Raw genomic sequence first — 46,746 nt, 5'->3', positions numbered from 1 at the left:
TCCACAGGCAACTCGCCCGACAGCACGCCATGCACTCGATCGAAGAACGCATTGGAAACGCGTGGATAGCGATCGGCGGTTATGGCAGCGGGGCGCATGACCCCATCGTTGAGAATGCTGTGCAGCTGACTGTAATAAGGCATGGCCGCGAGCAATTCGGGATCTTGATAGAGCGACTCGATCACCGGGTTATAGGCGCCGACCAGAGCCCGGTGTTTCTGTTGTTGGGCACTGCTCAGGTAGCTCACCAACTCGGCGGCAAGTTTTGGATGGGCGCTGTAACGCGATACCGCCAGACCCCACCCGCCGAGAGTGGCAGCATGGGTGCCGGTGGTGCCGCCTTGGGGCAGGGGGGCGACGCCGACCTTGTCTTTTACGATACTGTCCTTGCCTTGCACCAAGGCCCAGACATACGGCCAGTTACGCATGAACAACGCATTACCCGACTGAAATACACCTCGGCCTTCTTCTTCGGTGTAGTTGAGTACGCCGCGCGGGGAGATGTCTCCTACCCAGCTTTTCGCCAGGGTCAACGCCGTTCTTGAAGCCTCGCTGTTGACCACGATGTCGCCTTGCGGATTGACCAGCCCGCCTTGTGGTTGGCTACTGATCCACTCCAGCGCATTACACGTCAGGCCCTCGTAGGCGCGCCCCTGAAAGATGTAACCCCACGCATTGGGATTCCCGGCGTTGCGTTCGCCCTGTTGAACATCCCGGGCGGTAGCGGTCATTTCCTCCCAGGTCTGGGGAACCTGCTTGTTGTACTTCTCGAGCAAGTCCTTGCGGTAATACAACAGGCCCGAGTCCGTGTACCACGGCATCATCACCAACTGTCCATTCACCGTGGCGTTATCCACCTGGGCCTGGAAATAACCCTGGGTCGCGTTGGCGGGAAGCAGCTCGCGCAAATCCATCAGGTGTTTGGCCAGCATCCCTGGCCATACCATGTCGATTTGAATGACGTCGATGTCGCTGGACTGTGCACTGAGAATCTGTTGGTAGAAAGACAACCGCTCGGTCGCCGAGTTAGGCGTGGAAACTACTTCGACGTGATTGCCGGTCTGTTTCGACCACGCCTCAACCCCCTCTTTGCAGAGTTGCAACTCCGCACCCACGGCCCCGCACGAGATCGTCAGATCGGCTGCAGTCGAGAGGGATGGAAGCCCGACACAAAGGGTGAGTAACGCGGCAGGAAGAAGCGTTTTCAGTTGTTTCATAAAGCCCTCTTTATTTTTGTATTTTTTAGCGTTAACGTTAACAACGTCAATGTAGCAGCGTATTTGCGATGAGGCATCTTTTTTTTGTGGATTTTGGTAATCCATAGCTCACAAAAAAAAAGGCCGATCACGACAACAAGACAATAAAAACAAAACAGGAAATCCCCATGCAGAAAGCATCAAGCTGGCTACTCGCAGGCGTGCTCGGCACCACGGCGGCGACCTCTCAGGCCGCGACTCTGGAAGAGCGCATGGCGGCGTTTGAAGCCCGTGCCAGCGCAGCGGAAAAACGTGCAGCGGCAGCTGAACAGCAAACCCAGACACTTGCCAGAGAATTGCAGCAAATCAAACTGGCTACTCCCGCCTTGCAGCCGGCGGCGTCCACTGCGACAGCCACTTCGGCACCTATCTCGGCACCCACGTTGGACACTCGACTGGCAAAACTCGAAGCCCGTCAGCAAAGCATGGAAAAGCAGGACAGCAGCGCACACCTCACTGACGGCTTCAGTTTCAAGGGCTACGCGCGCTCCGGATTGTTGATCAACGATGGGCTGGGTGGTGGTCGTGGCGGGCCTTATACCACTCCTGCCGGTTCAGTCGGGGGGGCAGTTGGGCGACTGGGTAACGAAGACGACACCTACATGCGCATCGACCTGTCGAAAGAAATCCTGGCGCAGAACGGTACCCGCTCCAAATTCACGGTGTCCATCGCCGACGGTGTGGAGAGCTCCAATGACTGGACGGCCGACGAAAGTAACCTGAACGTACGTCAGGTATTTACCGAGCTCGATCATCTTGCCGCCTTCAAGGGCAATTCGACGTTCGAGAACGCGACCCTGTGGGCAGGTAAACGATTCGACAGGGACAATTTCGATATCCACTGGCTGGACTCGGACGTCGTTTTTCTGGCCGGCACCGGGGGTGGTATCTACGATGTGCAGATGAACAAGGATTGGCGCTCGAATTACTCTTTGATCGGGCGTAACTATGGAGATTTCAGTGAGGGCGGTGTCAATGCCGATGTGGAAAGCTACATCCTGACCTCCAATCAGTTCTTCGATAATGGTCAGTGGCAGTGGATGTTCAATGGCATTGGTTCAAAGAAAAACGACTTTGCCACTCGCACCAATGCAGCGGGCCTGACGCCTGCGGATTCCGGCTTGCACAGCATGGTGGCCAATCACCAGAAAAACTTTTTCGGCAGGGAAGGCTTCTTCAAAACGGCGCTGCTCTACGGGCAAGGTCTGGGGGCAGAGGTCAAGAACATCGGTTCGGATGGCGAACTGATCGACGATGCCCGCGCGCTGCGTCTGGCGCTTTACGGCGAGACACCTATTGCCCCCGGCTGGCGCATCGGCCCTAGCTTGCTGGCCGAACAAAGCAAGGACCGGTACGTCAAGGGTGACGATTACCGCTGGATGACCCTGAACGTGCGGTTGGCCAATGAAATCAACAGCAATTTCGAGATGGCCTACGAAATGAGCTGGCAAACCATGGACCTCGACCCCAAGGGCTACATGCAACGTAATGCGGTCGACGGTAACTTCTGGAAATTCACCATCGCCCCGACATTCAAACCCGACGTTGGAGACCTGCTCACACGTCCTGAGTTGCGAGTGTTCGCAAGTCTGATGAACTGGTCTTCGGACCTGGACGGATACAGTTCCACAGACAACTTCGGCAAGTCGGATTTCAATGCTGGGGGCGTATGGCAGTACGGCATACAGATGGAAACCTGGTTTTAATATATGAACGCGTCCGGCCAACACCAAGGCGCATTGAGTAAGTGATTACCGGTCGAAGCTGATTGGCCAGCAGTTACCTACGACAAAGTATTGAGGAAATGACGATGGTATTGCCTCGCGCAGTAGTATTTGGCGAAGCTCTGACCGACCTTGTCCAAGGCACTCCTGGACAGTGGAAGGGCTACCCAGGTGGTGCTCCCTGGAACGTTGCGCGAGCGCTAAGTCGCTTGGGTGTTGGCTGCGCTTTTGCTGGGTCTGTGAGCACGGATTCACTGGGTGACGAGATAGTTTCGCAGTCGGAAGCGGCGGCGTTAGATATGAGGTTTATCCAACGGGTAGACCGAGATCCTTTGGTCGCCATTGTTCCATCAAGCCGTCCTCCAAAGTACTTTTTTGCTGGAGATGCCGATCTGTTTTTTGATCCTGATCTGATGCCCGAAGGATGGATCAACCAAGCAGAGCTGTGTCATTTCAGCTGCATCAGTTTGGCTCGACAGCCACTCGCAGACAGGCTGGTTAAAATTGCTCGGCAGGCCAAAGAAGCTGGTAAACGGATTAGCTATGATCCGAACTGGCGCAATTTAATGGATAGCCATTATCGGGAGCAGACCTTCCCTACGATGACCGCCCTTGCTGACAGGATTAAGCTTTCCGACGAAGACCTTCGGCAAATTTATCCAGGGCTGACCGAGCACCAGGCAATGGATGAGCTTCGCGCTCTCAATCCTCAAGCGCAGATCCTGTTTACCCGAGGGGAACACGGGATGATTCTCCACACCCCGGACAGCCAACTCGAGCAGCCGGCTATTGCCGTGAAAGTGGAAGACACGGTTGGAGCAGGAGACGCTTGTATGGCTGGTTGGCTGGCGGCGGAGTTGCTGGGGATCTCAGACTTGAGCGCGCGCCTGCGATTTTCAGCGGCTTGCGCATCCATATCTTGCCGCTATGCCGGAGCCCATGCTCCAGCGCTAACTGATGTGGAAAGTTTGCTTCAGCTGCTAACACGTACCTGACCATGGTTGTCGGCGCCGAGGAGTTGTCCAAGTAAAACGACGCAACTCGTGGCTGATAGACCTTTTAAGCGTGAGCCCCTGAGTATGGGAATGCGGAACCTTCCCATACTCAGGGGCTTGGCCGTCTTGTGGCGTTATTTCTGGCGAGCGAAGCAGGGGCGATGATCAACGGCGCGACCTAATTGTAGATGGTGGTTGCACCATCCAGGTGACACCAGTGAGCGAACAATTAATTATAGGCAGTGATTTTAATGGTGCATTACTCAAACTCTCATGATGTGACACTGACGCCCGGTTGGAAGGCGCTCTCCCGTCACCGTGAAGCGATGCAGGATTTCAGCATGCGCGAAGCCTTTAATGGCGATCCGCAGCGCTTTACCCAATTCACTCTTAGCAGCTGCGGCCTGTTTCTCGACTACTCGAAAAACCTGATCAACGCCGAGACCCGCAACCTGCTGGTGGGCCTGGCCAACGAAGTCGACCTCAAAGGCGCGATCAAAGCGCTGTTCGATGGCGAAATCGTCAACTCTTCCGAAGGGCGCCCGGCGCTGCACACCGCACTGCGCCGCCCGGTGGGCGACAAGTTGTCGGTCAACGGCGTCAACGTGATGCCCGATGTGCACAAGGTGCTGAATCAGATCACCGACCTCGTGGGCCGCATCCATAACGGTTTGTGGCGCGGTTACACCGAGAAGCCAATCACTGACGTGGTAAACATCGGCATTGGTGGCTCGTTCCTCGGCCCTGAGCTGGTGTCCGAAGCGCTGCTGTCCTACGCCCAGAAAGGCGTGCGCTGCCATTATCTGGCGAACATCGACGGCAGTGAGTTCCACGAACTGACTATGAAGCTGCGCGCCGAGACCACGCTGTTCATCGTCTCGTCGAAATCCTTCAACACCCTCGAAACCCTGAAAAACGCCCAGGCTGCACGCGCCTGGTACCTGGATCAGGGTGGTTCGGAAGCCGAGCTGTACCGTCACTTCATTGCCGTTTCCAGCAACAATGCGGCGGCGGTGGCATTCGGTATTCGCGAAGAAAACATCTTCCCGATGTGGGACTGGGTCGGCGGGCGTTACTCGCTGTGGTCGGCTATCGGTTTGCCGATTGCCCTGGCCATCGGCATGTCGAACTTCAAGGAACTGCTGTCCGGTGCCTACACCATGGACCAGCACTTCCAGAGCGCGCCTTTCGAACAGAACATGCCGGTGCTGCTGGCCTTGCTCGGTGTCTGGTACGGCAACTTCTGGGGCGCGCAAAGCCACGCGATCCTGCCGTACGACCACTACCTGCGCAACATCACCAAACACTTGCAGCAGCTGGACATGGAATCCAATGGCAAGAGCGTGCGTCAGGACGGCACGCCAGTGTCCACCGATACCGGCCCGGTGATCTGGGGCGGCGTCGGCTGCAACGGTCAGCACGCTTATCACCAGTTGCTGCACCAAGGCACCCAGCTGATTCCGGCCGACTTTATCGTGCCGATCGTCAGCTTCAACCCGGTGTCCGACCACCACCAGTGGCTGTACGCCAACTGCCTGTCGCAAAGCCAGGCGCTGATGCTGGGCAAGAACCGCGCCGAGGCCGAAGCCGAGCTGCGTGACAAAGGCATGAGCGAGGACGAAGTGCAGAAGCTGGCGGCACACAAGGTGATCCCGGGCAACCGTCCGAGCAACACCCTGGTGGTCGAACGCATCAGCCCGCGTCGTCTTGGCGCACTGGTGGCGCTGTACGAACACAAAGTCTTCGTACAAAGCGTGGTCTGGGGCATCAATGCCTTCGATCAGTGGGGCGTGGAACTGGGTAAAGAGCTGGGCAAAGGCGTCTACAACCGCCTGGTCGGTAGCGAAGAAGCGCCGGCCGAAGACCCGTCAACGCAAGGACTGATCAGGTACTTCCGTAGCCTTCACCGTGGCTGAGAAGCCCCATGTTGTTTGAAAGAAGTCTTCCTGCTCCAGCGATTAGGCTCTCTTTTATTAGTCCTCAGTCGCAACCGGGTTGGGCCCCACTCACAGCCAATACTTCATCCATTCGCGAGTTCGCCCCAATGTTCGACTCTCTTTCCATCCGCCTGAAAATCGTTCTGCTGTCCGGCCTGTGCCTGCTGGGTGTGGTCTTCCTGATCGTCGGCATGAACATCTACCAAACCAATCGCAACGTTGAACTGGTCAGTGCCTCCAGCAGCAAGATGCTCACCGCCAGCGTGCAGGATTTGCTCCAGGCCAAGGTGGCCGAGCAAGCCATGCGGGTACAGAAGACCTTTGGCGAAAGCCTGTTGGTGGTGACCGCACTGGCCGATCAAATCAAAGACATGCGCACCATGGCCGCCAAACGTTCGCTGGCAGCCAGCGTCCTGCGTGAGGAGTTGAACCAGAGCCTGAAAACCGCCTTCGAGCGCAACAGCAAAGTGCTGGGGATCTGGCTGGCATTCGAACCCGACGGCCTGGATGGCAAGGACAGAGAATTCGCCAATGATGCAGCTCGTCAGTCCAATGAGGCCGGTCGCTTCGCCAGTTATTGGAGTCGTGTCGGCGGTACCGGGATCAATACGATCATGGTCGAAGACGACATGACCAAAACCACTCTGAGCCTCAGCGGCGCGCCTTACAACAGTTGGTACACCTGCCCCCGCGATAGCAAGCAAACCTGCCTGTTGGATCCGTATGCCGATACGGTTGCCGGTAAGGCAGTGCTAATGACCACCATTTCCGTACCGCTGCTGGTGGACGGCAAATCCATCGGTGTGGTCGGTGTGGACATCGCCCTCGATGCCCTGCAAGCCGCGGCGGTCGATTCACAGCGTGACCTGTTCAACAACGCCGGGCACATGCTGATCGTATCCGGCAGCGGTGTACTGGCCGGTTACAGTATCGACGCGAGCAAGGTCGGTAAAAGCATTGGCGACACCTTGGGTATAGACGGCCAGGAGATTCTGCAACTGCTCAGCGCCGGCACGCCAAAAATCCTCGAACAGGGCGACCTGATCCGTGCGGTGTACCCGGTCAGCCCAATCGCCGAGTCCAAAGCCTGGGGCGTGGTGATCGACCTGCCGAAACAAGTGATGCTAACCGACTTGGTAAAACTGCAAGCGGTGCTCAATGACGCACAGCGAAGTGGCACGATCAAAGCAATGCTGGTGGCAGTCGTTGCCGGCCTGGTCGGTCTGTTGCTGATCTGGCTCGCTGCTTCGGGCGTGACCCGGCCGATCAACAGCGTGGCCGAAATGCTCAAGGCGATTGCCAGCGGCGATGGTGACCTGACCCAACGCCTGCACTACAGCAAGAAAGATGAACTGGGCGAACTGGTCAGCTGGTTCAACCGCTTCCTCGACAAGCTGCAACCGACCATCGCGCAGATTAAACAAAGCATCACCGACGCCCGTGGCACCGCCGACCAGTCTTCGGAAATCGCCCGTCAGACCAGCGAAGGCATGCAGGTGCAGTTCCGCGAAATCGACCAGGTTGCCACCGCATCCAATCAAATGAGCGCCACCGCCCATAACGTCGCCAACAGTGCGTCGAACGCGGCCAATGCGGCCAAAGGTGCCGACCAGTCGGCCCGCGATGGCATGTCGATCATCGAGCGCAGCACCCGTGACATCAATCAGTTGGCTGAAGAGGTCAGCAAGGCCGTGACCGAAGTCGAAGTGCTGGCGGTCAACAGCGAGCAGATCGGTTCGGTACTGGAAGTGATCCGCAGCATCGCCGAGCAGACCAACCTGCTGGCGCTCAACGCGGCAATTGAAGCGGCGCGTGCCGGTGAGAGCGGTCGCGGTTTCGCAGTGGTGGCCGATGAAGTGCGCAACCTGGCCAAACGGACCCAGGATTCGGTGGAAGAAATCCGCATCGTCATCGAACGCATCCAGACCGGCACCCGAGGCGTGGTCGCCACAATGCATTCGAGCCAGAACCAGGCCCACAGCAACGCCGGGCAGATCCAGCAAGCGGTCCAGGCGTTGAGCAAAATCAGTGAAGCGGTCACGGTGATCAGCGACATGAACCTGCAAATCGCCAGCGCTGCGGAACAGCAAAGCGCCGTGGCCGAAGAGGTCAACCGCAATGTTTCGGCCATCCGCACCGTCACCGAAACCCTGACGGGACAAGCCACTGAATCAGCGCAGATCAGCAGCCACCTCAACTCCCTGACCACCCAGCAGTTGAAATTGATGGATCAATTTCGGGTATAGCAAATACTCACTGCGGGGGCTGGCTTGCCCCTTTTCCGTAATGATGGCAAGTCACTTCTTACCGTCTGATTGACTAACAGGTGCCATCAGCGCATCGCCGCACCGACGATAGTCTCTTATCGTCGAGGCGATGTGGCTTACCACGACTCGCTCAGGCCTATCATGCTTAAATCTGCTAATACCACTCTTTACCCGTGCGCTGAAATGCGCACCAGTGCCGCATTGGCAAATGCCTCTTTGATCACGTTCTCTGCGATTCTTACCGTCGTCTTTGCAATGGCGGTCTCACTGCTGTTGTATTTCGCCCATGGCCTGAATCGTACGGAGGTGGAACAAGCGCAGTCCCTTATTGAGAAAAGCATAAATGAGGCTGAAAAGTCCTTGCACTTGACCATTAAGGACTATGCATTCTGGGGTGATGCCTATAAGCATTTGCACCGAACTGTCGATTTCGACTGGGCGTATGTGCGAGAAAATTTCGGTCCGGCCCAATTTGATGACTTTGGCTTTCAGGGGATGTTCGTCCTGGGACCTTCCGATCGTACCGTCTACTCCGTGATCGAGGGCAAGTTTAAGGATGTATCGGCCGCGGAATGGATCGGGCAGCCTATCGATAAGCTAGTAAGCGACGCTCGCGCCGAGTCCGAGTACGAAGAAGTTGTAACCCTGATTACGACCCTCAAAGGGACGCCGACATTGATCGCGGCAGCGGCCATTACGCCAGGCACGGACCCCACTGTAGAGCCGGATGGCAGGCCTTCATCGGTGATGATGATCGTCAAAATACTAGATCCCGCCAAGTTGGATGCAATCGGCGAAAGTCTGGGTATCAAAGGGCTACGCATTGCTACAGACAATGACACGACCGAGCCAAGCGTCATATTGCATGGTGACCACAACAACGTCATTCAACTGCAATGGAGCGCAGTGAAACCAGGACGGCAATTGGTTATCTTCGTGCTGCCGCTGATAGTCCTGGCAGGGCTCACCATCTTTCTAATGACTTGGATCATTCTGCGTCGCAACACAAAGGTCGCGCGCGCTCTGGACGAGAACCATGAGTTGTTGAGAAACAGCCAAGCCGCCTTGGCCATAAGCGAATCGCGCTTTCGCGACGTGGCAGAAGCCAGCTCTGATTGGATATGGGAAACTGATATCGAAGGGCGAGTAACTTATTTGTCCGATAGGTTCGAGACAGTCACCGGTCTGTCAAAGGCCCAATGGTTAGGCATTCCGATCGACAATCTGGTCGACTTGCAACATGGCACGCTGTCGGATTGGCTTCGAAGCAACAATAGACTTTGCAACAGGACCACGGAATGCAGCTACACCGATGTCCATCTATGTAAACGAATCGCCAGAATAGCAGCGCGCAATATTGACAAGAAGGGTTTTCGCGGCACCGCAACAGACGTAACTGAAGAAATAGAATCGCGCCAACGCATCGAATACCTTTCTAAACACGACGTACTGACGGGGCTACCAAACAGGAGCCAGTTGCGCGAGTTTCTTGAACGCAAATTTTCCACAGTGCTTGCATCAAACTCACCGTTGGCCATGCTGACCATCGACCTTGATCGGTTCAAGCCAGTCAATGATCTTCTTGGGCATGCTGCGGGGGATCGTGTGCTGAACAAGATTGCGGCTCGACTCAAACAGTGCGTCCGTAATGAAGACATTGTGGCTAGAGTGGGCGGTGACGAGTTTGTCATGGTCATCTCCGGCAAGGTTGAGCATTCGGAAGTCGAAACCATTTGCCGTCGATTGATTGGTTTGATTGAGCAAGCAATCGTGATAGATGGTCAAAACATCTTTGTCAGCGCTAGTGTGGGGATTGCAATGGCACCCCGGGACGCATCGCAGGCAATTGAATTATTGCGCTATTCAGATATTGCGCTGTATGAGGCAAAAGCCAGCGGCCGCGGTATCTGGCGATTTTATGATGGGGAGATGAACGCCCGGATCGTTGAGCGTAGACGACTAGAAAGTGATCTTCGATATGCTATCAACCACAATGAACTGCGACTTCAATTTCAGCCCAGGTTTCGAATTTCTGACGGCAAGATGGTGGGAGCCGAGGCATTGGTTCGTTGGGAACATCCTATACGGGGCCTATTGGCCCCTGAGGAGTTTATCCCGATCGCCGAAGAAACAGGGCTCATCACTGTATTGGGTGATTGGGTCTTGCACACGGCTTGCTGTCAAGCTATTCGCTGGCCCGAGGATCTATTCGTATCGGTCAACGTTTCCTCGAAAGAATTCCAGGGAGGTCAGTTGGTCGAGCGCGTAAAAACTGCCTTGATCACATCTGGACTAGTAGCGGCACGGCTCGAACTGGAAGTGACTGAAAGCGTCATGCTGGAAGATGCCGATAATGCACTTCTCTTGATGCGAACCCTGAAATCACTTGGGGTCAGAATATCGATGGATGATTTTGGTACGGGTTACTCATCCTTGAGCTATTTGCGGTCGTTTCCTTTCGACGGGCTTAAGATCGATCGTAGCTTTGTTAATAGGCTGAGCGAGGACCCAGTTGATCTGGCGATCATCAAAGCCGTGATCGGGCTGGGCCGAGCACTTTCGCTCACGGTGACCGCCGAAGGTATTGAAACACTTGAACATCTTCAGTTGCTCGATTCAGTTTCATGTGATGAAGGCCAAGGTTATTTTTTGTGTCGACCAATGTGCGCGAGCAAATTCGACGACTTGTTGCTATCAGCTAAGCATGTCAGTCGGTAGATGAAGATTGGCGACTAGTACTTGGGTCTCAACGCCTAGTAATACTGTGTCTCTTAGCCGTGACGTTTTACGTCATCGCCAATCTTTAAAAAACGAATACATTACTGATTGGCTTTACCTTATGCGGGTTTTCTTTTGTCTGCGAACTCTACAGATGTTGCTGACTCTGAAACAACAGACAAGATTAAGCTGAATCCCACTAGGCACTGCCTGTCATCATCAATAAAAAGTGGCTAATAAGAAGTGAATCATCATTATGGGTAGAGTTGTTGCTGCTGCGGTTTACAGCGCAGGTAAGAAAGTCACCAATATCAACCTCGACGAAGGCGCTGCCTGGGCTGCCAAGCCTGGCCACTTTGTGTGGATTGGCCTCGAAGAACCGAACGCCCAGGAGCTGTTCAACCTGCAACGCCAGTTCAACCTGCACGAACTGGCCATTGAAGACGCCTTGGAAAAACACAGCCGACCGAAGCTGGAAACATTCGGTGACGCGCTGTTTATCGTCACGTATTCGCCGATCCGCACTGAAGGCAAACTGCAGTTCATCGAGACTCATATCTTTGCCGGCAAGGGCTACATCATTACCGCACGCAATGGTCATTCGGCGTCTTACGCCCATGTTCGACAACGTTCTGAGGCGCGGCCGCTGTTGCTGGAGCATGGGGAAGATTTCGCACTCTATGCCATCCTCGACTTCGTGATTGAAAACTACCAGCCGATGGGCGAAGCGATCCATGCCGAGATCGATGAGCTGGAGAGCAGCGTAATGTGCGGCTCCCTGAATGAGCATGACATTCAGAAACTCCACAGTCTGCGCCGCGATGTATTGCGCTTGCGCCGGTTTGCGGCACCGATGGTGGAGATTGGTGAGGAGCTGCAGAACCTGAGCTTTCCATTTATTGACAAGAACATGCGTCCGTATTTTCGCGATGTGCAGATTCACGTCAGGCGGCAAATGGAAGACCTGACGACCCTGGCAGACATCGCCAGCCAGACCATCGAGGTCGGGGTGTTGCTGGAGGCGTCACGGCAGAGTGTGGTGCAGCGCAAGTTTGCGGCGTGGGCGGCGATTCTGGCGTTCCCGACAGCGGTAGCCGGGATTTACGGAATGAACTTCCAGGACATGCCGGAGTTGAGTTGGCATTACGGGTATTTCGCGGTGTTGGGGTTTATCACTCTTGGGTGCGTCGGTTTGTGGGCAAGTTTCAAGCGGTCGGGGTGGTTGTAGTCAATCCGATCTCCTTCGAACGCTTTGCACAATTGATTGATCCCACATGGATCGAACAGGCGCTGGCGTTCACCGGTACGAACGAATAAGCGGGCAGAAGCGCGAATTAGCTTAGTCAGCTACATAGACGTTCGTATGCCGTTTGGGCCGCCTCCGCGGCCTAAACATCCATTCACGCCCAACCAGGCGTGCCTTATCCCTGTCATGAGATATCACTCGATGTTTTTACAAAAATCCCTGCGAGCACAAATTCTCGCCCTGTTGAGCGGCAGCCTGTTGGTGATGTTGCTGATCGCTTTGGCCTCCTTTCACTTTCTGTCCAATGGCGTTCAGAGCTACGCGAACCTGATCGAAGGTCCGTTGCACACCTCGCAACTGATCGATGAAGCCAACCTGCAATTCAAGGTGCAGGTTCAGGAGTGGAAAAACGTCCTGCTGCGCGGCAAGCAGCCAGCGGACCTGGATAAATACTGGAAGCAGTTCGAGGATGGCCAGCGCAACGTGCAGGACATCCTCGGCGAGCTGGCCGGGCAGAAGGGCATCGAGCCGCAACTCAAGACCCGCATCGAACGCCTGCGTGAAGAGCATCGCGTATTAGGTGCGGCGTATCGCAAGGGCCGTGATGCCTACGTCGCTGCCGGTGCCGACCCCGCGGCCGGCGACAACGCGGTCAAGGGCGTGGACCGTGCAGCCAGCGAACAGATGAATGAGTTGGTCAGCGAACTGCGCAAGCAGGGTACCGAGCAATCGAAGCTGATCAGCGCCAGCGCCGATCAGACCGTGTTGCTGGGGCTCGTGGTGATGCTGGTGTCGGGCCTGCTGATAGGCCTGTTGAGTTGGTGGCTGGTCAACCGCAACCTGGTGGAGCCGATCCGCAAACTAATCGACTATGTGGCACAACTCAGCCAGGGGCGCTTCGCCGAACGCGTGGCCAGCACCCGTCAGGACGAGTTGGGCAATCTGGCCAAATCCGCCAACACCTTGCGCGATTTCCTGGCTGAAACCTTCAGCCGCTTGCAGCGCAGTGCGTCGGATCTGGACAGCGCCAGTGGCGAGCTGAACTCGATTGCCGGCCTCATGGCCAGCGGCACCAACGAGCAGTTCAACCGCACCGATCAGGTGGCCACGGCGATGAACGAAATGTCCGCCACCGCGCAAGAAGTCGCGCGTCACGCAGCCGATGCGGCCCGTGCGGCCGATGATGCCGACCAGTCCGCCCAGCAGGGCGAGAAGGTTATGCAGGGCACCATTCACACCATCACTCAAATGCGTGGCGAAATCGCCAACACCGCCACGGTCATCCGTCGTCTGGAAGCCGACAGCGGACGCATCGGTAAAGTGCTGGAAGTAATACGCGGCATCGCTGAACAGACCAATCTGCTGGCGCTCAACGCCGCAATCGAAGCGGCCCGCGCCGGTGAAGCCGGGCGTGGTTTTGCGGTGGTCGCCGATGAAGTACGCAGCCTGGCCCAGCGCACAGCGGCATCGATCATCGAGATCAACCAGATCATTCAAACCGTGCAAACCGGCGCAGTGGACGCGGCTCAGGCTATCGAAAGCGGCCAGTCGCGCAGCGAGGAAAGTGTCGAACAAGTGACTCAGGCTGGCGCCATGCTCGAGCGCATCACCCATGCCGTGGAAGCCATTCGCGACATGAACCGCCAGATCGCCACCGCCGCCGAAGAGCAGACCTCGGTGGCCGAAGACATCTCGCGCAACCTCACCGAAATCACCAGCATTGCCAGTACCAACCTGGACAATGTGCAACGCACCGAAGCGGCCAGCCACAATCTGCATGGCTTGTCGGGGCAGTTAAATGAAGTGACGGCACGCCTTAGCGCCTAGTCGGGCCGTTGGGGGTTAGATCGGCTGCTTGCTGAGCTGCCATGTTGGAAGACATCGAGCCCCATATTTAGTCATAGACTTGCTCGGGGCAATGTAAAGACCAAAAACTCTCATCATTTGTGTAAGCTTCCGGCAGTGATACTTAATCTATTAAACGTGTGCTGTATTCCACTTTGGCTAATTCCAGTCAGTTAAGCCCCTCCAGTTTTTTTGGGGGTGTTTGACTGGCCTAGGCTTGACAAGCCAGTCTAAGAGTCGGCGCCATCGCAGCAACGTTTGCGTCAGTGCGAAGCTATGGATGTTTGATTTGCTGAACAACGCTAAATACGCATACTTCATACAAATCACTGTTTTTGGTGTAACGTTACGAAACTAATCACATAGAGATTTCCCATGTCCAAACTTGCAGAATTTCGCCAACTAGAAATACATCTCGCCGAACAACTCCAAGCCCTCGAAGCTCTGAAAGGCGATGCTGGCCTTCAAAAAGAAATCGATTTCGAAAAGAAGCTGCGCAACTTGCTTGCCAAGTACGGCTACAGCCTGAAAGACGTAATCAACATGCTTGATCCACAAGCCGGTCGTCGTGCCTCCGCTGCCCAGTCCAATCGGGCACGCGTAAGTCACGCCAAGTGAAGGTCTACAAAAATCCGCATACCGGCGAGATGATTGAAACCAAGGGTGGCAACCACAAAACATTGAAGGAGTGGAAAGCTGAGTACGGCTCTGACACCGTAGAGTCTTGGCTGACCAAGTGATTTTTGATTTGAGTACAGAGGGGCTCTGCGGGGCCCTTTTTGCTGTACGGGTTTTATGAAAGCAAGGTTTCTGCGCGACGATAGCGCGATCTCGACGATGCACACATCGATGGGCGAGATTCAATTATCGTACTCTCACATGAACCATGGTTTCCGCGTACGTTCTCGTTTTTTACTTTACTACCCGAGGTGGAATTCCCTACAGACGAGTTAGTTCGTTTACTACTTGGCATCATCTGTGTGGGTGCATTATTGGAGGTTTTCTTCGGTCACTAATTATTCAGCAATGAACCAATGCTCTAGATCCTGTCCTTGCGGTTTGCCTTGCTTTTCCCAAAGCTGATATGCCGCTTCTCGTATTTTTTGTTCGTCCATTTCAAATTCCTGCCGTTTTCCCAGTACAAAACGTGATCACCAGATCAACGATGACGTCGCCAGTTCCATCCGCGGTTTCCTGGCATTTGACTGTCCTGCATTCGTTTTCGCTCATGATCGTTTGACTCTCATTCCATCGTAGGGGAGGTTTCAATATGCTCATGTTGAGTTCTACGCGGACGTATATTACCGGCCGGTCCAGCACTCAGGCAGCAACCTGACTCGCGTCCGAGCCTCACCCTCAATGAGTCGATTCATGATCGCCCCCGATACGATCTAGACGATCAAAGGTTAGACAAACACTGGCGTTTTCACAAAGTCTGGACCCAAAGCAGACAGTGAAGAGTACGTATAAGGCCTTTTGTGACACGTTATCGACAATGAGTGGAAGGTCTGGGTCATTGTCTTTAAGCTTGGACGCCAGTGTTTTTTTTGAAAATTTGAAAAACTGGCCAATTATCGAAGGTGCAACGAGGCTTCTCAATGAAAGAAAATCTTAGCGAGGAAGAAATGCGCCAGGCGCTTTTTGGTTTGGGAAGCAATGAGACAATTCCAACGGTTCAGGATTCGCTCATCACAGCAGACTCGCAACACGTGTCAAAACCTCGCAAGGTTGCCAGCTCTCGGTCACCCAAACTGAGGGTGACACTGCGTGTTAGGACAGAGTTCGAGGGCAAAGCGGACACCTTCGTCTACGAGGCGAACACGCTTAGTAGTCTTATCGCGGAACAGGAAGCAAAGGCTGAAGCAAAGAAGAAAAAATTTAAGTATTTTGAGCTGATCTCGATCAAAGCAATCTAGTGACCCTCTTGTCTGGAATTCCGCGGTGCGCAGCATGAATGGGTTGCAGCTTCAGGAGTTTTACGAGGCCTCAAACGACACCGTCATCCTTTTGTTAGTCGATGACCAGCAAATGAATTGGGTGAATTGAAGCGACTCGTTAATTTTGATGGACTGATAGATTTAGTAAACTGCAGACATCTTGACGAACTTCTACAAGCCGAATTGCAGAGCGCTAACGAAGCACAACAACGAACGGCTGCACTCGAAACTGGGATACCTGCCACCGACCGTTTACGAGCGGGCGATGGCGTCGACATCACCTATCGAGGTGTCCGGAATTTGTTGACCTCTACACATCCTCTATTGGGCATGCTCAAGCCTCTTGAAACAAAGCAACCCGATCATGCTGACAAAGGCGAAGACGAGCCAACCCATGCTGATCGGCGTCCATCGTGCGCCCATACTCCCCAGATAGTTCCCCAATGCTCCGCCTATTGCCCAAGAGACTGCTGACGCGCCGAAATAGCTTCCAGCATTGCTCTCGGTTGTCAGTTCAGCGAGAGCGATGTTCGACGCGGGTAAGATGAGGCTTTCACCGAACGTGAAAACTAAAGCTATGACGACGAGGATCACCAGAGACTGCTGTGAGTTCCATTCACGTAGGAAAATGAGCGCTGCCAGTGCGAAACTGGCGAGCAGCGCGAGATGACCGATTGACATCAGGAATTGCCACCTTGCCCGTTGAAACCATCGCATTCCCAGAAGCGCGGTTAAGACACCGAACAAAGCGTTCGCGATGTAGAACGGTCGCACACCGTTATACCCAGACACTCCCTGAGCGAAAGTCAGCGGGATGAACACATAAATTTGCGTGTACACAGTCCAGAACGGGATAAGTGCGATGCAGAGTCTTCGAAATTGCCTGTCGTGGAAAGCATCAAAAAGCACAGAGGCAACACAGCTCGGTCTTTCATTCACGCGCGTTCGTACAGCCGCGAACGGTGCCACCAAAGCCAACGCAGCGAAGATATAACCGCTCACTTCCAATGAAAAAGCGTCGCCATGGGCAGGCAGTAAGAGCAGCACAGTTGGCCCGACCAGCGCACCCAGGTTAAGTACAAGATTATTCAAGACGAATACACGCGAACGAATGTCTGTTTTGAGGGTGCCGAACACGGAGTGCGCGGTCGTTTCATAGAGGGCTGCGCCGAATCCACTCAAGAAAGCACATGCGGCCAACGCGGGGAAATCGAGAACATGGCCCAAACCGATGAATCCCATAGCACGGCACACCAAACCCAACGAAGCCAGTACTCTGCTATTGAATCGGTCGGCAGCGGATCCTAGAATAAGTGGCAACAACCGACTCGACAGCAGGCTCACGGTGAGTACGCTCGCGACGTCGCTGGCGCTCAAACCTCGCTCGACGCTCAGAAAGGCAGCCAGCAGCGGAAAAGACCCGAACACCGAGAGATTAACGAGAAACTGCAGAAAGAGCAGGACCGTTGTTGCTAAGCCGATACCGCCCGTCAAGCGATCAAAAAGCGGCGAAGCCCGGCGAACCTTCATTGATTGCCTGGCGTCACTCGCAGACCGAACGCTTTGCAAATCGAGTTTATTTCCCAATGCACGGTGATCAAAATCGTCCATCCTTCTCTCCCTGATGTATTTATGGACCGGAAGGACGAAGAGCACAAAAAAGCCCCGTCCGTTTCCGGCGGGGCTTTTCGGTTAAATTATGGCAAGTGTTTAGAGCGCACAACCTCCCCGCGGCCCGCCGATGGCGGTCGTGGTGGTGGTTGTCGTGGTGGTGAAGAAAAGTGCGTTCATTAGATTCAACGTAACGCCTTCCGTATTGTTCGTCAAAGGCAGATTGGTGTTTTCTCTAAGGAAACTCTGAAAAACACCTCCAGATTTGGTGAAATACCCGCCTCGTCACCCCACTGAACGGTTGAGCCCCGATGATAAGTATGCCGGTATCCATCTTCAAACAAACGGATGATGGTATTGCCGTACGCATGGCCATCTTTGCCACGCTGCTGGGTGTTCAGAACCAGATCCAGCACTCATTACGCGATGTAGGGTGGCGTGTGCCGATCTTTCTGCGGCCGGACGAGGCCGCGCCATACCGGGAGCAGTGACCACGGGCGACTACTTTTGGCCGTTTTCTGCCTGTGTTGACCGGCTGAAATCGACCCAAACGAGACGGTCAACGCAGGTCTCGCAGGCGTCCGTTACCTTACGTAGTGCGGACGTGTCCCTGAAAGCTCTACCTTTAAGTGCGGGCCAAGAGGCGGTGTTCAGTCAACTGGAATTGATATGGCGGGATAAAAGTATTGGCAGTTCTCGGGTGAGCAAGTAGTGAATCGCTGACTATCAAAAACGCACTATTAACGATATTCAAAATGATCGTGAAAACATTGAAAAATTCAGCACCGAGCAGGGTTAAGATGGATCCGCGCACCAAGCCACTACAAGCCGCGCCCACCCGAACCTGGCCAAGCTGTACGATAAGCTGGCTGAGCGCGCCTCGTTCAAGGACACCGTGCCACAGTAAACGCCGCGCCACTGGACAATTAGGACGCGTTAAAAAAATGGGACGTTTTGGCGGACAACAGCGGAGTGGAGCAGGGGTTTCACGGGGTCTGGCCCGTGCCTGCGCAACGGATCTCCACATGGCGATCCCCTCGATGCAGGGCACCAGGCGCGCCGCAGTGCGAGCACTGCAAGCGATTGGCAACGCGCCAGCGCGCCGGTTGCGGTCAGCAAAAACGGCCAAGTTGTTTTTTGACGCGGCCTTAGTGGAAAACGACGCGCCGCCCGGCTTCCAGGCGGCGTTTTTTATCGGAAAGCACGCATGAGCAAAACCCCCAACGACAAAGCCCAGCAGCGCCTGCAAATGGCCGACATCGCGCGCATTGCCGGCGTCTCCACCTCGACCGTCTCGCGCGCCCTCAGCGGCAGCAAGCTGATCAACGACAAGACGCGCCAGCGCATCCTGGAACTGGCGCGCTCGCTCAAGTATTCGATCAACATCGGCGCGCAAAACCTGCGCCTGAAGCAGAACCGTACCGTCGGCGTGGTGGTGCCGTACGACTCGCGGACGCCCCAGCACCTGTCCGATCCCTTCTTTTTGAGCATGCTGGGCAGCCTAGCCGACGCCCTCACCGAGCAGGGCTTTGACATGCTGCTGTCGCGGGTCGACGCCGAAACGCTGGACGCCGCCGCCCGACCCTTCGACAGCGGCCGCGTCATCGGCGTCATCCTGATCGGCCAATGGCGCCACCACGAGCAGCTCAACGAGCTGGCGGCGCGGCGCGTGCCCATCGTCGTCTGGGGCGCGCAACTGCCGCAGCAGTTGTACTGCACCATAGGCGGCGACAACGCCGCCGGCGGCCGGCTGGCGACCGAGCACCTGCTCGGGCGCGGCCGCCGCGGTATCGCGTTCTTCGGCGACACCCATTTGCCCGAGGTGGAGCAGCGTCACCAGGGTTACCGCGAGGCGCTGGCCGGGGCCGGCATGGCCAGCGACGAGCGGCTGCGCGTGCCAGTGTCGTTCCTGCCGCAGGGCGGCGCCGAGGCGGTCGACGAACTGCTGCGCCGCGGCGTGCCTTTCGACGCGGTGTTCGTCTGCAGCGACTTGCTGGCCATGACCACCATCAACGCGCTGCGCCAGCGCGGCAGGCGCGTGCCCGAAGATGTGGCCGTGGTCGGCTACGACGACATTGAACTGTCGAGCTACTTCCACCCGCCGCTGAGCACTGTGCGCCAGCCGGTCCACGCGGCCGGGCGGGCGCTGGTGGAGGCGCTGCTGGCGCTGCTCGACGGCGAAGCCGTCCCCTCGCGCCAGCTGGCCACCGAGCTGGTGGTGCGCGCCACCAGCTGAACGGCCGGCGACACCGCCATCAATGCCAGCCAAATCGCCGGCAACGCCACCTAAACCAGAAGCGTGAATCCGGGTCGGACCTTAAAGTCTGACCCCCCAGCTCTTTGCTGTCGTTTTTTAACTACAAACGATCGTATTGAATTCAGAAAAACATCAAATATTTATGCCGCCATGCAGCATAAATCAGCGCGCAGTTTCGCCGCAACTACATGTTTTAGTTAGATAAACTCCCCAAATATTTGTATAAAAACAATGAAAAGTCTTTTTAAAATTTACATGTGCAATCGATTGCACATATTTATTTTTAATGAATAATGTCGGCGGCACCGACGTGCGCTACCAGCTCGATTCGGGCAACTGGACCGATCGCCTAAGCGGCGAGATGTGCAGCGGCAGCGTCACCTTGCAGCCGTGGGCGATGCTTTGGTTGGAGCTGGCCATGTAACCGTGGCGCGGCGGCATCAAGTCAACAAAAATAAATATGAGACTAATATGACTAAAAACTTACAAACGCCGGCACAGCGCAAAGTGCGACTAACGTTCTGGCAGATCGTCAACATGAACATGGGATTCTTCGGCATCCAGTTCAGCTTTGGGTTGCAGCAAAGCAGCATGAGCCCGATCTACGCATACCTCGGCGCCGACGAGGCGAGCCTGCCGTATCTGTGGCTGGCCGGGCCGCTGACGGGGCTGCTGGTGCAGCCGATGATCGGCGCGATGAGCGACCGCACCGTCACCCGCTGGGGGCGGCGCACGCCGTACTTCCTCATCGGCGCCATCCTGTGCAGCCTGGGCCTGCTGGCCATGCCGTTCAGCCCGACGCTATGGATGGCCGCGAGCCTGCTGTGGATACTCGACGCCTCCAACAACGTCACGATGGAACCGTACCGCGCCTTCGTCAGCGACAAGCTCGACAAATCGCAGCACTCGCTCGGCTTCCTGATGCAGAGCGCCTTCACCGGGCTGGGGCAGACGCTGGCCTACCTGGCGCCGACGCTGCTGGTGCTGATGGGGATGGACAAGGACGCCGTCAACGGCAGCCACATCCCGCACATCGTCATCGCCGCCTTCCTGGTCGGTGCGGTATTTTCGATCACCACTGTGCTGTGGACTCTCAAGACCACGCCCGAGTACCCCTTGAGCGCCTTGGAGCTTGTGGAGATCACCTCCCGGCCACCGGGCTGGCGCAACACCCTGGCCGACATCGCCCTGGCGGTGCGCGAAATGCCGGACACCATGAAACAACTGGCCTGGGTCAAACTGTTCCAGTGGTACGCCATGTTCTGCTACTGGCAATACATCATGCTCTCGTTGGCATCGAGCATGTACGGCACCGGCGACTCGACCTCGCAAGGCTTCCGCGACGCCGGCCTGCTCAACGGCCAGCTCGGCGCCTTTTACAATTTCATCGCCTTCGTGGGCGCCTTCGCCCTGGTGCCGTTCACCCGCCGCTACGGCCCCAAAAATATGCACAGCGTCTGCTTGGTGCTGGCCGGCGTGAGCATGCTCTGTATCCCGCTGATCCACAGCCAGGCGTTGATGTTCATCCCGATGGTCGGCATCGGCCTGGCGTGGGCCAGCATCATGGGCAACCCTTACGTCATGCTCGCCGGCAGCATTCCGCCGGCGCGTACCGGCGTCTACATGGGCATCTTCAACATGTTCATCGTCATCCCGATGATCATCCAGATCTTCACGCTGCCGCTGTACTATCACACCTGGCTCGGCGGCCACCCGGAAAACGTCATCCGACTGGCGGGCGCGCTGTTGCTGTGCGCGGCCGTGGCCGTCCTGTTCGTCAAAATCAAACCCCCGTCGAAGCCGTAACCGGGGGACGAGGTGGCCGCGCCGGAGTCGCTGGGCCAGCCGTGGCAGGTCGCAGACTCCGGAGTTGCTCTGCGTCGACCGCAAGGAAGCCGGTGCTTGCGGTACTGCCGCAGTGATCACCCCGATCGGTGGCATCAGCTACAATGACAAGCTGCACGTGTTCCACAGCGAAACCAAAGTCGGCCCGATCACCCAGAAGCTCTATAAAGAGCTGACTGGTGTACAGACCGGCGAGATCGAAGCGCCAGCAGGCTGGATCGTCAAGGTCTGATTTGACGGGGCCTGGCCCCAAGTGGCACATAACCCCATCCATCGCTTCAGCGGTGGATGGGTTTTTTTTTGTCGAAGGAGACGAGCATTTCGCTTTCCGGTCTATCTGGGCGAAGATCCAGTCAATAAAGACCTGATCTGTCCGTTGCCCGACCTGATCGACCAAGGCGTTCTGAAAACCACGCTGGGTGAGCATTTCGGCACCATCAATGCCGAAAAACTGCGCCGCGCCCATGCCCTGATCGAAAGCGGCAAGGCAACCGGCAAGCTCGTTCTCGAAGGGTTCTAACCTTTCCACATCATTCAACTGGCCTGCTTAGGCAGGCTAGGGAGCATTTTATGTCCATGAAAAACCACTTTTTCGGAACCACACTCACCATCGCCGTAGCCGCCGCGAGCCAGAACAGCTTCTCGGCCGATACTCAGCCGCTGCCTACCAATGCTCCAAAGGAGAAAACTGTCGGCCAACTGGAACAGGTGTTTACGTTCCGTGACGCGATACCAACTGGCGTCACGGTCACCTAAAACGGTCGCATCTTTGTTAACTACCCGAAATGGGGAGACGACGTGCCGTTCACAGTCGGTGAAATTCGCGATGGCAACGTTGTCGCTTATCCCGATGCGGCATTCAACAAAGAGGACGCAAAGAATCCAGCCAAAGGTCTGAGTGTTCAAAGTGTTGTTGCCGATGGTAAGGGGCGCGTGTGGCTGCTGGATACCGCAGCTCCTGGTTTCGCAGCGCCCAAACGGGGCGGCGCGAAACTGGTCGCGGTCGACCTGGCTAGTAACAAGATCGTCAAGATGCTGGTATTTCCGTCCAACGTGATTTTACCGACCACCTACGTCAACGATATGCGCTTCGACTTCCGCATTGGCAAGGAAGGGACGGTGTATGTCACCGACTCATCAGTGTCGGGCCCCGCGCGATCATTGTGATGGACATCGCCAGCGGCAAGGCCGTCCGGAGACTGCACGGCGCCAAATCAACGTCCCCGGATCCTGACTTCATCCCTGTGGTGGAGGGGCAGCAGGCGTTGATCACCAAGGGCCCAGACGGCAAGGCGAAAACAGCGATACAGCTGATCAGAGTGTTCTTCTACTGTTCCCTGACTAAAATTATCCACGCAGCTGTACCGGGCTTAATCCAAGGCGTTGCCTGAAAGTAGTTGCCATGTGCGCCTGGGAGTTAAAGCCGCAGGTGTGGGCGATCTCTGCCAGGCTTGCTGTCGAATCGCGTATCAGCGCGCGGGCCTTGGCAAGGCGTCGGTCGATCAGGTAACTGTGCGGGCTCTTGCCCGTCGCGCTCTTGAACGCTCGCATGAAATAACCTTCGGACAATCCAAGTAAGCCCGCCAATGCCGGTATGCCCAGCGGCCCGTCAAGGCCAGCGTCAATGAACTCATCGAGCAGACGCATTCGGCTGCCGGTGATAGAGCCTTGGGGTGGAGCCGAAAATGTTTGATCGCTCGTCATCCGTTCAGCCAATGCGAGTGCCCAGGCCTCCCAATCGTCCTGCACTGAGGCATGCAACAACGCGCCGCGCATTCGCAGGGCGAGGGTAATGGCCTGCTGATCAATGCGATTGTTGAATTCACTATCCCCGACCAACATATTCCCGTCGGTGCGCATTACCCGCAGGTATTCACCGCCCGTGAGTGACTCGGACAGCACGTCACAGCCAGTGGGGACGAACGCCAGACTGTTGGGCATGGCATCGAAGGGCAGCACTCGGTCGCTGCCAATGGCGTGAAGGCCTCGCTGGCGGTCGAAGGCAAAGCCAATCGCTGCCTGAGGCGCTACATACCGGGTCGCGTAGGCGGCGCCGGGTAGCAATTCAATCGTCCATGGCCCTGCCTCGACTCGACGGACCGGTTCGGGGCGGGGCGTTGGCTGAAGGCGGCTTCGACGGCTCATGAACGCCATAGTAGTGAAGCAGGGACACAAAAGTCAGGTCAGTTTTTTGAAAGCCTGCGTGATGCGCCCGTGTCTAGACTGGGCAAAACCTCAGGGAGACGACTCATGCACAGACTGACTCGCGACGATATCGAGCAAGCTGCTCACCACGTGTACCAAGTCATGCCCGCTACAGCTCAATACCCTTGGCCCTTGTTGGCTGAGCGGTTGGGTTGCACCGTTTGGGTCAAGCACGAAAACCACACACCTACAGGTGCTTTCAAGGTGCGTGGCGGCATTACCTTCATACACTGGCTAAAGCGCGAGCACCCGGGCATCAAGGGTATTGTCACCGCCACCCGCGGCAACCATGGGCAGAGCCTGGCGCTGGCAGCCGGCGCGCTGGGTTTGAGGGCGTTGATTGTAGTGCCGGAGGGTAACTCGGTAGAAAAGAACAATGCCATGCGCGCCTTTGGCGGTGAAGTGGTCGAGTGTGGCCGCGATTTTGATGAAGCCTGTGAAGAGGCCGCGCGCCTGGCGCAAGCGCATGACCTCTACGGCCTGGTCTTCGGTATCGGACTTTGGGGCGTCGTTAACCTTGGCATCAAGTCGGGTCTTTCCGCCGGCATCGCTTCGCTGGTGCTTCAATTCAGCGCGTTTTTCACCATCCTGCTGGGCTCATGGATATTCAAGGAAACGATTTCCCGCTTTCAGTACGCGGGCATGGGTCTCGCTCTGTGTGGTTTGCTGAGCATCATCTCCATCGTTGATGGGACAGTAACGACGGCCGGGCTGATTCTGGTGCTGCTGGGAGCGGTCGCCTGGAGTGCGGCCAACGTGATCAACAAAAAAGCCAAGACCACCCAGGTCTTCGCTTTCCTGGTGTGGTCCAGTGCGTTTTCGCCCATCCCTCTTTTCGTGCTTGATTACACTGTTAACGGCTCGACGGGTTACAGCGCATTGGTGAATCAACTCGACTACCGCGCCGTCCTGTCGATCCTGTTCCAGGTATACCCCAATACACTGTTCGGCTATTGGGTATGGAATTCACTGCTGAAACGATATCCAGTGTCTACAGTCGCGCCATTGTCGTTATTGGTGCCGGTATTCGGACTGCTCGGTTCAATCACGATTTTCAATGAGAACCTGTCAGTCAACAAAATGGTTGCAGTCGTTCTCATCGTGTCGGGTCTTGGCGTCGGCTTATACGGACAGCGCGTCCTCAGTGCAGTGCTCAAGCGTTCTGACCGATGCCCATCGTGATGTAACAGCACGAGCTGTAGACCTTCTGGACACTGCTGAAGCCTAGGGGTATCAGGGCGGGCACTGCGTGAGCTGTCTGCCCAGGCCTGAACTGACTTCGACGCGCCGCGGCTCCGAATCGAGAAGCCAGGAAAAATCTCTAGCCAACCTTCAATTGCCCAGTATGTTGCAGTTCAGCGCTCAGGGTGGTCACTGGCCCACTATCGCCCTCAATGCTGGAGTTCGAAATGGGCGCCTGGTGGGACACGGTATCAATCTTGTGCTCAGTGCCGAGGTCCCATGACACCCCCGTGTAGCTGCGCCAGAGCTCTGGCTCGTGAGACGTTTGTGTCGCCGCGAATGCGTAACTTTGTGTCACTGCGGCCAGCATCAGAGCACTTGCCAATGCAATGCATTTCATAGCGTTCTCCTTAAAAATGCGCGCGGCTTCAGCGTGGCTGAACGAGCAGCAGATCGCGTAGCGCTTCACCCACTCCGGCGGCGGATTGAGGGTTTTGTCCCGTGACGAGCCGACCATCGACCACCACCTTGGCAGTCCAGTTTGCTGCGCCGTGATGATGTGCACCACGCGCACTCAGGGTGCTGGCCAGCAAGAAAGGCACGATGTTGTCGAGCTTGACCGCACGTTCTTCGTCGTCGGTAAACGCACTGAGGTTTTTGCCGGCAATCAGGTAGCTGCCATCGCTGAGCGTCACGTTCACCAGTGCCGCGGGACCGTGACAGACCGCGGCCACTGCACCGCCGGCTTCGAAGAGGTCGCGGGTCATGCTTTGCACGGCAGGGCTAGTCGGGAAATCCCACATCGCACCGTGGCCGCCGGTAAAGAAGATAGCGGCGTACTTCGACGCATCCAGGGCGTCCAGGCGTTGTGTGTTGGCAATGGCGGCGCGAAAGCGGCTGTCGTTCCAGTAGCGTGCGTTGGTGGCATCATTCAGGTCGAGACCATCGACCGGAGGTTCGCCGCCCTGGATCGAGGCGAACTCGATTGTAAAGCCGGCCGCTTCGAGTACGGCAAGCGGGTGGGTGACTTCGCCGAGGTAAAAGCCAGTCGGCTCGCCACCATCGCCTTTGCTGGCGTGACTGGTGAGGACAATCAATAGTGGTTTGTGTTGGTTTGCGGATGAGGGCGTCATGATTTTTTCTCTAGAGTTCAAGCTGAAGGAGCAATGCCGGCGGTAGTGCCTACTGGCACAGTCGGGGAATTCGCTGGAGCGGCTGAGCCGGGTGCGAGGTTTCATTACAGTGCTCCAAATACCCGTCAAAAACCGGGGTCGGGGGAGGGCGCAGTGCTGCAGTCGTGTTATTTCAATCGATCGAGCAGTGCCTTGCCGACCTCAATGGCCGAGGCTGGATTCTGGCCAGTGATCAACTCACGATCGATGACCACATTAGGCGTCCAATTGGAAGTGTTGCTGCGGTACACCCCACCGGCTTGTTCCAGCGCGGTTTGCGGGTAGAACTTCATGACACCACCGTTGAGCAGACCTTTGGCTTCCTCCTCTTCCTTATTGCTGATAACGGTCATCTTGTAGCCCGCATAAATCCAGTCGACGCTGCCCCTCACCGGTTTCGCACTCCGGAGTTGGCGGGTGAAATTTTCGGCGTCAGGCAAGGTCGACAGCAGGGCGATCGGGCCATGGCAGACGAGTGCGGTGGTCTTGTCTTGTCCATGGAAATTCGCCAGCAAGCGACCCAGCGGACGGCTGTGGAGCAGATCCTGCATGGGGGCGTGACCGCCGGGAATGTAGACCGCATCAAAGTGCGCATAACCGATCTGCTCTACCCGAGAAAGGCTGATGACCGGTGACTGTTCCGGCAGGGTCAGTTTCAGTTGATCAAGCAAGTTCTTATAGGTCTGAAGCGCTGCCTCATCGTTGTTGAAGTACATTTTATCGATGGAGGTTTTGTCCACTGTCGGCGCGTTGCCGTTCGGGGTGGCAAAGGTGACGTTATGGCCAGCGTCGAGCAGCATCTTCACCGGTTGCAAAAGCTCGTTCAGGTAGAAACCGGTAGCAAAGACCTTGCCGTCCTTCAAATCGAGCTTCGCCGAATCGGAAAGCACCACAAGCACGTTGTCAGCGCTGGCTGCCAGGCTACTGCTGGCGAGGGCTATAGCCAATGCGATACGGGTCAGTTTTTTCATGTCGTGTCCAGAATTTATCGGGCGAACGGTTGCCGCCCCTGCCTGGATACTCTATTGATGTATGATACGGCGATAAACTATCCAAAATGGAATTCATTTGGACTCGGGAGGCAATAATGTCGCGTAGATTTGACCATCTTGGGGATGTGGAAGCCTTTATTCGCGTGGTGGAGCAGGGCACTGTCAGTGCTGCTGCCATCGCCCTGGCGACCACGCCTTCGGTGCTCAGCCGGGCGTTGACGAGGCTCGAGTCGCGCCTTGGCGTGCAATTGTTGCGACGTACTACCCGAAGGCTCAGCCTGACAGACGCCGGCAAGTTGTACCTGGAACAAACCCGTTTGGCCTTTTCACAGATTGAAGAAGCGGAGCGCAATATTTGCGGCCAGGAAGGCGAGTTGAGCGGGCGCGTTCGGATGAGCGTCCCAACGACTTACGGGCATCATCGTCTGCCACCGCTGCTCAGTGAGTTTGCCCGGCAATACCCGGCTGTGCGGGTGGAACTGAGCATCACCAACCGCAATGTCGACCTGGTCGCCGAAGGCTACGATCTGGCGATTCGTCTGGGGCAGTTGCCGGACAGTGGTCTGGTGGGCCGCAAACTGGAAGATGCGCGGCTTTGCCTCGTCGCGTCTCCTCAATACCTGGCTCGCGCCGGCATCCCTACGACGCTTGAGATGTTAGGCGAGCACGTTTGTCTGCCATTCATCATGCCCAGCAGCGGCAAGGTCGGATCGTGGTTGTTCTGTCTTGACGGGAAAAATATCGAATGGCTACCGCAAGCCAATGTGGAGGTTTCGGATGATGTCCTGGGGATCGTTTCGCTGGCGGAAAGCGGTTTGGGCATCTGCCAGACCTATGATTTCATCGTCCGGGACAAAATTCAGCGCGGGCAATTGGTGGAAATACTTGCGCAATTGAGTGGGCGCAGTCGGCCATTCTCGATTATTTACCCGCCTCACCGGCAATTGTCAGCCGTATCCCGGGCGCTGATCAAGTTCATCCTGGACAACACCCAAGCCTGAGCCGGGGCTATTCATACACTGCAATAGCGGGGTGGCGCATGAAGTCCCATGTTTCTGATCGAGATCAATTATGACGGTTTAGTGAGCCGCCGAAGTCTGAATTGCCCCTAATTTTCTAGACTCATTCGAATGTCTGCTTCTGGTCCAGAGTGTGTAAAAACGTTTTAGAGCAAATCTACCAGTCAGAATCGGAGCGAAAATCACGTTCCTACGTAAAATTCAGGTCTGGTAACTAACCAAACGCCAACAGCTTTTACGTAGCAACGCAGACTACAAAACGGTGCATGGGTTTTCACACAGCCTGGGCCGGTAGCTACCCGTCGCGACGTTCGTAGGTATGGCAAATGCAAAGACGTCGATCAAAGGTGACAAATGAAGTGGTGCATCATTGCTCCGCCCCTAGGATTTGAGATGGTGCCGCCACGACATGGAGATGCTCGACGATTGCCTGAAGCGCTTGCCGCAGGGTTTCGCCGCTAACGGGATCATTCGCTATGGCGACTGGATCGGTCTGCTTGCCCAGCAATTGTAGAGTGACGCAAGCATCATGGACGAGCGTTGCGGACATCGTTTCCAAGACCAGCTTCAAAGCGGCTTGGGCAGCAGATGCTCTAGGCGAGGTGTTGAAAAGTGCGACTGGCTTTCCGGGAAAATCCAGGCTTCCTACCAGCCAATCCAGCATGTTCTTGAAGGACCCTGGTATCCCGCGAGCGTATTCCGGGCAAGAAATCAGGAGGCCGTCTGCCTGACCCACTCGAGTGCGTAAATCAACGATGCTCTGGGGAAGGTTGACTTCGAGGTCCGGATTAAAGTGGGGCAGTTCGCCAATCTCATCGTAATGTTCGACTACAACGCCTGGCGGCACCAACAGGCCCGCCGCGATAAGTGTGTGCGTATTTGACGACGCAGTGCGTAGGCTGCCAGACAGGGAAAGAAGACGAAGCATCTTGATTGAACCGTGATCGATCGGGTGCGTAGTATCCCATGCCTGGCAGATATCCGGCCCTCTGCCATTTGCGCCGTGACTGATATCCAGGAGATGCGGCTGCTCCGCGGATCCTAAGGCGACATTCGCTGTAACGATGCGACAGTCAGCAACGGGTCGGATAGCGACCACCACGCTCTGTGACTGATCCACCCTTGTTCTCCCTCAACGTGGAGGACAAGCTATGAACACTATTGCTACATACAGCTATCAGTCTTGGAACAAGGGAAAGCTTGTTGGGCAGAAAGCCCCCCTCCGAGTCAGAGATATCTGGGCCATCCGGGTAAGACTTCAGCTCGCGGAGAAGACACGAGATTTGGCGCTCTTCAACTTCGCCATCGACAGCAAACTGCGTGCCTGTGACTTAACCAAGTTGCGAGTCCGAGACATAGCCCATGGGGAACATGTATCGTCACGGGCCATCGTGATGCAGCAGAAAACTTAGCGCCCAGTGCAATTTGAAATCACTGAGCAAACCCGAACGGTTCTGGAGGCTTGGATGCATCAAGCCCACCTCCGCAGCGAGGACTTCTTGTTTCCGACCCGGTTGCACGACTCAGACCATCTCTCCACCAGACAATACGCTCGAATAGTCAAAGCGTGGGTGACCGTCATTGGCCTTGACCCAACCATGTACGGTACTCACACACTACGGCGAACCAAGGCATCGCTGATCTATCGCAGGACGAAGAACCTGAGAGCTGTCCAGCTCCTGCTTGGTCATACGAAGCTTGAAAGCACCGTCAGATACCTGGGAATTGAGGTCGATGATGCCCTGGAAATGGCGGAACAGACGGAAGTCTGACCACCCACCGCGACGGTCTATTTTAGATCGTCGATGTCCGGCCATAAGCGGTCGCCCCAATCACACCACTCATACGGCCTGGAGAGAAATATCATTTTCTCGGACGAGTCGCTCAACGAAGAACTCCATATGCCCTCTGGGGACAGTCAGCAAAGGCCAAGTGTCGACCTTTAAAGCGATACCCTGAAATGCTTGGGCGCACTTGGAACGCGGAAAGTGTTCGTAGACTGCTCGCTGCTTCTGCACTGCCCTACGCGCACATTCATCGTACGGAACCGCTCCCACATACTGCAGGGATACGTCGAGGAAGTGATCGGTGATCTTGGTCAATTTAGCGAACAGGGCGCGACCTTCCTGCGGGCTCTGCGCCATATTGACCAGCACCCGGAAACGGTCCATTCCGTAATCACGATTAAGCAGTTTGATCAGTACATAGGCATCGGTGATCGAGGTTGGTTCATCGCAGACCACCAGCAGGACTTCGTGGGCCGCCCGGACGAGACTGACCACCGACGCGCCGATGCCTGCAGCTGTGTCAATCACCAGCACATCGAGACTGTCACCGATTTCACTGAATGCCTGGATCAGGCCGGCGTGCTGAGCCGGAGACAAATGCACCATGCTCTGGAGGCCTGAAGCCGCGGGGACGATCCGCACCCCACCCGGACCGCGCACAAGTACATCGGATAGCTCACAGCGACCTTCGATTAAATCGGCAAGCGTGTACTGCCGGGAGAGCCCCAACAGAACATCGATATTCGCCAAGCCAAGATCGCCATCAAGCAATACGACTCGCCTTCCAAGTTTCGCCAGCGCCAATGAAAGATTCACTGCCACAGTCGTCTTGCCGACGCCGCCCTTTCCACCAGTCACAGCGATAACTTGTACAGAACGCACACCATCCATGTTATTGATTCCCTTCCATGTGCAACAGGTGCGAGTAGTCGCTAGCTATTCCTAGATACGCAATGGTAGCTGAAAAGTTAGACTAATGGTCCCTGGCTGTATAACCGGATCACCAGAAACGCTGCAACCCACTACATTGCAATCACGCGAACCAGAACTGCCACTGCCACTGCCACTGCAACGATGCCTTTATCCGCCAAGGTACCGCCTATGCCGGATTCAGACCTACTCCCTTCCTGCTATTCAAGATCAACGAAAATCAACTCGCCCTGGAGGCTGCCATTATAGAGCCCCGCTTTGGGTCGAGCAGCGCGACGCGACCGAGGTTGTTGGAAATGTGCGCAGCACGCTGCAAACGATCGACAAAAATGAAGAATTCATCAAGATGACGCTCGCGATGCTCATGACCCCAGAGTGATCGCTCGCGGGCAGCAATCGGCCGGGGCTGTGTAAAACCGTTTTAGAGCGGGCTTGAGGGTTTGAATCGAAACAAAAATCCCATTCCTACGTTTTCTGCCCCTCATGACAGGCAGAAATCGGCCAAAAAGCTGCCGGTTACGTGTGAGGAACTAACAGATACAGCGCATCAAGCGATCCTCCTGAGCGTGAGCGCGGTGCGCGTGCAGCGGCACACGACTTCGCCAGTCTGCTTGGAGCCCAAAGGGTGGTATCCGTACCGCGATGCCGACCCGCAGCCCTAGGGTAAACAGGCGTTGACCCATACCCGACGGGCGCTTGACTTGTCACAACCGGGGACGGACTCCGCCACAGGCGAAGACCTCCCCGGAGCATGTGTAAAGCAACTTAGAGAAACGAAAGATCCAGCGGGTACGTAAAATTTGCCAACGCTTGGTAAGTCAGCAGACCTGAAATTTGCGTAGGAGCGCGACTTTCGTTCCGATTCTGACCGTCAAACTTGCTATAAAACGTTTTTACACAGCCTGGGTCGGTTGCAGCCCTTCGCGACAGGCAGCAATCGGCCCAGAGTGTGCAAAAACGTTTTTCAGCGAGATTGGTGAAAAATCAGGGCTGACAATCGCGCATCTACGTAAAATCCAGATCTGCCAACCAGCCCCCCGATAAACTTCAGATTTCACATAGAAGCGCAGACTTCAATTTTGACTAAGCGTTTTTACACACTTGGGCCAAAAGCGGTCTTTGAATCGTGTCTACAAACGTGGGGGCGACTCACTTTGGAGATGCGCTCTGTCTGAACACCGAGGCGCCGGGCTCACCGGCAAGCCAGCTCCAAAGAAAGCACGCGCCCTTGCGCAGTTGGCTCCACAATTAATCGTGTGAGGGTTAGTAGGTTTGCCCTATTGCTCGGTTGTAGCCATCAATCAACAGATCATAACGTTGTTGAGCGCGGCCAAAATCATCGCTTAATTGCTGGGGTGGGGCATTGCTTGCCCAGTGTTCATTGAGCACGTCCAACGCTTGCAGATAGTCGTCGGCGGGTTGTTTGACCTGTTTCCACAACTGTTGGATGTCTTGACTGACATAGTTCGCGCCAACGGTGTTCTCGCCCTTGCCCCAGGCCGACTTCAGCGCCTTGGTGATCTGCGCCAGCGTTTGAGGGTTCAGGGTTTGCGCGGCAACCCCATCGCTGAGCTGGGTCATGGCGTCCCGACTTTTCAGGATCAGGTCAGGCACAAAGGCCGCATTCAGCTTGCCTCGATCCCTCAGCTGTTGAAGCTGTAGCGAGCGGTTACGACGATCGGCATCATCCACTTCCTGGCGCATCTGTGATGAGATGGCCAGGAAGCCTTCCACTACGGGTACGAACTTGGCGTCACGCTCGGCCCGCTCCGCAGCAGTCGACGAGCGAGCATCCCAAGCCGGGTAGAAGTCGAACAGTTGGGTGGCGGAGTTCACTTCAAGCAATGCCCGCACATAGCGTTCGTGCAGGTCGGCCAGGCGCGGATTAGCTTCGCGCAGATCGGCTTGCTGTGAGCTGGTCAAAAGGCAGCGGTCGGAGCGCCGGGTTTCGTTGTCCAGGGTGCTGAGTTGGGGGCCTTTGCGCCGTTGATAGAGTTCGGGGAAGCGATCAATAAACTCTTTGCTGGTGTCATTGGCTTCCGGGCTGCGGGTGCGGTAGTTGAGATAGGCCAGACGCCAAGGGCTGTCGACGCGGTTAATGCAGTCGATCAGCGGGCGCAACGCCGAGGCGTGGGCTTGCTGCTCTGCGCCCGGGCGATGCAGCCACCCGTTGAAGGTGGATAGCAAATTGATATTAGTGAGCAGGCCGAGGACGCATACCGCCAAGGGAATGCACAGGCACAGTGTGATCAGGGTTTGGCGGTTCATGGGGTGTTTTGTCCGTTGCCGGTGTGGCCGTACCACTGCGCTTGGGTTATGGGGATCTGGCAACCTTCGGCACTTTCGCGCAAACCTGCACAGGGGCGTATGGCAAAGGGTTGCAGGCCCTGGTCCCGGTTGACCAACTGGCTATTGCCGTAAAACAGCACGCCGGTTACCGCCAGTATGACCACGCCCATCAGGATGCTGGAGAGCATGACTGAAGGTTTGCTTGGCAGACGAATCTTGTTGGTCAGGGACTTGAACAGGGCTTTGCCTGGCAGCCGGCTCAGCTCGCCGAGCGTCAGTAGCATCACACCATAACCGAGCACCCCGTAAGTGCCGCACGCCGCCCAGACCAACAGCCCCATCACCCAGCACGGCAGGATTTGCCGTAATAACATGGGCGCGGGGCGTCGAAAACTCAGCCACGGCGAAAGACGTTGGCTCAAGCGATCATCCAGGCGCCAATAACGATCCGCCACCGGCAGCCATAACCACAGGAACACGACCGTGGGAATGGCCATCATTGCCATCCAAAAAAGCGCCGCGCCCAGGCTTGATGCCATGGTGTGGATGCCGGTCAATTGCTCACCGACCATTCGTCCGATGCCCATGCCGACCAACGCGGCATACATCGGCCAGGTACTGCCGGTGCCTTCCAGGGCACGCCAGAAATAGGGATCGCCGTCTGGCATTTCGCGGCACAGCTGCGGATATTGGCTGAGGATGCGTTCGCTCAGAAAGTGGCAGGCGTTCCAGTCGGCTTCCATGAAGCGCCGGGCCAGAAGCTGTCGCTGCTCGGGCGTCAGCGGCGCGAACAGCATTTTGGCGGCGCGGCATTGCGGGTTGCGCAGGTCAAGCTTGGCCAGCCGCCGTTGCTCGATGATGAACCCGTGGCGATGGCTACGTTCCAGCAACTGCTCCCACTCGGGGTAAGGGCAGCGGTTATGGGAGCCGGTGCTTTTCCAGCCCAACTGGTCGCAGACGGTTTCGAACAATTCATCGGACCAGAACCAGCTCGAGAGCAAGGTGCGCGCGAGCATGTCATTGAACCAGTCCTGGCGCTCCAGCGGCCTAAGCCATTCGGCTTTGCTCAGGACAAGGAAGGTAGTGGTAAAAGCCTGGGCTTCACCTTTATCCAGGAGTCGCTCCAGGGTGGCTTCAGTGTTCATGAATACCCGAGCCAGCAACTGCTCGAGAGCCTGGGCGGGCAGGGCGGGGTGTTCGTCGCGCATCCACAGGCTAAGCCAGTGAAAGTGTTTCAACCCCCATTGGCTCAGTTCTATTGCCTGCGCATTATCGTCCAGGCACAGGCTCAACAGATGGATTTCAAACTCATCTGCGCAGTAACAGCTTTTGGCCTGTTGGTAGCGATCAGCCAAGCCATCGACGCTGGCGTTTTCCAAAAGCTGCGCGGCCAACTGCTGGCCGATACTAGGGCAGGTTGCGGCTTGCGGTAACTCGAAAGGTTGCAGTGTTTCCACGGACGCCGCTTCAGGCGCTTCGATGACGGTGAACACCTCATCAACGCGCCAGTCCAGCGCTTGTTCGAAGGCTTCGCGCAAACGCTGGAAGCCTTCGGGGTCCTCGTCGGGGCGATGCTGCTTGAGCATCGACGCGTATTGACGCTTGATCGTACGGATATCGCTAGCTGGCGAGAGCCCGAGAAACTCCCAGCAACTCATCGCCAGAGACCCTGCTCTAATTCATCCAGATGACGAGTCATTAGCACGCGACTTTCACGGATCTGGCGCTCATCCTGGCTTTCCAGAATGTGCTGGAAGTGGCTGGCCATCTGGTCCAGTTGTTGGCGTAGATCGCCCAGGCTCTCCTGGTACAAACGCTCAAGCCTTGCGATCAGCAAACTGTTGACCTGCTGCTCCCGAGGGTGGATTTTCAGGTCGGCCAACTCAGCTAAGCGAGCCTGGATTTGTTCGGGTTCAAGCACGCCAGGGTTATTTTCGATGACCAGGTTGCGGGTCTCTCCGGTTGACGGAATGTGTACCTGAGCCTCCAGCAAACCGTTGTTGTCGTAGGTAAAGCGCACGTCCAGCCCGATGTGCCCGGCCGGTGCGGGAGGCACGTCAATTTCCATTTCACCGAGGAACACGTTGTCTTTGACCCAGCGGCTTTCACCTTGATAGACCTTCAACTGCACCTGCTTTTGCCGGTCATGCAAGGTCGACACCGATTTGACCTTGCTCACCGGCACCACAGTGTTGCGCTCGATAATCGGTAAGAAGTGCCCGGTCTCGATCCCGTTGCCGAAGTTGTTGGCGGTTTCGATCCCTAAGGTGTAGGGGCAAACATCGGTCAACACCACTTCTTCCAGTGCCGCATCCCGTGCCTTGAGTGCAGCCTGTACCGCAGCCCCAAGTGCAATCGACTGATCGGGGTCGAGCTGGATCGAAGGAAAACGTCCGAACAGTCCGGCAACCATTCGGCGGATCATTGGCATGCGCGTGGTGCCGCCCACCAACAGCACTTCATCGAGCTCCGAAGGGCGAATACGCGCATCGCGCAAGGCAGTTTCAATTGGTGTGCGCAAGCGGGTCAGCAAAGGTATATAAAGCTCGGCCAATTGCGTCTGGGTGAAGGTCTGGGACCATTCTTGTGTACCATGGCGCAGGCTGAAAACCGCAGTTTCCTGGTTGCCCAGGGCGTGACGCACCCGCTCGGCTTCGCGGCGCAGGTGATAGGCGATGTTGGGGGTGTCGAGCTTGGGCATGCTCGCAGCGCTGGCCTGGCCAGATAAAAAAGTTTGGACCAGCAACGTGTCAAAGTCTTCTCCCCCGAGGAAGTTATCGCCGGCACTGGCGCGCACTTCCATTACACCGTCAAACAACTCCAGAATCGACACGTCGAAGGTACCGCCGCCCAAGTCGAAGACCAGGAATGAACTTGCGCTATCGCGCTGGTGTAAGCCGTAGGCCAGCGCGGCTGCCGTGGGCTCATTGATCAACCGCTCAACCTTGAGACCGGCCAGCTCACCGGCAATTTTCGTGGCTTTGCGCTGGGCATCGCTAAAGTACGCCGGCACACTGATCACGGCCTCGGTGACGGCTTCACCATAGCGACGTTCGACGTCTTCCTTGAGGCTGCGCAACACCAACGCTGAGAGTTCCTCTGGACGGAACAGCTTTTCCCCTAGGCGCACTTCCTGGGCGCTGCCCATGTGGCGCTTGAACAGCGAGGCGGTTTGTTTGGGATGGGTTTGCAAGCGCTCCTTGGCTGCCTGGCCTACCAGAATCCGGCCTTTGTCATCTAGCCCCACGACACTGGGGGTCAGGAGTTGATCCAGGGCATTGCTGACCAAGTGCGACTCGCCATCGCGCCACACGGCGATCAAGCTGTTGGTGGTGCCCAAGTCAATACCGACGAACATCGTGCGCGCAACTCCATGTAGGAAAAGTCAGGGAACAAGAATACCGGAATGTCACAGGATCAAGGCAACCGATCGAGGTCGATTCCCAGTGATGAGCTATCGACTTGGGCGTTTCCACCGGCCAGGTTGATTTGTATATTCAGACGCTCGATGTTCAGTATTTGCGTACTTGCGAGATCGTCAGCGGTCATGGCTTTTTTGAGCTCAGAACGGTGTGCTGGGCGCGTGATGGGTACCGATGATTTTCATGACCCGTTTCAAGTTGTAGGCGAGCACATTCAAGCTCATCTCCGCGCTCACCCCGGCCAGCTTTCGCGTCAGGAAGGTTGCACCAATTCATGCACGGCACTCATGCAGACCGCTAACGTTCCTGCACGATAGCTGGCTGATTCCATTCTTAATGAAAAGAATTCCAATCGAAGTGAAAACTCATGGCAGGGTTCGCGACTAGGGTAGGGCCCATGCCCGCGCTTGCCAAGGGGCGCTGCACATTTGGATCAATAAGTTGTCAGTTACGGTCATTGAGTGACAGCAGTGCGACTCTTAGTCTGTCGAACATGACTGACGGGGCCGAAGAGCTCCTGCATTTTTTCCGTGATCGCTCGTTGTGGAGTTACCGATGGCCGCCGCTCATTACCCGCACCTGTTGGCCCCGCTGGACCTGGGTTTTACCACGTTGCGCAACCGCACCCTGATGGGCTCGATGCACACGGGCCTCGAGGAAAAGCCCGGCGGTTTCGAGCGCATGGCTGCGTATTTCGCCGAGCGTGCCCGTGGCGGCGTTGGCCTGATGGTCACCGGCGGTATTGGCCCGAACGATGAGGGCGGGGTTTACTCCGGCGCGGCCAAACTGACCACCGAGGAAGAAGCGCTCAAGCACCTGATCGTCACCCGAGCGGTGCACGAGGCGGGCGGCAAGATCTGCATGCAGATTCTTCATGCCGGTCGTTATGCCTATAGCCCGAAACAAGTGGCACCGAGCGCGATCCAGGCGCCGATCAACCCGTTCAAGCCTAAAGAGCTGGACGAGGAAGGCATCGAGAAGCAGATCAGCGATTTCATCACTTGCTCGACCCTGGCGCAAAAAGCCGAGTACGACGGCGTCGAGATCATGGGCTCCGAAGGTTATTTCATTAACCAATTCCTCGCTGCCCACACCAACCATCGCACTGACCGCTGGGGCGGCGCTTACGAAAACCGCATGCGCCTGCCGGTGGAAATCGTTCGCCGGGTGCGCGAAGCGGTCGGCCCGAACTTCATCATTATCTTCCGCCTGTCGATGCTCGACCTGGTGGAAGGCGGCAGCAGTTGGGAAGAAATCGTGCAATTGGCCAAGGCCATCGAGCAGGCGGGTGCGACGATTATCAACACCGGCATCGGCTGGCACGAAGCACGGATTCCGACCATCGCCACCAAGGTGCCTCGTGCGGCGTTCAGCAAGGTCACGGCCAAGCTGCGTGGGGAGGTAGGAATTCCGCTGATCACCACTAACCGCATCAATACCCCGGAAGTCGCCGAGCAGATTCTGGCCGAAGGCGATGCCGACATGGTGTCCATGGCGCGCCCGTTCCTCGCCGACCCGGATTTCGTCAACAAGGCTGCGGCCGGTCGTGGCGATGAAATCAACACCTGCATCGGTTGCAACCAGGCGTGCCTGGATCACACCTTTGGCGGCAAGTTGACCAGCTGCCTGGTGAACCCGCGAGCCTGCCACGAAACCGAACTCAATTACCTGCCGGTGCAGCAGATCAAAAAAATCGCCGTGGTCGGTGCCGGCCCTGCCGGTCTGTCCGCCGCGACCGTGGCTGCTGAACGTGGCCATCAGGTGACCCTGTTCGATTCGGCCAGCGAAATCGGCGGCCAGTTCAACATCGCCAAGCGCGTGCCGGGCAAGGAAGAGTTCTTCGAAACCCTGCGCTACTTCAACCGCAAGTTGCAGACCACCAACGTCGAGCTGTGCCTGAACACCCGTGTGGATGTGGCGCAGCTGGTCGAGGGCGGTTACGACGAGATCATCCTGGCGACCGGCATCGCGCCACGGGTGCCGGCGATTCCGGGCGTCGAGCACGCCAAGGTGCTGAGCTACCTGGACGTGATCCTGGAGCGCAAACCGGTGGGCAAGCGCGTCGCGGTGATCGGCGCCGGCGGTATCGGTTTCGACGTGTCGGAATTCCTCGTTCACGAGGGTGTGGCCACCAGTCAGGACCGCGAAGCGTTCTGGAAGGAGTGGGGCATCGATACACACCTCGAAGCGCGCGGTGGCGTTGCTGGGATCAAGGCTGAACCGCATGCACCAGCCCGTGAAGTGTTCCTGCTGCAACGCAAGACATCCAAGGTCGGCGATGGCCTGGGCAAGACCACCGGCTGGATTCACCGCACCGGTCTGAAGAACAAGCAGGTGCAGATGCTCAACAGTGTCGAATACCTGAAGATCGACGACGAAGGCCTGCACATCCGTATCGGTGAAAGCGGCGAACCGCAGGTGCTGCCGGTGGACAACATCGTGATCTGCGCCGGACAGGATCCGTTGCGTGAGTTGCAGGAAGGTCTGGTCGCTGCCGGGCAGAACGTGCACTTGATTGGCGGCGCGGACGTGGCGGCAGAGCTGGATGCCAAGCGCGCGATCAATCAGGGTTCGCGGTTGGCGGCTGAGTTGTAATCCGCATAACTCTGTGGCGAGGGAGCTTGCTCCCGCTGGAGGCCGAAGGACTCCCTCTATCAGCGATGATGTAGTGTCAGGTTAATCAACGTCGCTGATTCTGTGGCTGCTGTGCAGCCAAGCGGGAGCAAGCTCCCTCGCCACAAGTCTGCTGTTAACATATCGGCTCTTTATCCCGAGCCGGCATCAATGCTTTCCCCACCAAACTGGCTACCCCAAGCCCCCCTCGAACCCCTTCATCTCGACTGGCTCACCACCGCCGGCATCGAAGTAGCAATCCTGCGTCTGGACCAGATCGACCCACTGATCAGCGGCAACAAATGGTTCAAACTCATCGAACACCTGAAAGCCGCCGACCAGACCGGCGCCCAAGGCATCATCAGCCTGGGCGGTGCTCATTCCAACCATCTCCATGCATTGGCCGCAGCGGGCAAACGTTTCGGTTTCACCACGGTCGGCCTGCTGCGCGGGCATCCGCAAGACACCCCGACGGTGAAGGACTTGCAAGCGTTCGGCATGCACTTGCATTGGTTGGGTTATGGCGGTTATCGAGCGCGACACGAACCGGGTTTCTGGCAGCCATGGCGGGAGCAATACCCTGCGCTACATCCAGTACCGGAAGGTGGTGGCGGCTTGCTTGGGGCGAAGGGCTGCGGGCAATTGATGACTCTGGCGTGCGAGCAACTGAGCGGTCTGGGCTGGAGCCACTACGACGGTTGGTGGCTGGCTTGCGGAACGGGCACGACCCTGGCCGGTCTGGTTCTGGCCGAGGCGGGTGAGCATCCGGTGTATGGCGCGCTGGCGGTGCCTGACGATCATGGCGTGGCGCAGCAGGTTGAGATGATTGTGCAGGAAGCCGGTCTGATCGATCCCGTGTATGAACTGCTGGACGCCAGCCGTGGCGGTTTTGCCAAAGTCGATCCGCCGTTGCTTGCGTTCATCGAGCAGGCCGAACAGGCCAGCGGCATTCCCCTCGAACCGTTGTACACCGGCAAAGCGCTGCTTGCGCTCAAACAACAAGCCGAGGCGGGTAAATTTACCCGGGGCACGCGGCTGATCTTCATCCACACCGGCGGCTTGCAGGGCCGCCGGGGTTTCAGTTCACGGAGAGAAGGGTAAGAAATTTGAGCGACGAAAATCCTGTGGGAGCGTGGCTTGCCCGCGAAAAATGCACCGCGGTTTTTCAGGGTATTACGCGTCATCGTTCTTCGCGGGCAAGCCACGCTCCCACAGGTTCTGCGTCTTGACTTACCAGCATCAGGACGAGCCCCTTACCACAGGGATCAGTGGTTTCGGTAGCCGAGCTCAACCGCGCTTGGGCATCATCCGCAGCAAGGTGTTATCGCGCACCACATAATGGTGATAAAGCCCAGCCACGGCGTGCAGGCCGATCAGCCAATAGCCGATTGTCCCGCCGAGCACATGCCAGCCCTCAAGCTGCTTGGCCAGCGGTTTGTTTTCTTCGATCAGCAACGGCAGATCGATGCCATAGAACATCACCTGATGCCCCTCGGCGCTAGTAATCAGCCAGCCCAGAATCGGCATGGTGATCATGAAAATATACAGCGCCCAATGCATCAGTTTGGCGAGCAGGGTTTGCCAACGAGGCGAGGCGGGGAAGATTTGCGGCGCCGGCCCCAGGCTGCGAGCGAACAGCCGCAGCCAGACCAGCACGAACACGGTCAAGCCGAGCATGAAGTGCGCTTCCTTGATCAGCGTCCGGCCGCCACTGCCTTTGGGGAATATCCCGCGCAATTCGATGCAGGCATAAACCACTATTAGCAGAACCAGCATCAACCAGTGCAGCGCGATCGATACGGTGCTGTAGCGTGATTCGGAATTCTTCCAGGGCATACAGTGTTTCCTCACAGGTCTGGTCTGAAGTCACCGTTCTTGTTCGACGGCGTGGGTTAACTGTAATCCTGTTTGGGGGATTTGCCTCAGATCAATGGGCTGTTCAATGCTCTGAATCAAGTAATCGGCCACAAAAAAGCGCCAGTTCCGTTAAAGGTACTGGCGCTTTTTCGTGAGGAGCGCGCCGAGGATCACGGGCATCGGCCACGGCACCTCGACGTGCGGCTAGCGAAGTTTGCCGCGGCGGTGGGCAAGGCCGACAAGGGATGAGGCTCAGGGGGCGAGATCCGAGCGGTTGACCAGCCAATCGAGCAACAGACGGCCATCGCGACGTGGCTCGGGAGCGGGGCGGGAAGGCTGGGGATGGCCCATGCCGGCACACAAAACCGGCCGGTCCGGGTCGCTGTCGAGAAAGCTGACCAACACCTCGGTGCCGGCCATGGGCAATCTGGACGGATCGATCCGGCCGTCCGGCGTTGCGAGGGCGACCGGTAGCCAGAGACCGGCGGATTCATCCGCCTCGAACGCCGGTGTCGGCCATAGCCTGATCTGTATCCGGCCCTGATCATCGAGCGCTGCCGGTTGCCCGATGGGGCCCGGCACTCGGGCGGTCTGATAGCCCGGAATGCTCGGCCTGGCTTGTTTGAGCGCCGGCCTGAACACCGTTGACCAGGGAATGGCAGTGAACTGATTGCTGTAGCGCCGGGCACTGCCGGGCTGGTCCTCGGCGAGAATCGACGGCTGCTGTCCTTGGTGCCGGATGTCGGTGAGCAGCCACTGATCGTTGAAACTCGAGAGCGGGTGCTGCGCCACTTGCAGGATCCGTCCGCTGCTCAGTTCGCTCTGGTTGCTTTGGCCGTGGATCTGCCGTTGCTGGCAACGCAGGCGTTCCAGCCGTCGGCGGCTGAGCTGGTCGAGATGCCGCTGTTCGGGCGCGGGGCGTGCCGTCATCGGCCCCGTTCTGGTGGGCGGGTGGTTGGCCGCTCCGTCGCCGATCACCTGCGCGCCGCGGTTTTTGACCTCCCATCGCGCAGGGACGAGGTCCGGGTCATGGCACTGGAACAGTTCGCTGATCACCGGCAAGGCGGAGTCGTTGAATGCGTCGTCATGGAACGGCATCAGCAGCGGCTCTTGAGGGAAACTCAGGCTGTCATCGGCCAGCACCAGCAGGTGCCCGTCATGCTGATGTTCGAAGTGATAGTGGATGCCTTCTTCCTCACACAACCGCTGCATGAAGGCCAGATCGCTCTCATCGTACTGAATGCAAAAAGGTCGGGGCGGGTAACACCCGTTTGCCAGTTCAAAGCGGTAGCTGTGCTCGGGCAGCTGATGCTCCTCCAGCAACTGGCGCACGATCGCGGGCACGCTGAGACGATGAAACACCCGACGCGAGCTGTGCAGGTGAAGTTGTTGAAGATGGGGCGTCAATACCAGGGAGTAGCCGACCCGGTGCGGGCCGCGATACTCGCGGCGGACGCTGTGGATCACGCCGTGAATGCCGTTGTCCCCCGCCAACCGCAAAAACGCCGGTTGTTGCAGCCATTGGTCGGGGTGCATCGCCGGGGCGAGGCCGATCACGTCGATGTCGAATCGATAGGGCTGGTTGAGACCTTCACGGCCACTGAACTGCAACACCTGCAGACTCAAATCGCCGTCGAGGAGTGTCAGGGTGAAGGGGCTTTCCTTGTCGTTGTGCATCGAACGCGCTTCTGCCAGGGAGGATGGGCGCAGAGGGTACGAAACCACAGCCCTGAAGCGTCACCGCAAATCGACTTTTCAGAATCGCCCTACAAACACTGGTGAAGATGTCGATTCGTCACGGGGTGAATATCTTGGATTTTTTGGTCGATTGGCATCTTTAGGCCGTATAAACTTGCGCCATGCGTCGGCCAATAGATGTCTCGGCGCCACAGATCAAGAGAGTGAGTAATGGGCGCACAGTGGAAGGTTAAACACAAAGAAGCGGCATCTAACGCCAAGGGCAAGATCTTCGGCAAACTGGTGAAAGAAATCACCATCGCTGCCCGCAACGGTGCCGATACCGCCACCAACGCACACCTGCGTCTGGTGGTCGAACAGGCCAAGAAAGCCTCGATGCCCAAGGAAACCCTGGATCGCGCGATCAAGAAAGGCGCGGGCCTGTTGGGCGAAACCGTGCAATACCATCGCGTGACCTATGAAGGCTTCGCACCGCACCAGGTGCCGCTGATCGTTGAATGCGTGACCGACAACATCAACCGCACCGTTGCTGAAATCCGCGTCGCGTTCCGTAAGGGCCAGTTGGGCGCTTCCGGTTCGGTGGCCTGGGACTTCAACCACGTCGGCATGATCGAGGCGTCCCCAGACAGCCCTGACGCCGATCCGGAAATGGCTGCGATCGAAGCCGGCGCCCAGGATTTCGAACCGGGTGAAGACGGCGCGACGCTGTTCCTGACCGAACCTGCGGACCTGGATGCGGTACAGAAAGCGCTGCCAGAGCAGGGTTTCACCGTGTTGTCGGCCAAGTTGGGTTACCAGCCGAAGAACCCGGTCAGCGGCCTGAGCGATGAGCAGATGGCGGAAGTCGAAGCGTTCCTCGAAGGCCTCGATAACCATGATGACGTGCAGGACATGTTTGTCGGGTTGGCGGGTTAAGCCGTTCCGACAGTTTGTGATCTGACTTGTGGCGGGGGAGCTTGCCTGTGGCGAGGGGGCTTGCCCCCGTTCGGTTGCGCAGCAGCCGTCGCTTTTGGGGTCGCTTCGCAACCCAACGGGGGCAAGCCCCCTCGCCACAGGTTCTGTCTTTGCGGTCAGAAACTATTCAATTCCCGCACAACCTCGCTGAACCCCGGCCGCGCCAGCACATCCGGCTGACAGCAGCGCTGTTGCAATGCCTCTAACGCCTCACGCCCTTCATCGCTCAGCCCCGAGTCGATCCGCGCCAGCAATTCCCCCAGCAGCACCCCGAACGCCCGCACCTCGATCCGCTGCAGTGCGCGGCTTTCAAGGCTGTCCGAAGTGGCATGAAAAGACGCGGCCCCAAAGTCTCCCAACAGACAGTCACCGTGCTCGTTCCACAGAATGTTGTGACCATAGAGGTCGCCGTGAGTGATGCCTTGGCGGTGCAGATGTTCGGCCACTGAAGCAATGCCACTGGCGATGCGCAGTGCCACGCCAGCGCTGAACCGGGTGTCGTCGGCGTAGACATCGCGGGTACAGGACGCCAGGCTCGGCAACCCGGCCAGGTTGCGGTAACTCGGATCGATCAGTTGCATCACCAACCCGGCCTGCGCCTGCGGATGGCCGACGATTCGCCCCTCGACCCGGATCAGGTTGGGGTGGATGCCTGCGGTGATGCAGGCGTTCATTTCGTGCAGCGGCGAGCCGTCGCTGGTCATTTCACCTTTGTAGAGTTTCACCGCGACCTGTTTCGTCTGCTCCCACAACGCCTGATGAATAACCCCCGACGCGCCTTCGCCGAGTTTTTTCTCCAGGCTCAGTTGGGACCAGGGAATGCTCGCTGTGGCTTCGAGGGCGGCGGCATCGGCTTCGGTTTCCAGCGGGTTACCGGCGTACGCCAGCCAAGTCAGGCTCGGCAGGGTCAGCAGCCACTCCGCAAGCTCGGTGAGCTGATTGGCGGCGATGCGGATCAGTTCGAGTCGATGGCAATGGCTCAGGCTTTCGGGGAGACGCTGTAACCGGTTGCCGGCGAGCATGAGCTTTTGCAGATGCGGGCGTTCACCCAGTTCGGTCGGCAGATCCGTGAGGAGGTTGTCGGTCAGGATCAGCCAACGCAACAGCGGCGGCAGGGCTGCGCCCGGTACGTTTTTGATGGCGTTGGCCTTGAAGCCGATCATCGTCAGCGCGGTGCACTGGCCAAGGCAAGCGGGCAGTTCGGTGAACTGATTGTCCGAGCAGAACAGCACGCGCAAACGGGTCAGGCGGTGCAAGTCGTCCGGCAGGCTGCGCAAGGCGTTGCCGCTGAGGTTGAGTACTTCGAGCGAGTCCGCCAGGTCGAAGATTTCCCGGGGGAACTCGGTCAGGCCGCAAGACAGATCCAGACGGGTGATGCCCGACAGTTGGCCGGCGCGCAGTTGTGCGAGGGTATCCATGGGCAGGTTCGCTATTGATCAGGAGGAGGGCGTTGGGGCCTGGAAATGGGCGACATGATAGCGGGAAAGTTGTGTTATCTGTCAGGCCGCCATCGCGAGCAGGCTCGCTCCCACACGGATCTCCATGGTCGCGGATTTTGTAGCCACTGGAGATCCAATGTGGGAGCGAGCCTGCTCGCGATGAGGCCGATGCTGCACCACAAACCCTGCGGTCAAGCCAGACCCCTGACCTCCACCAACTGCCCCAACCGACTGCGCGTGCGCGCCAGGTCGATAGCATCACCACCCAGGCTTTCGCGCAATGACTGGTGACCGAGCAAAATCAGGTGCTTGTCCTGGTCGTACAAGACGTCGATCAGGTTGATGAAGCGCTGTTGGGCGGCGATTGAACAGTCGGCGAGGCTGGGCAGTTTGTCGATGATCCAGCGGTCGAACCGTCGGCACAGTTCGAGGTAGTCCATGACCGCAGTGGGGTGTTCGCACAGGTCGGCGAAGGTGAAACCGACGCTTCGCCCTTCACAGTATCGGGCTTGCAGGTGCCGTGTCCCGACGGGCAGTTGGATAACCGGTGCGTCGTGTTCGAGCAGTTGCAACACCTGACGCTGCGCCGCCGTGGCCGGCCAGACGTACTGGCCTTGGGTGAACAGCTGCTGTGCGTGGGGGCGCGCCTGACTGCGGTAATCGTGGGGGCCGCCGACTTCCATCACCTGCATGCGCGTATTGATCAGGTCGATCACCGGTTTGAAACGGGCGTGGTAAAGCGGGTTGGGCAGCAAACATTCCGGGGGGTAGTTGGAGGTCACCAGCAGCACAATCCCCCGGCGAAACAGCGCCTTGAACAGCCGCGTGATGAGCATCGCATCGCCGATGTCATGCACGTGGAACTCATCGAAACACAGCACCCTGCAGTCTTGCAGCAGTTCGTCGAGGGTGACCGCCAGCGCATCGGGCTGATCGCGATGGCTGAACATGCCTTGGTGCAGTTGCGCAAAAAACTCATGGAAGTGCAGGCGCTGTTTTTCCACGATGGGGATGCCCTGGAAAAAACCGTCGAGCAGCCAGCTCTTGCCGCGCCCGACTGCACCATAGAGGTAAAGACCGGGGAGTGTAGGGGCTGATGCGCCCAGCAGCGCCGAAGCGTGCTGTGCCATGCAATCGATCACTCGCTGCTGGCTGTGGCTGAGGGTGTAGCCCTGGGCATGGGCCTTGTGGTGGAAGTAGTCGTGGATCACCCGGCCCTGTGCGCTGCCACTGGCCGGCGCCGCAAATGCCTTGCCGAACAAACGGCGTAGCGCGGGCCAGCGTGGTGTGAGTCGCGGACGGTTGGGCGGTCGAACGGCCACTGTGATGTCACCCCGTAGTCTTAAGGCCGGCTCCCAGGCTGCGGCGGCGTAGTGTAACCAGATGGGGAATTTTCCATCCACTGGTGTCGACGAAGCTACTCTGGTGAGGGAGCTTTTGTGGCGAGGGAAATTGCCTGTGGCGAGGGAGCTTGCTCCCGTTGAACTGCGCAGCAGTTCCTTTTTTGGGGCCGCTTCGCAGCCCAACGGGAGCAAGCTCCCTCGCCACA

Annotated in this window: 34 protein-coding genes and 7 pseudogenes; 26 read left to right on the top strand and 15 right to left on the bottom strand. The window is 57.2% G+C overall.

Features of this window, described 5'->3' with window-relative positions:
* Positions 1-1,217 (bottom strand): ABC transporter substrate-binding protein (locus tag ACZ3HH_RS28760; RefSeq protein ID WP_465809801.1); only part of this gene is annotated, 1,217 nt, incomplete at its 3' end.
* Between the two features lie 167 nt (positions 1,218-1,384).
* Between ACZ3HH_RS28760 and ACZ3HH_RS28755 the strand changes: the two genes are divergently transcribed.
* The 9 genes and pseudogenes from ACZ3HH_RS28755 (at position 1,385) to ACZ3HH_RS28715 (ending at position 14,728) form a co-directional block, all read left to right on the top strand.
* Entirely contained in the window at positions 1,385-2,962 is a 1,578-nt protein-coding gene (locus ACZ3HH_RS28755) for a carbohydrate porin (protein ID WP_465809799.1), read from the top strand.
* Between the two features lie 104 nt (positions 2,963-3,066).
* Complete coding sequence (locus ACZ3HH_RS28750) at positions 3,067-3,975, top strand: carbohydrate kinase family protein (protein ID WP_465809804.1); 909 nt, start codon at positions 3,067-3,069, stop codon at positions 3,973-3,975.
* A gap of 251 nt (positions 3,976-4,226) precedes the next feature.
* Positions 4,227-5,891 (top strand): glucose-6-phosphate isomerase, encoded by a 1,665-nt coding sequence (pgi, locus tag ACZ3HH_RS28745; RefSeq protein ID WP_465809797.1) that lies wholly within the window; start codon positions 4,227-4,229, stop codon positions 5,889-5,891.
* Positions 5,892-5,899: 8 nt separating this feature from the next.
* A pseudogene (locus ACZ3HH_RS28740) lies at positions 5,900-7,300 on the top strand (methyl-accepting chemotaxis protein); the annotation flags it as partial.
* A 102-nt stretch (positions 7,301-7,402) separates the two neighbouring features.
* On the top strand, positions 7,403-8,158 hold the full coding sequence (locus ACZ3HH_RS28735) for a methyl-accepting chemotaxis protein (RefSeq protein ID WP_436275848.1): 756 nt from the start codon (positions 7,403-7,405) through the stop codon (positions 8,156-8,158).
* A 204-nt stretch (positions 8,159-8,362) separates the two neighbouring features.
* Positions 8,363-10,897 (top strand): bifunctional diguanylate cyclase/phosphodiesterase, encoded by a 2,535-nt coding sequence (locus ACZ3HH_RS28730; protein WP_465809795.1) that lies wholly within the window; start codon positions 8,363-8,365, stop codon positions 10,895-10,897.
* Between the two features lie 256 nt (positions 10,898-11,153).
* Positions 11,154-12,125, top strand: coding sequence for a magnesium and cobalt transport protein CorA (locus ACZ3HH_RS28725; RefSeq protein ID WP_465809793.1), 972 nt, complete (start codon positions 11,154-11,156; stop codon positions 12,123-12,125).
* Positions 12,126-12,344: 219 nt separating this feature from the next.
* Complete coding sequence (locus ACZ3HH_RS28720; RefSeq protein ID WP_465809791.1) at positions 12,345-13,970, top strand: methyl-accepting chemotaxis protein; 1,626 nt, start codon at positions 12,345-12,347, stop codon at positions 13,968-13,970.
* 393 nt (positions 13,971-14,363) lie between these two features.
* Positions 14,364-14,728: pseudogene (locus ACZ3HH_RS28715) on the top strand (histone-like nucleoid-structuring protein, MvaT/MvaU family).
* Positions 14,729-15,004: 276 nt separating this feature from the next.
* Here ACZ3HH_RS28715 and ACZ3HH_RS28710 read toward each other — a convergent pair.
* Complete coding sequence (locus ACZ3HH_RS28710) at positions 15,005-15,103, bottom strand: DUF2934 domain-containing protein (RefSeq protein ID WP_465809789.1); 99 nt, start codon at positions 15,101-15,103, stop codon at positions 15,005-15,007.
* Between the two features lie 483 nt (positions 15,104-15,586).
* Here ACZ3HH_RS28710 and ACZ3HH_RS28705 point away from each other — a divergent pair, with 483 nt between their 5' ends.
* Positions 15,587-15,904, top strand: coding sequence for a hypothetical protein (locus ACZ3HH_RS28705; RefSeq protein WP_465809787.1), 318 nt, complete (start codon positions 15,587-15,589; stop codon positions 15,902-15,904).
* A gap of 342 nt (positions 15,905-16,246) precedes the next feature.
* Here ACZ3HH_RS28705 and ACZ3HH_RS28700 read toward each other — a convergent pair whose 3' ends face one another.
* Entirely contained in the window at positions 16,247-17,536 is a 1,290-nt protein-coding gene (locus ACZ3HH_RS28700) for an MFS transporter (protein ID WP_465809785.1), read from the bottom strand.
* A gap of 320 nt (positions 17,537-17,856) precedes the next feature.
* On the opposite strand from ACZ3HH_RS28700, the gene ACZ3HH_RS28695 reads away from it, so the two are divergent.
* From ACZ3HH_RS28695 to ACZ3HH_RS28660, 8 genes and pseudogenes are all read left to right on the top strand, one after another.
* Positions 17,857-18,027, top strand: a complete 171-nt coding sequence (locus tag ACZ3HH_RS28695; RefSeq protein ID WP_465809783.1) for a hypothetical protein — start codon at positions 17,857-17,859, stop codon at positions 18,025-18,027.
* Between the two features lie 534 nt (positions 18,028-18,561).
* Entirely contained in the window at positions 18,562-18,747 is a 186-nt protein-coding gene (locus ACZ3HH_RS28690) for a hypothetical protein (protein WP_465809781.1), read from the top strand.
* Positions 18,744-19,772, top strand: a complete 1,029-nt coding sequence (locus ACZ3HH_RS28685; RefSeq protein ID WP_465809779.1) for a LacI family DNA-binding transcriptional regulator — start codon at positions 18,744-18,746, stop codon at positions 19,770-19,772. The genes ACZ3HH_RS28690 and ACZ3HH_RS28685 overlap by 4 nt, the downstream gene beginning before the upstream one ends.
* A 307-nt stretch (positions 19,773-20,079) precedes the next feature.
* A complete protein-coding gene (locus tag ACZ3HH_RS28680; protein WP_223430934.1) occupies positions 20,080-20,217 on the top strand; it encodes a hypothetical protein in 138 nt (45 codons plus the stop codon).
* A 47-nt stretch (positions 20,218-20,264) separates the two neighbouring features.
* Positions 20,265-21,599, top strand: coding sequence for an MFS transporter (locus ACZ3HH_RS28675; protein WP_465809777.1), 1,335 nt, complete (start codon positions 20,265-20,267; stop codon positions 21,597-21,599).
* 82 nt (positions 21,600-21,681) lie between these two features.
* A pseudogene (locus ACZ3HH_RS28670) lies at positions 21,682-21,870 on the top strand (branched chain amino acid aminotransferase); the annotation flags it as partial.
* Between the two features lie 21 nt (positions 21,871-21,891).
* Positions 21,892-22,158 carry a zinc-binding dehydrogenase gene (locus ACZ3HH_RS28665; RefSeq protein ID WP_465809775.1) on the top strand — a complete coding sequence of 89 codons (267 nt, stop codon included), beginning with the start codon at positions 21,892-21,894 and terminating at the stop codon, positions 22,156-22,158.
* Positions 22,159-22,208: 50 nt separating this feature from the next.
* Positions 22,209-22,936, top strand: a pseudogene (locus ACZ3HH_RS28660) (L-dopachrome tautomerase-related protein); the annotation flags it as partial.
* Between the two features lie 49 nt (positions 22,937-22,985).
* Here ACZ3HH_RS28660 and ACZ3HH_RS28655 read toward each other — a convergent pair.
* Entirely contained in the window at positions 22,986-23,783 is a 798-nt protein-coding gene (locus ACZ3HH_RS28655) for a helix-turn-helix transcriptional regulator (RefSeq protein WP_465809773.1), read from the bottom strand.
* Between the two features lie 105 nt (positions 23,784-23,888).
* Between ACZ3HH_RS28655 and ACZ3HH_RS28650 the strand changes: the two genes are divergently transcribed.
* Positions 23,889-25,025: a pyridoxal-phosphate dependent enzyme gene (locus ACZ3HH_RS28650; protein WP_465809771.1), complete on the top strand. Its 1,137-nt coding sequence runs from the start codon at positions 23,889-23,891 to the stop codon at positions 25,023-25,025.
* Between the two features lie 428 nt (positions 25,026-25,453).
* On the opposite strand, the gene ACZ3HH_RS28645 is transcribed toward ACZ3HH_RS28650, so the two are convergent.
* Both ACZ3HH_RS28645 and ACZ3HH_RS28640 read right to left on the bottom strand, forming a co-directional pair.
* Positions 25,454-26,158 (bottom strand): type 1 glutamine amidotransferase domain-containing protein, encoded by a 705-nt coding sequence (locus ACZ3HH_RS28645; protein WP_465809769.1) that lies wholly within the window; start codon positions 26,156-26,158, stop codon positions 25,454-25,456.
* 167 nt (positions 26,159-26,325) lie between these two features.
* Positions 26,326-27,168, bottom strand: a complete 843-nt coding sequence (locus tag ACZ3HH_RS28640; protein WP_465809767.1) for a type 1 glutamine amidotransferase domain-containing protein — start codon at positions 27,166-27,168, stop codon at positions 26,326-26,328.
* A gap of 116 nt (positions 27,169-27,284) precedes the next feature.
* Between ACZ3HH_RS28640 and ACZ3HH_RS28635 the strand changes: the two genes are divergently transcribed.
* A complete protein-coding gene (locus ACZ3HH_RS28635; protein ID WP_465809765.1) occupies positions 27,285-28,190 on the top strand; it encodes a LysR substrate-binding domain-containing protein in 906 nt (301 codons plus the stop codon).
* A 385-nt stretch (positions 28,191-28,575) separates the two neighbouring features.
* Here the strand turns inward: ACZ3HH_RS28635 and ACZ3HH_RS28630 are convergent, their stop codons facing one another.
* Complete coding sequence (locus ACZ3HH_RS28630; RefSeq protein WP_465809763.1) at positions 28,576-29,136, bottom strand: NADPH-dependent FMN reductase; 561 nt, start codon at positions 29,134-29,136, stop codon at positions 28,576-28,578.
* 223 nt (positions 29,137-29,359) lie between these two features.
* On the opposite strand from ACZ3HH_RS28630, the pseudogene ACZ3HH_RS28625 reads away from it, so the two are divergent.
* Positions 29,360-29,980, top strand: a pseudogene (locus ACZ3HH_RS28625) (tyrosine-type recombinase/integrase).
* 69 nt (positions 29,981-30,049) lie between these two features.
* Here the strand turns inward: ACZ3HH_RS28625 and ACZ3HH_RS28620 are convergent.
* Complete coding sequence (locus tag ACZ3HH_RS28620; protein WP_465809761.1) at positions 30,050-30,886, bottom strand: MinD/ParA family protein; 837 nt, start codon at positions 30,884-30,886, stop codon at positions 30,050-30,052.
* Between the two features lie 210 nt (positions 30,887-31,096).
* Between ACZ3HH_RS28620 and ACZ3HH_RS28615 the strand changes: the two are divergent.
* Positions 31,097-31,304, top strand: a pseudogene (locus tag ACZ3HH_RS28615) (hypothetical protein).
* 884 nt (positions 31,305-32,188) lie between these two features.
* Here the strand turns inward: ACZ3HH_RS28615 and ACZ3HH_RS28610 are convergent.
* Genes ACZ3HH_RS28610 through ACZ3HH_RS28600 form a run of 3 tightly spaced genes read right to left on the bottom strand, consistent with a single transcriptional unit; the run spans position 32,189 to position 36,572 of the window.
* A complete protein-coding gene (locus ACZ3HH_RS28610; RefSeq protein WP_465809759.1) occupies positions 32,189-33,193 on the bottom strand; it encodes a DUF3829 domain-containing protein in 1,005 nt (334 codons plus the stop codon).
* Positions 33,190-34,872 carry a J domain-containing protein gene (locus tag ACZ3HH_RS28605; RefSeq protein WP_465809757.1) on the bottom strand — a complete coding sequence of 561 codons (1,683 nt, stop codon included), beginning with the start codon at positions 34,870-34,872 and terminating at the stop codon, positions 33,190-33,192. The genes ACZ3HH_RS28610 and ACZ3HH_RS28605 overlap by 4 nt, the downstream gene beginning before the upstream one ends.
* Positions 34,869-36,572, bottom strand: coding sequence for a molecular chaperone HscC (locus ACZ3HH_RS28600; RefSeq protein WP_465809755.1), 1,704 nt, complete (start codon positions 36,570-36,572; stop codon positions 34,869-34,871). The genes ACZ3HH_RS28605 and ACZ3HH_RS28600 overlap by 4 nt, the downstream gene beginning before the upstream one ends.
* A 619-nt stretch (positions 36,573-37,191) precedes the next feature.
* Between ACZ3HH_RS28600 and ACZ3HH_RS28595 the strand changes: the two genes are divergently transcribed.
* Entirely contained in the window at positions 37,192-39,231 is a 2,040-nt protein-coding gene (locus tag ACZ3HH_RS28595) for a 2,4-dienoyl-CoA reductase FMN-binding domain-containing protein (RefSeq protein WP_465809753.1), read from the top strand.
* A gap of 189 nt (positions 39,232-39,420) precedes the next feature.
* Entirely contained in the window at positions 39,421-40,350 is a 930-nt protein-coding gene (locus ACZ3HH_RS28590; protein WP_465809751.1) for a 1-aminocyclopropane-1-carboxylate deaminase/D-cysteine desulfhydrase, read from the top strand.
* Positions 40,351-40,536: 186 nt separating this feature from the next.
* Here the strand turns inward: ACZ3HH_RS28590 and ACZ3HH_RS28585 are convergent, their stop codons facing one another.
* A complete protein-coding gene (locus ACZ3HH_RS28585; protein WP_038982411.1) occupies positions 40,537-41,085 on the bottom strand; it encodes a cytochrome b in 549 nt (182 codons plus the stop codon).
* A 162-nt stretch (positions 41,086-41,247) separates the two neighbouring features.
* Here ACZ3HH_RS28585 and ACZ3HH_RS28580 point away from each other — a divergent pair.
* A pseudogene (locus ACZ3HH_RS28580) lies at positions 41,248-41,355 on the top strand (hypothetical protein); the annotation flags it as partial.
* 3 nt (positions 41,356-41,358) lie between these two features.
* On the opposite strand, the gene ACZ3HH_RS28575 reads toward ACZ3HH_RS28580, so the two are convergent.
* On the bottom strand, positions 41,359-42,783 hold the full coding sequence (locus ACZ3HH_RS28575; protein WP_465809749.1) for a type VI secretion system Vgr family protein: 1,425 nt from the start codon (positions 42,781-42,783) through the stop codon (positions 41,359-41,361).
* A 231-nt stretch (positions 42,784-43,014) separates the two neighbouring features.
* On the opposite strand from ACZ3HH_RS28575, the gene ACZ3HH_RS28570 reads away from it, so the two are divergent.
* Positions 43,015-43,719: a YebC/PmpR family DNA-binding transcriptional regulator gene (locus tag ACZ3HH_RS28570; protein WP_052967776.1), complete on the top strand. Its 705-nt coding sequence runs from the start codon at positions 43,015-43,017 to the stop codon at positions 43,717-43,719.
* A gap of 155 nt (positions 43,720-43,874) precedes the next feature.
* Here ACZ3HH_RS28570 and ACZ3HH_RS28565 read toward each other — a convergent pair whose 3' ends face one another.
* On the bottom strand, positions 43,875-45,176 hold the full coding sequence (locus ACZ3HH_RS28565; RefSeq protein ID WP_465809747.1) for a leucine-rich repeat-containing protein kinase family protein: 1,302 nt from the start codon (positions 45,174-45,176) through the stop codon (positions 43,875-43,877).
* 212 nt (positions 45,177-45,388) lie between these two features.
* Positions 45,389-46,519 (bottom strand): cell division protein ZapE, encoded by a 1,131-nt coding sequence (zapE, locus tag ACZ3HH_RS28560; RefSeq protein WP_465809745.1) that lies wholly within the window; start codon positions 46,517-46,519, stop codon positions 45,389-45,391.
* Positions 46,520-46,746: the final 227 nt, after the last annotated feature.

This window comes from Pseudomonas sp. PME37.24/025, assembly GCF_055556615.1.
Note: the sequence above shows the minus strand (reverse complement) of the source record. Positions and strands in the feature narration are given on the sequence as shown.

Bases quoted from the DNA above. Each gene is read 5' to 3' on its own strand.
- pgi (WP_465809797.1), top strand. From the start codon at position 4,227: ATGGTGCATTACTCAAACTCTCATGATGTGACACTGACGCCCGGTTGG.
- ACZ3HH_RS28620 (WP_465809761.1), bottom strand. From the start codon at position 30,886: ATGGATGGTGTGCGTTCTGTACAAGTTATCGCTGTGACTGGTGGAAAG.
- ACZ3HH_RS28750 (WP_465809804.1), top strand. From the start codon at position 3,067: ATGGTATTGCCTCGCGCAGTAGTATTTGGCGAAGCTCTGACCGACCTT.
- ACZ3HH_RS28710 (WP_465809789.1), bottom strand. From the start codon at position 15,103: ATGGACGAACAAAAAATACGAGAAGCGGCATATCAGCTTTGGGAAAAG.
- ACZ3HH_RS28690 (WP_465809781.1), top strand. From the start codon at position 18,562: ATGGCGATCCCCTCGATGCAGGGCACCAGGCGCGCCGCAGTGCGAGCA.
- ACZ3HH_RS28695 (WP_465809783.1), top strand. From the start codon at position 17,857: ATGCCGGTATCCATCTTCAAACAAACGGATGATGGTATTGCCGTACGC.
- ACZ3HH_RS28610 (WP_465809759.1), bottom strand. From the start codon at position 33,193: ATGAACCGCCAAACCCTGATCACACTGTGCCTGTGCATTCCCTTGGCG.
- ACZ3HH_RS28565 (WP_465809747.1), bottom strand. From the start codon at position 45,176: ATGGATACCCTCGCACAACTGCGCGCCGGCCAACTGTCGGGCATCACC.
- ACZ3HH_RS28655 (WP_465809773.1), bottom strand. From the start codon at position 23,783: ATGAGCCGTCGAAGCCGCCTTCAGCCAACGCCCCGCCCCGAACCGGTC.
- ACZ3HH_RS28585 (WP_038982411.1), bottom strand. From the start codon at position 41,085: ATGCCCTGGAAGAATTCCGAATCACGCTACAGCACCGTATCGATCGCG.
- ACZ3HH_RS28755 (WP_465809799.1), top strand. From the start codon at position 1,385: ATGCAGAAAGCATCAAGCTGGCTACTCGCAGGCGTGCTCGGCACCACG.
- ACZ3HH_RS28640 (WP_465809767.1), bottom strand. From the start codon at position 27,168: ATGAAAAAACTGACCCGTATCGCATTGGCTATAGCCCTCGCCAGCAGT.
- ACZ3HH_RS28700 (WP_465809785.1), bottom strand. From the start codon at position 17,536: ATGGACGATTTTGATCACCGTGCATTGGGAAATAAACTCGATTTGCAA.
- ACZ3HH_RS28730 (WP_465809795.1), top strand. From the start codon at position 8,363: ATGCGCACCAGTGCCGCATTGGCAAATGCCTCTTTGATCACGTTCTCT.
- ACZ3HH_RS28605 (WP_465809757.1), bottom strand. From the start codon at position 34,872: ATGAGTTGCTGGGAGTTTCTCGGGCTCTCGCCAGCTAGCGATATCCGT.
- ACZ3HH_RS28680 (WP_223430934.1), top strand. From the start codon at position 20,080: ATGAATAATGTCGGCGGCACCGACGTGCGCTACCAGCTCGATTCGGGC.
- ACZ3HH_RS28720 (WP_465809791.1), top strand. From the start codon at position 12,345: ATGTTTTTACAAAAATCCCTGCGAGCACAAATTCTCGCCCTGTTGAGC.
- ACZ3HH_RS28685 (WP_465809779.1), top strand. From the start codon at position 18,744: ATGAGCAAAACCCCCAACGACAAAGCCCAGCAGCGCCTGCAAATGGCC.
- ACZ3HH_RS28650 (WP_465809771.1), top strand. From the start codon at position 23,889: ATGCACAGACTGACTCGCGACGATATCGAGCAAGCTGCTCACCACGTG.
- ACZ3HH_RS28645 (WP_465809769.1), bottom strand. From the start codon at position 26,158: ATGACGCCCTCATCCGCAAACCAACACAAACCACTATTGATTGTCCTC.
- ACZ3HH_RS28570 (WP_052967776.1), top strand. From the start codon at position 43,015: ATGGGCGCACAGTGGAAGGTTAAACACAAAGAAGCGGCATCTAACGCC.
- ACZ3HH_RS28575 (WP_465809749.1), bottom strand. From the start codon at position 42,783: ATGCACAACGACAAGGAAAGCCCCTTCACCCTGACACTCCTCGACGGC.
- ACZ3HH_RS28735 (WP_436275848.1), top strand. From the start codon at position 7,403: ATGCAGGTGCAGTTCCGCGAAATCGACCAGGTTGCCACCGCATCCAAT.
- ACZ3HH_RS28635 (WP_465809765.1), top strand. From the start codon at position 27,285: ATGTCGCGTAGATTTGACCATCTTGGGGATGTGGAAGCCTTTATTCGC.
- ACZ3HH_RS28675 (WP_465809777.1), top strand. From the start codon at position 20,265: ATGACTAAAAACTTACAAACGCCGGCACAGCGCAAAGTGCGACTAACG.
- ACZ3HH_RS28595 (WP_465809753.1), top strand. From the start codon at position 37,192: ATGGCCGCCGCTCATTACCCGCACCTGTTGGCCCCGCTGGACCTGGGT.
- ACZ3HH_RS28600 (WP_465809755.1), bottom strand. From the start codon at position 36,572: ATGTTCGTCGGTATTGACTTGGGCACCACCAACAGCTTGATCGCCGTG.
- ACZ3HH_RS28590 (WP_465809751.1), top strand. From the start codon at position 39,421: ATGCTTTCCCCACCAAACTGGCTACCCCAAGCCCCCCTCGAACCCCTT.
- ACZ3HH_RS28705 (WP_465809787.1), top strand. From the start codon at position 15,587: ATGAAAGAAAATCTTAGCGAGGAAGAAATGCGCCAGGCGCTTTTTGGT.
- ACZ3HH_RS28725 (WP_465809793.1), top strand. From the start codon at position 11,154: ATGGGTAGAGTTGTTGCTGCTGCGGTTTACAGCGCAGGTAAGAAAGTC.
- ACZ3HH_RS28630 (WP_465809763.1), bottom strand. From the start codon at position 29,136: ATGCTTCGTCTTCTTTCCCTGTCTGGCAGCCTACGCACTGCGTCGTCA.